The sequence below is a fragment of the Bradyrhizobium sp. USDA 4506 genome, assembly GCF_054058795.1.
The window spans coordinates 288,358-346,028 of the sequence record NZ_JBSSBM010000002.1 but is presented as its reverse complement, the minus strand read 5'-3'; the positions used below and the strand labels follow the sequence as shown (position 1 = coordinate 346,028).

43 protein-coding genes, 7 pseudogenes and 1 riboswitch (2 of these 51 only partly in view) are annotated in these 57,671 nt (G+C 58.7%); of the genes and pseudogenes, 28 read left to right on the top strand and 22 right to left on the bottom strand.

Annotation, left to right across the window (positions count from 1 at the left end; translation table 11 throughout):
* The 6 genes from ACVIHF_RS04055 to ACVIHF_RS04030 all read left to right on the top strand — a co-directional run.
* On the top strand, positions 1 to 1,223 hold the 3' portion of the coding sequence (locus ACVIHF_RS04055; protein WP_456791715.1) for an FAD-dependent oxidoreductase. The gene continues 292 nt to the left of window position 1, outside the view; 1,223 of the gene's 1,515 nt are visible here — the last part of the coding sequence; its start codon lies off the left edge, out of view; it ends in the stop codon at positions 1,221 to 1,223.
* 21 nt (positions 1,224 to 1,244) lie between these two features.
* Complete coding sequence (locus ACVIHF_RS04050) at positions 1,245 to 2,555, top strand: aminotransferase class III-fold pyridoxal phosphate-dependent enzyme (protein WP_456791714.1); 1,311 nt, start codon at positions 1,245 to 1,247, stop codon at positions 2,553 to 2,555.
* A gap of 29 nt (positions 2,556 to 2,584) precedes the next feature.
* Entirely contained in the window at positions 2,585 to 3,523 is a 939-nt protein-coding gene (locus tag ACVIHF_RS04045) for a sulfotransferase family protein (protein ID WP_456791713.1), read from the top strand.
* The gene (locus ACVIHF_RS04040; protein ID WP_456791712.1) at positions 3,520 to 4,767 is read left to right on the top strand and encodes an MFS transporter; all 1,248 of its coding nucleotides are present in this window, start codon (positions 3,520 to 3,522) and stop codon (positions 4,765 to 4,767) included. Before ACVIHF_RS04045 ends, ACVIHF_RS04040 begins: the two co-directional genes overlap by 4 nt.
* A 17-nt stretch (positions 4,768 to 4,784) precedes the next feature.
* Positions 4,785 to 6,146, top strand: coding sequence for a condensation domain-containing protein (locus ACVIHF_RS04035; RefSeq protein WP_310883051.1), 1,362 nt, complete (start codon positions 4,785 to 4,787; stop codon positions 6,144 to 6,146).
* 721 nt (positions 6,147 to 6,867) lie between these two features.
* The gene (locus ACVIHF_RS04030; RefSeq protein WP_456791711.1) at positions 6,868 to 7,134 is read left to right on the top strand and encodes a hypothetical protein; all 267 of its coding nucleotides are present in this window, start codon (positions 6,868 to 6,870) and stop codon (positions 7,132 to 7,134) included.
* A gap of 21 nt (positions 7,135 to 7,155) precedes the next feature.
* Here ACVIHF_RS04030 and ACVIHF_RS04025 read toward each other — a convergent pair whose 3' ends face one another.
* Positions 7,156 to 7,803, bottom strand: coding sequence for an FkbM family methyltransferase (locus ACVIHF_RS04025; protein ID WP_456794068.1), 648 nt, complete (start codon positions 7,801 to 7,803; stop codon positions 7,156 to 7,158).
* Positions 7,804 to 8,787: 984 nt separating this feature from the next.
* Here ACVIHF_RS04025 and groES point away from each other — a divergent pair.
* Both groES and groL read left to right on the top strand, forming a co-directional pair.
* Entirely contained in the window at positions 8,788 to 9,102 is a 315-nt protein-coding gene (groES, locus tag ACVIHF_RS04020; RefSeq protein ID WP_016845959.1) for a co-chaperone GroES, read from the top strand.
* Between the two features lie 83 nt (positions 9,103 to 9,185).
* The gene (gene groL / locus ACVIHF_RS04015; RefSeq protein WP_456791710.1) at positions 9,186 to 10,826 is read left to right on the top strand and encodes a chaperonin GroEL; all 1,641 of its coding nucleotides are present in this window, start codon (positions 9,186 to 9,188) and stop codon (positions 10,824 to 10,826) included.
* 577 nt (positions 10,827 to 11,403) lie between these two features.
* Here groL and ACVIHF_RS04010 read toward each other — a convergent pair.
* The 3 genes and pseudogenes from ACVIHF_RS04010 to ACVIHF_RS04000 all read right to left on the bottom strand — a co-directional run bounded on the left by ACVIHF_RS04010 (position 11,404) and on the right by ACVIHF_RS04000 (position 12,220).
* Positions 11,404 to 11,616, bottom strand: a complete 213-nt coding sequence (locus tag ACVIHF_RS04010; RefSeq protein ID WP_456781527.1) for a hypothetical protein — start codon at positions 11,614 to 11,616, stop codon at positions 11,404 to 11,406.
* Positions 11,617 to 11,875: 259 nt separating this feature from the next.
* Positions 11,876 to 12,040 (bottom strand): annotated as a pseudogene (locus tag ACVIHF_RS04005) (ribonucleotide-diphosphate reductase subunit beta); the annotation flags it as partial.
* 36 nt (positions 12,041 to 12,076) lie between these two features.
* Entirely contained in the window at positions 12,077 to 12,220 is a 144-nt protein-coding gene (locus tag ACVIHF_RS04000; RefSeq protein WP_456781528.1) for a hypothetical protein, read from the bottom strand.
* Between the two features lie 128 nt (positions 12,221 to 12,348).
* Here ACVIHF_RS04000 and ACVIHF_RS03995 point away from each other — a divergent pair.
* The 3 genes and pseudogenes from ACVIHF_RS03995 to ACVIHF_RS03985 form a co-directional block, all read left to right on the top strand.
* A pseudogene (locus ACVIHF_RS03995) lies at positions 12,349 to 13,039 on the top strand (isocitrate lyase/phosphoenolpyruvate mutase family protein); the annotation flags it as partial.
* 33 nt (positions 13,040 to 13,072) lie between these two features.
* Positions 13,073 to 13,297, top strand: a riboswitch (cobalamin riboswitch).
* A 104-nt stretch (positions 13,298 to 13,401) separates the two neighbouring features.
* Positions 13,402 to 15,732 carry a 5-methyltetrahydropteroyltriglutamate--homocysteine S-methyltransferase gene (gene metE, locus ACVIHF_RS03990; protein WP_456791709.1) on the top strand — a complete coding sequence of 777 codons (2,331 nt, stop codon included), beginning with the start codon at positions 13,402 to 13,404 and terminating at the stop codon, positions 15,730 to 15,732.
* Between the two features lie 46 nt (positions 15,733 to 15,778).
* Positions 15,779 to 15,982, top strand: coding sequence for a hypothetical protein (locus tag ACVIHF_RS03985; RefSeq protein WP_310883057.1), 204 nt, complete (start codon positions 15,779 to 15,781; stop codon positions 15,980 to 15,982).
* A 214-nt stretch (positions 15,983 to 16,196) separates the two neighbouring features.
* On the opposite strand, the gene ACVIHF_RS03980 is transcribed toward ACVIHF_RS03985, so the two are convergent.
* Genes ACVIHF_RS03980 through ACVIHF_RS03950 form a run of 7 tightly spaced genes read right to left on the bottom strand, consistent with a single transcriptional unit; the run spans position 16,197 to position 23,775 of the window.
* Positions 16,197 to 16,907 (bottom strand): hypothetical protein, encoded by a 711-nt coding sequence (locus ACVIHF_RS03980; RefSeq protein ID WP_456791708.1) that lies wholly within the window; start codon positions 16,905 to 16,907, stop codon positions 16,197 to 16,199.
* A gap of 20 nt (positions 16,908 to 16,927) precedes the next feature.
* Positions 16,928 to 18,076, bottom strand: coding sequence for an alanine racemase (alr, locus tag ACVIHF_RS03975; RefSeq protein ID WP_310885103.1), 1,149 nt, complete (start codon positions 18,074 to 18,076; stop codon positions 16,928 to 16,930).
* Positions 18,077 to 18,105: 29 nt separating this feature from the next.
* Entirely contained in the window at positions 18,106 to 19,176 is a 1,071-nt protein-coding gene (locus ACVIHF_RS03970; protein WP_456791707.1) for an NAD(P)/FAD-dependent oxidoreductase, read from the bottom strand.
* Positions 19,173 to 19,514: a cupin domain-containing protein gene (locus tag ACVIHF_RS03965; RefSeq protein ID WP_310885105.1), complete on the bottom strand. Its 342-nt coding sequence runs from the start codon at positions 19,512 to 19,514 to the stop codon at positions 19,173 to 19,175. Before ACVIHF_RS03965 ends, ACVIHF_RS03970 begins: the two co-directional genes overlap by 4 nt.
* A gap of 56 nt (positions 19,515 to 19,570) precedes the next feature.
* The gene (locus tag ACVIHF_RS03960) at positions 19,571 to 20,881 is read right to left on the bottom strand and encodes a lysine N(6)-hydroxylase/L-ornithine N(5)-oxygenase family protein (protein ID WP_310885106.1); all 1,311 of its coding nucleotides are present in this window, start codon (positions 20,879 to 20,881) and stop codon (positions 19,571 to 19,573) included.
* Positions 20,882 to 20,899: 18 nt separating this feature from the next.
* Positions 20,900 to 22,117 (bottom strand): MFS transporter, encoded by a 1,218-nt coding sequence (locus ACVIHF_RS03955; RefSeq protein WP_456791706.1) that lies wholly within the window; start codon positions 22,115 to 22,117, stop codon positions 20,900 to 20,902.
* Entirely contained in the window at positions 22,114 to 23,775 is a 1,662-nt protein-coding gene (locus ACVIHF_RS03950) for a class I tRNA ligase family protein (protein WP_456791705.1), read from the bottom strand. The genes ACVIHF_RS03955 and ACVIHF_RS03950 overlap by 4 nt, the downstream gene beginning before the upstream one ends.
* A 664-nt stretch (positions 23,776 to 24,439) precedes the next feature.
* Between ACVIHF_RS03950 and ACVIHF_RS03945 the strand changes: the two are divergent.
* Positions 24,440 to 24,728, top strand: a pseudogene (locus ACVIHF_RS03945) (IS66 family transposase); the annotation flags it as partial.
* Positions 24,729 to 24,767: 39 nt separating this feature from the next.
* Here ACVIHF_RS03945 and ACVIHF_RS03940 read toward each other — a convergent pair.
* The 8 genes and pseudogenes from ACVIHF_RS03940 to ACVIHF_RS03905 all read right to left on the bottom strand — a co-directional run bounded on the left by ACVIHF_RS03940 (position 24,768) and on the right by ACVIHF_RS03905 (position 33,700).
* Complete coding sequence (locus ACVIHF_RS03940) at positions 24,768 to 25,370, bottom strand: plasmid pRiA4b ORF-3 family protein (RefSeq protein ID WP_456791704.1); 603 nt, start codon at positions 25,368 to 25,370, stop codon at positions 24,768 to 24,770.
* Positions 25,367 to 26,981 (bottom strand): annotated as a pseudogene (gene tnpC, locus ACVIHF_RS03935) (IS66 family transposase). Before tnpC ends, ACVIHF_RS03940 begins: the two are co-directional and overlap by 4 nt.
* A gap of 48 nt (positions 26,982 to 27,029) precedes the next feature.
* A pseudogene (gene tnpB / locus ACVIHF_RS03930) lies at positions 27,030 to 27,381 on the bottom strand (IS66 family insertion sequence element accessory protein TnpB).
* A 2,225-nt stretch (positions 27,382 to 29,606) separates the two neighbouring features.
* Positions 29,607 to 30,011, bottom strand: coding sequence for a YopT-type cysteine protease domain-containing protein (locus ACVIHF_RS03925; RefSeq protein WP_456791703.1), 405 nt, complete (start codon positions 30,009 to 30,011; stop codon positions 29,607 to 29,609).
* Positions 30,012 to 30,106: 95 nt separating this feature from the next.
* A pseudogene (locus ACVIHF_RS03920) lies at positions 30,107 to 30,295 on the bottom strand (YopT-type cysteine protease domain-containing protein); the annotation flags it as partial.
* Positions 30,296 to 30,960: 665 nt separating this feature from the next.
* Positions 30,961 to 31,284, bottom strand: a complete 324-nt coding sequence (locus tag ACVIHF_RS03915; protein WP_456794067.1) for a DUF7694 domain-containing protein — start codon at positions 31,282 to 31,284, stop codon at positions 30,961 to 30,963.
* A gap of 77 nt (positions 31,285 to 31,361) precedes the next feature.
* Positions 31,362 to 31,826: a hypothetical protein gene (locus ACVIHF_RS03910; protein ID WP_456791702.1), complete on the bottom strand. Its 465-nt coding sequence runs from the start codon at positions 31,824 to 31,826 to the stop codon at positions 31,362 to 31,364.
* Between the two features lie 1,655 nt (positions 31,827 to 33,481).
* Positions 33,482 to 33,700, bottom strand: coding sequence for a hypothetical protein (locus ACVIHF_RS03905; protein WP_050384080.1), 219 nt, complete (start codon positions 33,698 to 33,700; stop codon positions 33,482 to 33,484).
* Positions 33,701 to 34,094: 394 nt separating this feature from the next.
* On the opposite strand from ACVIHF_RS03905, the gene ACVIHF_RS03900 reads away from it, so the two are divergent.
* The 11 genes from ACVIHF_RS03900 (at position 34,095) to ACVIHF_RS03850 (ending at position 48,358) form a co-directional block, all read left to right on the top strand.
* The gene (locus ACVIHF_RS03900; protein WP_310885111.1) at positions 34,095 to 34,394 is read left to right on the top strand and encodes a hypothetical protein; all 300 of its coding nucleotides are present in this window, start codon (positions 34,095 to 34,097) and stop codon (positions 34,392 to 34,394) included.
* Between the two features lie 162 nt (positions 34,395 to 34,556).
* Positions 34,557 to 36,026: an acetyl-CoA carboxylase biotin carboxylase subunit gene (locus ACVIHF_RS03895; RefSeq protein ID WP_456791701.1), complete on the top strand. Its 1,470-nt coding sequence runs from the start codon at positions 34,557 to 34,559 to the stop codon at positions 36,024 to 36,026.
* A 1-nt stretch (position 36,027) separates the two neighbouring features.
* Positions 36,028 to 36,531, top strand: a complete 504-nt coding sequence (locus tag ACVIHF_RS03890) for an acetyl-CoA carboxylase biotin carboxyl carrier protein subunit (protein ID WP_456791700.1) — start codon at positions 36,028 to 36,030, stop codon at positions 36,529 to 36,531.
* Position 36,532: 1 nt separating this feature from the next.
* Positions 36,533 to 38,140 carry an acyl-CoA carboxylase subunit beta gene (locus tag ACVIHF_RS03885; protein WP_456791699.1) on the top strand — a complete coding sequence of 536 codons (1,608 nt, stop codon included), beginning with the start codon at positions 36,533 to 36,535 and terminating at the stop codon, positions 38,138 to 38,140.
* Positions 38,141 to 38,454: 314 nt separating this feature from the next.
* Positions 38,455 to 39,537, top strand: a complete 1,083-nt coding sequence (locus ACVIHF_RS03880) for an IS630 family transposase (protein WP_253604297.1) — start codon at positions 38,455 to 38,457, stop codon at positions 39,535 to 39,537.
* A 465-nt stretch (positions 39,538 to 40,002) separates the two neighbouring features.
* Entirely contained in the window at positions 40,003 to 41,010 is a 1,008-nt protein-coding gene (trpD, locus tag ACVIHF_RS03875; RefSeq protein ID WP_456791698.1) for an anthranilate phosphoribosyltransferase, read from the top strand.
* Between the two features lie 245 nt (positions 41,011 to 41,255).
* Complete coding sequence (locus tag ACVIHF_RS03870; RefSeq protein ID WP_080667282.1) at positions 41,256 to 41,438, top strand: hypothetical protein; 183 nt, start codon at positions 41,256 to 41,258, stop codon at positions 41,436 to 41,438.
* Between the two features lie 263 nt (positions 41,439 to 41,701).
* A complete protein-coding gene (locus ACVIHF_RS03865) occupies positions 41,702 to 42,226 on the top strand; it encodes a flavin reductase family protein (protein WP_456791697.1) in 525 nt (174 codons plus the stop codon).
* Positions 42,227 to 42,856: 630 nt separating this feature from the next.
* Positions 42,857 to 43,981 (top strand): M20 family metallopeptidase, encoded by a 1,125-nt coding sequence (locus tag ACVIHF_RS03860; RefSeq protein WP_456791696.1) that lies wholly within the window; start codon positions 42,857 to 42,859, stop codon positions 43,979 to 43,981.
* 1,352 nt (positions 43,982 to 45,333) lie between these two features.
* The gene (locus ACVIHF_RS03855) at positions 45,334 to 46,869 is read left to right on the top strand and encodes a class I adenylate-forming enzyme family protein (RefSeq protein ID WP_456791695.1); all 1,536 of its coding nucleotides are present in this window, start codon (positions 45,334 to 45,336) and stop codon (positions 46,867 to 46,869) included.
* 205 nt (positions 46,870 to 47,074) lie between these two features.
* Positions 47,075 to 48,358, top strand: coding sequence for a preATP grasp domain-containing protein (locus ACVIHF_RS03850; RefSeq protein ID WP_456791694.1), 1,284 nt, complete (start codon positions 47,075 to 47,077; stop codon positions 48,356 to 48,358).
* Positions 48,359 to 48,576: 218 nt separating this feature from the next.
* Here the strand turns inward: ACVIHF_RS03850 and ACVIHF_RS03845 are convergent, their stop codons facing one another.
* Together ACVIHF_RS03845 and ACVIHF_RS03840 are read right to left on the bottom strand one after the other, a co-directional pair.
* Positions 48,577 to 49,254, bottom strand: coding sequence for a 2OG-Fe(II) oxygenase (locus tag ACVIHF_RS03845; RefSeq protein ID WP_456791693.1), 678 nt, complete (start codon positions 49,252 to 49,254; stop codon positions 48,577 to 48,579).
* A 23-nt stretch (positions 49,255 to 49,277) separates the two neighbouring features.
* On the bottom strand, positions 49,278 to 50,405 hold the full coding sequence (locus tag ACVIHF_RS03840) for a GFA family protein (protein WP_456791692.1): 1,128 nt from the start codon (positions 50,403 to 50,405) through the stop codon (positions 49,278 to 49,280).
* Positions 50,406 to 51,495: 1,090 nt separating this feature from the next.
* Between ACVIHF_RS03840 and tcuC the strand changes: the two are divergent.
* The 4 genes and pseudogenes from tcuC (at position 51,496) to ACVIHF_RS03820 (ending at position 55,124) form a co-directional block, all read left to right on the top strand.
* Positions 51,496 to 52,835, top strand: a pseudogene (gene tcuC, locus ACVIHF_RS03835) (tricarballylate/proton symporter TcuC).
* A gap of 65 nt (positions 52,836 to 52,900) precedes the next feature.
* Positions 52,901 to 53,992 (top strand): IS5 family transposase, encoded by a 1,092-nt coding sequence (locus ACVIHF_RS03830; RefSeq protein WP_456791691.1) that lies wholly within the window; start codon positions 52,901 to 52,903, stop codon positions 53,990 to 53,992.
* Complete coding sequence (locus ACVIHF_RS03825; protein WP_456791690.1) at positions 53,992 to 54,336, top strand: hypothetical protein; 345 nt, start codon at positions 53,992 to 53,994, stop codon at positions 54,334 to 54,336. The genes ACVIHF_RS03830 and ACVIHF_RS03825 overlap by 1 nt, the downstream gene beginning before the upstream one ends.
* 596 nt (positions 54,337 to 54,932) lie before the next feature.
* Entirely contained in the window at positions 54,933 to 55,124 is a 192-nt protein-coding gene (locus tag ACVIHF_RS03820) for a hypothetical protein (RefSeq protein ID WP_456791689.1), read from the top strand.
* 355 nt (positions 55,125 to 55,479) lie between these two features.
* On the opposite strand, the gene ACVIHF_RS03815 is transcribed toward ACVIHF_RS03820, so the two are convergent.
* Positions 55,480 to 55,758, bottom strand: coding sequence for a hypothetical protein (locus ACVIHF_RS03815; RefSeq protein ID WP_456791688.1), 279 nt, complete (start codon positions 55,756 to 55,758; stop codon positions 55,480 to 55,482).
* A 771-nt stretch (positions 55,759 to 56,529) separates the two neighbouring features.
* Here ACVIHF_RS03815 and ACVIHF_RS03810 point away from each other — a divergent pair.
* Positions 56,530 to 57,671, top strand: partial view of a DUF3422 family protein gene (locus ACVIHF_RS03810; RefSeq protein WP_310880967.1) — the 5' portion only. It continues 175 nt past the right edge of the window; 1,142 of the gene's 1,317 nt are visible here — the first part of the coding sequence; the start codon lies at positions 56,530 to 56,532; the stop codon falls past the right edge of the window.

The window sequence follows — 57,671 nt, the reverse complement described above, 5'->3', positions numbered from 1 at the left end:
CACGAGCGCATGTGGCCGGGGACGCGCTCGACCCGAGCTGGCCGATCGACTACACCGAACTACGCCCATTCTATGAAGAGTTGGAACGGCGCGTGGGAGTGGCCCGCCTGGCCGGAGCGGACCCGATCGAGCCGCCGAGCGATCCTCCCGTTCTGCCACCGCACCAGTACAGCGTGCAGGGCCAGTTGATTGCCGATGCCGGGGCACGCCTGGGCCGGCTGCCGTTCCCCACTCCATTGGCAATCAACTCGGTCCCATATCGCGGCCGGCCAGCCTGTCGCTGCGAGGGACCATGCAACGAACATCTGTGCCCGAGCGGCGCGAGGGCCGACGCACGCTCGCCGTTCACGGGTATCGCCCTGCCCCCGGACGCGCTGACGATTGCACCCGGCAGCAAGGCTGTCCGCATCGATCTCGGCAGCGTCAGTCGAGCCGACTCGGTGGAATGGGTGGACACTCTCAACCGACAACGCGCTCGGGTCCGCGCCCGCTGCGTGGTACTCGCGGGCAACGCAGTGCAGTCTGCCGCCCTGCTCCTACGGTCGGCGCAGCCGGCGGCGCCCAACGGCATCGGCAACGCATCTGGCATAGTCGGCAGTGGCATCTCGTTTAAGATCAGCGGCTACGTGTCCGGTAGGACCACAATAAATCCGCCGATCGCGTCCCAGCCCGGCCGCCCCTTCTCCACTGTCGCGGTGTCCGATCACTACCTGGACGACGAGGCGCCTTCGGGGCTCGGCGGAATGATCTACGAAGCAAGTCCGCCTGAACGCACGGATTCCGACGGAGGGATAAGGCTACGGCTGCATTTTTTGGCGGCCGATCAGCCCATGCGCAACAATACGGTCCGGCTGGCCACCAGCCGGGACGGGCTGGGTTTGCCCAAGATCATTCTCGATTACCGGACCCATCCCCTCGACAAGCGCCGACTAGGCTACTTGTCCCGGCATGCGTCGAACTTGCTGGCCGAGGCTGGGGTAAAACAAGTCGATTACCAAGATTCCAACTATCAGTTCGGCAGCGGCCACCTGCATGGCGGCTGTCGGGCGGGACTCGATCCGACACAATCGGTGGTCGACCGCTGGGGCCGCGTGCATGACATCGACAATCTCTATGTCGCGGATGGCGGCTTCTTCCCCTATGCCGGAGGCGTCAACCCGACCTTCACCATTCAGGCGAACGCACTGCGGATCGCTCGAAGAATAGTCACGCAGCTGACGTAACGAGCGCAACGGAGACGGGTTTTGTCGATTAGCACGCCTGCTGCCGCCGTGACCGCGACCGACGGGCATGGATCGGCACTGCGACGCGCCCTGCGCGTCACCGCCTCGCAGAAGTGGGATCTCAACAGGCGTTTTCCGGTCGTGATGACGCGCGCGTCAGGCGCGCATGCATGGGACAGCAATGGAAAGCAATACGTCGATTTCACTTCCTGTAGTGGTGCCGCGCCGCTCGGAGCCGGATACGAGCCGGTCGTCGCGCACGCAGCCACCGAGATGCGCCGTACCGGCGGCATATTGCCCGGACCGCTGTCCGTGCAGCGGGTCGAACTGGCCGAACGGTTGGCGGAGATCTTTCCCGTCGCGGAGCGCTCGATGTTCTTCCGCACCGGGTCGTGTGCAACCACCGCCGCCGTCCGCCTTGCCCGCGCATTCACAGGGCTGAACCACGTGCTTACCAGCGGATATCATGGCTGGCACGATTGGCAGTTGCAGGACAGACCGGAGATGGGGCTACCCAATCGGGACCGGGACAGCGTGGATTTCCGCTACAACCTGGACTTGCTCGACGAACTGGCAAGTGTCCAGCGTGTCGCCGCGGTGATCATCACCCCCGAGGTCAACTTCTTCCCGCCCGAATACCATCAGGAACTACAGAGGTTGGTGCATCGGCACGGCGCCTTGCTCATCCTTGACGAGGTGATGACCGGATTCCGCTACGGCATTGGCGGCTACCACATGGCGGTCGGCCTCACGCCCGATTTGATCACGCTAAGCAAGGGACTGGCCAATGGAATGGCTCTGTCCGCTGTCGCGGGTCGCGCGGACGTGCTCGCGGCCGCCGAGAAGACATACATGGGCAACACCTACCAGCGAGAGGTTACGCCGTTCGCGGCCGCACTTAGCACCCTGCGCGCGCTGCGCGACGGGACCTTGCTGGCTCGGATGCGCGAGGTCGGCGTGCAACTGATCAACGGGCTCAACGAGGTCTTCGCCAGACAGCAGGTCGCGGCATGGGCGTTCGCCTGGCCGACTATGTTCGATGTCGTATTTGCCAACGCCGAACTTGGCCACGCCTTCTTCCAGGAGATGTGGGCGCGGGGTTTTCTCATGCAGTATGGCGGCCGCTTCATGCCATCGGCGGCGGTATCCGACGCCGATGTGCAGGCGGCCATCGAAGCTGCTGGAGAGGCCCTGCCGGCGGCGCTGTCCCGCATGGAGAGCACCGGTGGCGACCCGGATCCAGTCGCAGCCGCTGTACGGTTCGCCAGGGATCATTTCGTGGCCACTCCGGGGGCCGTTCGGCGCTGGTTCACCGCACCCGTCTGCGGATGAGCGCGCGTTTTCCAACAGAGAACACGGCCATGCCGCTGCCTACATTTTCCACGTCTCCGGTGCTGCTCGGCGGCGAGAACCGCTCGGGCACCACATTGCTAAGCATCGTGCTGGATTCGCATCTGGATCTGGTAGCCGGGCCAGAGATCGACTTCCTCGAACCGCCCGATCTCGGTCCGCACATCCTGCGCGCGATCGACCTGCTGGCGGCCGGCGATTCCCGGGTCGCGGGCATGACCAAAACCACGGTCGATCCGTTCTGGTATGACGGGGCGCATTTTGTGGTCCAGTGCCGCCGGTTCGGCCTCGACTTCGATGATATACGTGGGTTGGTCAGCAAGGTGATGGTCGAGATGGGCGAGGACATTGTTTCGTTCGCCGCCCGATGCCGCCTTATCAACGAGATCGGCGAGTTGCGCCGAGCACGTAGCGGGGCCCAGCGCTGGGGCTTGAAACTGCAGCGCAAGATCACCCGGACCGACGACTTCGCCCGGCTGTGGCCGCGCGCACATTTCGTGCATATCGTGCGGGACGGCCGCGACGTTGCGGCCTCCCATTTGAAAACCGTTCCTGATTGGGGGTACCGAACTGTTGCCGACGTCGCGCGCGGTTGGCTTGAAGTGGTATCTCGGCCGCATCGAATCGCGCCGCCTGGCCGTTATCTCGAGGTGCGTTACGAGGATCTTGTAAGCAGTCCCCGTCCCACTCTGGCCCGAATCCTGGATCACCTCGGCTTGCCTTGGGACGAGGCCGTGCTGCGTCACGCCGAATACGAGCACGTATTGTTCGAACAACCGCACGGCCATCCGGCGGCCGAGGCTGCGGGAAAGCCGCTGCACCGAGGCAGCATCGGTCGATACGTCCGAGATCTGACGCGAGCCGAGATCGAGGAGTTCGAGCAGATCGCCGAAAGTGAGCTGAGCCGACTGGGGTATCTGTCGGTTCCCAGCCTGCCTGGCGACGCGTGAGCCGCCCGCGCTGTTCCGCCACGCCTGGCGGACTGCCGCGAAGCTATCTTGCGCTTCTCGTCGGCCAGACCATTTCGCTGCTGGGCTCCAATGTAACCTTGCTAGCGCTGCCGCTCACCGCAATCACGTTGCTGGATGCGGGTCCAGCGCAAACGGGGCTGCTGCTGGCCTGCGGTCGGGCGCCGTACCTGGTGGTCAGTCTGTTCGCCGGGGTCATCGTGGACCGCCTCCCGCATCGACGGATCCTTTTGACCGCCAATCTGGTGATGGCGGCAACGCTGGCCACAATTCCCTTGTCCGCCAGCCTGGGACACCTTGGACTGGTTCAGTTGTACACGACAAGCATGCTGGTTGGGGTCGCCGCAGTGATCGCTGACGTGGCTTATCTGGCGTGCATACCCACCGTCCTAGACCGATCACAGCTGGTTCGGGCGCAGAGTTCATTGGAGCTCAGCCAAGCGGGCGCGATGGCGGTAGGTCCGTTCCTAGCCGGTTGGCTCATCAACGAATTCTCAGCCCCGACCGCAATACTGGCGGATTCGGTTTCGTTTCTGCTCGCCGCCGCGTTGCTGTCTCTGGTGCCCATGCGTAACGCTGGGTGCTCAGGGGCCGAGTCGAGCGCGGTGCTCGGCCAAGTGGCCGAGGGGCTGGCGAGCGTGTTCGGCAATCCGATTCTGAGGGCAGTCACGTTGGCCAGCGGCACATTCATCTTTTGGCACAACGCGTATTCTGCGGCGTTTCTGCTGCATCTGACCAAGGATCTTGGATTTGAGAGCCGGGTCGTCGGCATGGTGCTCGGCATCGGCGCGCTTGGCGGTGTGGTCGGCGCGGCTAGTTCACCGCGGGCGGGTCGGGCAATCGGCCTCGGCCCAACTTTAATGATCGGTTTGGCGGTGAGCGCCGGCGGAATGAGCTTGACGGCCCTGCTCACCCAACCCTGGTGGGCCGCAGTGGCATGCGTGACGCTCTCCCAGTTCATGCTGTGGATCGGCCAAGGGATCTACAACGTGCAGCAGGTTCCGATTCGATATGCGTTGGTCCCGCAGCACTTACAAGGCCGCGTCAATGCGAGCATCCGCAGCGTGGTGTGGGGACTGGCCTCATTGGGTGCGCTGGTCGGCGGCGCGGCCGCTGCTGCAACGAGCCTGCGTACCACGTTGCTCGCGAGCAGCGTGCTTGGCACGGCCTCGATAGTGTGGATTTGGCGGTCGCCGCTGCGCCAGGCGCGCAGCTTGCGTCTGTGACCGCGACGGACCCGCTCATGGACATCAAAGAATTTGTCGATCTTGATCGGCGGCCGGGCCGGCTCATGGTGTGGCGAGTCAACGTCCCCGATCCCATCAACTGGCGGGCTGACCCGCGCCGCCCGTCCTACGTTCAAGAGGAACATCTTCGCTCTGCAGACGATGGACGACGGGGCTGGCTCGGCGCCGCATTCGAGTTGCCAGGCGAGTTCAACGCCGCTGCGCTGACCAAAGCGATCCTCGGCTGGGTCGACCGGCACGAGGTATTACGCAGCCGCTTGGCCAAGGATGGATCGGCAATTCATCGCGCCACGATTGATCCAGGCGCGGTAGCGCTTGAGAAAACCGTGGCAGGTGACTGCACCGATGGCGGCGAAATTGCTCAGCTCCTGGAAACGCTGTTTGACGTGGAGACCAACCCGCTGCGATGGCCGGCGTATGTCTTCGTGACGATCAGCCGGCCGACATCCACGAGCCTCCTGCTCGCCTCCGACCACTCTGTCAGCGATGCCTACTCGATGGCCCTTGTACCATATGAGATCCGCGAGCTGTACACAGCCGCAATCCATCGAGTGGAACCCCAACTGGCAGCGGTGCACAGCTATCTGGATCACGCCGAGGCCGAACGAGAGCGACTGACCGACCTGACCGATGACCATCCCGCTATCGGCCACTGGCGCGAGCTGATCGCGGCGAACGGCGGTCAATTGCCGGACTTTCCGCTACCGTTCGATGCGCCGAAAGGATCCTTGCAGCGCAGCGGACAAATGTGGCTGCTCGATGCGGCTGGGGCATCCCAATTCGATCACGGCTGCAGGTCCCAGGGCGGAAACGCGGTGACGGGAATTTTCGCCTGTCTGGCGCTCGCAGGAAAGAAACTGGCGAACCAACGACAATTCCACGCCGTTGCGCCCTTTCACACCAGGTACGATCTGCGATCGATGCGTTCGGTTGGCTGGTATGTCGGGATGAGTCCGGTGAGCTTCCGGGTCGCCGATACGTTGCCGGAAATTCTGCACGCCGCCCGGCTCGAACTCAAACGCGCCAAGAAAACAGCTCAAGTGCCCTTTTCAAAGGCCATGGAGCTGCTCGGCACCACATTGCGCGACCGCTTCATGGTATCCTATATGGACAATCGGACGGCGCCCGGGTCGGACTGCTGGCCCGACTGGCGGACGAGATTTCTGATTAGCCGTAGCTCCGATGCTAGCGAGACATACCTATGGGTCAGTCGCTGGCAGGACGGAATTTGTGTGAACTTCCGCCACCCTGGTACAGCTACCGCGCGAAGCGCGATGGACGATTATCTTGCTGAAGTCGTCGCCCAGGCCCATCTGATCAGCGGCGCTCATTCACTGCCGCGGCTCTCAATTGACTGACAAGGGTGGTCGAGAGTTAGCTTTAGCGTTTTTGACCAAGAACGCTCGCCGATCAACCGTGCTTTGAGTGATCAGAAGCGAGCCACACTCTAGGAAACCCGATCGAACCGGATATGCCGAGAGCGCCACCCTGCGGGGAGGCATGCCATTATCCGCTCCATCTTTTGGTTCGAGCAGCTTTCTCGCGGGTGGCAAGCCGGCACAATTCTAGTTCGGGACAGTAACAGAAAGTGCCTACCAGCATGTCGAGTTTACAACAACTCAAAACATTACGATCAACTGCGAGCTAGCATTCGCATCGAACTAGCGATGGCACAGTCGTTGCAGGTCTTCGTTCAATGGTTAGATTTTGCCTCCGCACGGCAGGCCGAATGATTCTTCGGGATCATGAACTGATGCAGCTATATTCGCACGTGATGGCGCTGAGGCTCATCGACGATGCTTTGTACCAGCGACGTATCGGAGAATACAAAGGTGCAGCCGATAAGGGACGCCGAAGCCAGCTATGCCCCGCCTCACTGGCGATTGACTTGGGCTGAACACGAATGCTTCAGCATGCTTTCTCATCGACACAACAACAGCGACGCGAAGCGCGTAATCGAAGTGGCACATCTTAAGGATCTACGAGAACTGATGCAGCTGCTTTGGCATTTGTTCGAAGCAGTGGACCGGCTTCCCAGAGGGCCAGAACATACAGCAGCAGTTCAGACGATTAAACGCTTTGAGCGGCGGCTATCAGGGCTGGTTCAGGCATCTGAGAAAGCTCGAACTGCCGGCCTCGGAGTCGTTGGCCGTGCCAGCTCGCCGAGTAAATGATTGTCAGACAATCGCAAAAATTATCGAGGGATTCTACGTATGTGTACCAGCTAAGGCCCGCATGGCGATTGGAGACGTGAAAGGACGCCTGTCCGGACTGCTGTATCCGTTCGCCGGGCGATCGGCCGTCACGCTGCAGGAAACCCCGGGCAAGTCTTCCATGGGTGAATGAGGGCCGGGTATGTTGGATGCGCTAGAAGCGCGTATTCCTGAGCAATACATCACCTTCCACTGCGCGGGGATAATGGGCCGCCACTTCGAATGACGGCAATAGATCAAGAATGGCTTGCAGCGACAGTTGTCCTTCGTATAGTTCCCTGTCGCTATATTCCGTGTAGACGAAGCGCGTGTTACTCAAGGTCTGCATGCCGCCCGCGATGACGTCGGCCTCCGCGCCTTGGACATCCATCCAGATGAAATCGATCGTATTCAGCTTGGCGTCACTGCACCAATCGTCCAGCCGTCGGGTTTCAACCGAGAATGGCCGATCGAACCGAACCCAATCATACTCGGTAAGATGGTTTTTCGGCCGGCGTATCGAACCGGAGAGGTCCCACTCTTTTGCATCTCCATCTGCATTGCTTGGATGGAAGTCGATCACCCCGTTTCGATCGCTGATCGCGATTTCAAGCAGCTTCACCTTATCGACAGATGAGCCCAACTTTTTCTTGAAGCGCGCGATCGCCCGGGGGTCCGGCTCGAAGCAGTAAAGCTGAGCTTGTGGGCACAGGTTAAGAAAATGTTGCGTATCGGTTCCGTCATTGCAGCCGATATCCAAGATGACCGGATTCGGCTTCTGAAGAAGCGAGATGATGTTCTGATGTACTTCTACAGACGACACGGGTTGTTTTTCCATTGGCGCGGAGATCGGTTGAATTCGTCCTCAAATCCGCAATCACACGCCAGACGCTTCGGCACAACGTATATCAACGTATATAATCCATATGCGGTCCAGTCCCGATTGATCTATCAGCGCTATAGGAATGACGTCGACAGCAAACGAGCCCGCGGCAAATACGAGCTGCAGCGGTTGCCTACCACATCAGGTCTGTCGCGGGAGCGGTCTCAAAAGGCAACTCTTTTGCAAAGCGGAACACGTACGGGGAAAGCGGATGGTGAAGCTAAATCGTTGCTTCCGATGCATTGTTTGCGCGGTCGATAAAGGGTGGGCTGGCTCGGATGCCCCGGTCCACTGCTCACGCTGGAGGAATCTCGAGCCTCTCCAGCGCAATTAACCACACAGTCCCGGATAGCGAAACACCTCAGTGCGGCTATCGATGGTGCTCAGTTGGGGCCAAGTAGCACTTCAGCTATAGATGGGCCATCTCGTTAGTGAGTGAATTTTGAGAGCTGTTGCCAGATTGGCGGTGACATTCAGGCGGGCCTAAGGATAACGATCCTGATTAGGCCTTCTCTTTTGGCGGGGGCTTTATAATTGCTCCCTCAGCCAAATTTGTACGAGCGGCTTTGGTCGCAGCGGCGACAACGAAGCACCGTGAGGAAGCTGCAGACGAAGAGACCGTCGGCACTCGGTTGCCATCCCATCCGTAGGTCTCCCTCTGTTCCTGTGATCCGCCTTTTAGCCAATGCGCGTGACGGTAAACTCGGATGTTCTGACAAGACGAAATGTCAGGTTCGCAACAGCTTGGCGAGCTGTGTACATGATGGCGTTTGCTTCCGGACGAACGCGCGCGCAGGCCAAGCGCCGGATTCAGCAAAACTACAGGCGCGGATCGCTCCACTTATCTTTGGCCTGGCTCTTGCAATAATGGGGCTGTTCACAATGTGCCCATCGTCAACTCGTTCAAATGCTCAGGAGGCCTGCATGAATTTCCGTCCGCTTCACGACCGCGTCGTGGTCAAGCGCATCGACGCTGAAGAGAAGACAGCTGGCGGCATCATCATTCCCGATACAGCCAAGGAAAAGCCCTCGCAGGGCGAAGTCGTCGCGGTTGGCCCAGGGGGCCGTGACGAGACCGGCAAGCTGATTCCGATCGACGTCGAGGTCGGCGATCGCGTGCTGTTCGGCAAGTGGTCGGGCACCGAGGTCAAGGTCGATGGTCAGGAGCTGTTGATCATGAAGGAGAGCGACATCATGGGCGTTCTCACCGATGTGTTTTCCAAGAAGAAAGCCGCCTAGTCCAGGGCTCCCACCACTCGCCCCTGACGAGCGCCTTGCCGGGCGCGCCGAAGGATGAGGAACTAAACTGAGGAAATTCGATTATGTCAGCCAAGGAAGTCAAGTTCGGCGTAGAAGCGCGAGACCGCATGTTGCGCGGTGTCGATATCCTCGCCAATGCCGTGCAGGTCACCCTCGGTCCGAAGGGCCGCAATGTCGTGCTCGAGAAGTCGTTCGGCGCTCCCCGCATCACCAAGGACGGCGTCGCCGTCGCCAAGGAGGTGGAGCTCGAGGAGAAGTTCGAGAACATGGGCGCCCAGATGGTGCGTGAGGTCGCTGCCAAGGCGGCGGACGCCGCCGGCGACGGCACCACTACCGCGACCGTGCTTGCGGCTGCCATCGTGCGCGAAGGCGCCAAGTCGGTCGCCGCCGGCATGAACCCGATGGATCTGAAGCGCGGTATCGACCTCGCAGTCGAAGCCGTCGTTGCCGACCTCCAGAAGAACTCGAAGAAGGTCACCTCGAACGAGGAGATCGCCCAGGTCGGTACCATTTCGGCCAACGGCGATGCCGAAATCGGCAAGTTCCTCGCCGACGCCATGAAGAAGGTCGGCAATGAGGGCGTGATCACGGTCGAGGAAGCCAAGTCGCTCGAGACCGAACTCGACGTCGTCGAGGGCATGCAGTTCGACCGCGGCTACATCTCGCCCTACTTCGTCACCAACGCCGACAAGATGCGCGTTGAGATGGACGACGCCTACATCCTCATCAACGAGAAGAAGCTCTCCTCGCTGAACGAGCTGCTGCCGCTGCTGGAGGCCGTGGTGCAGACCGGCAAGCCGCTGGTGATCGTCGCCGAGGACGTCGAAGGCGAAGCCCTCGCCACCCTCGTCGTCAACCGCCTGCGTGGCGGCCTGAAGGTCGCGGCCGTCAAGGCTCCGGGCTTCGGCGATCGCCGCAAGGCCATGCTGCAGGACATCGCGATCCTGACCGGCGGCCAGGCCATCTCGGAAGACCTCGGCATCAAGCTCGAGAACGTCACGCTGCAGATGCTCGGTCGCGCCAAGAAGGTGATGATCGACAAGGAGAACACCACGATCGTCAACGGCGCCGGCAAGAAGGCCGACATCGACGCCCGCGTTGCCCAGATCAAGGCGCAGATCGAGGAGACCACCTCGGACTACGACCGTGAGAAGCTGCAGGAGCGTCTCGCCAAGCTCGCAGGCGGCGTCGCGGTGATCCGCGTCGGCGGCGCGACCGAGGTCGAGGTGAAGGAGCGCAAGGATCGCGTTGATGACGCGATGCATGCGACCCGCGCGGCTGTCGAGGAAGGCATTCTCCCGGGTGGCGGCGTCGCCCTCCTCCGTGCCTCCGAGCAGCTCAAGGTCCTGCGCACCAAGAACGACGACCAGAAGACCGGCGTCGAGATCGTGCGCAAGGCGCTGTCCTGGCCAGCTCGGCAGATCGCGATCAACGCCGGTGAAGATGGCTCGGTCGTGGTCGGTAAGGTCCTAGAAAAGGATCAGTACCCTTACGGCTTCGACGCGCAGACTGGCGAGTACAGCAACCTTGTCTCCAAGGGGATCATCGACCCGACCAAGGTCGTGCGCATCGCTGTCCAGAACGCCGCCTCAGTTGCCGCGCTGCTGATCACGACGGAAGCGATGGTTGCCGAGCTGCCGAAAAAGATCGCGCCCGGTCCCGCAATGCCTCCGGGCGGCGGCATGGGCGGCATGGACTTCTGATCCAGCCTCTCAAAGGATCGACAGGCAGAACCCTGGCAGCAATGCCAGGGTTTTCGACTGAGCCGCCCAGCTTGCTCACGGTTCCCTTTTTGAGAAACCGAGCTGGATCTTGGCCTAACCATCGCTCCGGACGAACACGCTATTCATCGCATCGCTTTGTTTTGCGAGCGGAACGAAGCCAACTAGCCCGCAAAGCCTCTCGTTGATCGGCGCCGTAGAGCCGTAGGGCAGGTGCGATCGCTAACGTTTTGGACCGCAGATGACTTGATGAAATCGGATCCGATTTGCAGAATTACTTCGGCTGGATTTTGACGCGGCTGCTGGACCCCGACTCCACACCCGCTGTTCCTAAACTGGTACCCGTCGCGACGTGGTTTCAGACACGGACATACCGTGTGGACCACTGAGGCGCAGAAACCGCTCGGATTAAAGTCACGTCCCGCGTGTGGCAGGCAATCGCTTGCCATGCCGCCCGCTCTGAAGGAGATTCGGAGCCCTCGGTGCGTCAATCGGTCCGGAAATGAAACGCCGCGAATTTACGACCGTTTGCAATTTGCCATCACTCGTTGTTTGTAGATCAAGCCTGCTTTTCAGCAAAGGTTTTCATCGAGCGACTTAGCGGCAGCTTTCGCCGATGGTAGCCATAGACCCGGACATCTTCGCGGATTTGCTCGCTTACCGAGCGTACGATACGTTTCTTCCGCCAGTTCCTATTGAGATCGATCGGAATGGAATTGCCGCGAGGAACGACGAGAAGGTCGTTCCGTTCGTTCAGGTAGACATCGTACATGGAAGTCCTCGCTCCGTGTGAACATAGGCCGAAGCTCAGACCCTTTGGTGACTTCGACGACACAGTCTCAAGAAAGCCGCACAGGGCGCTTTGTCCTCCGAAGGTAAAGGTCACACGTTCGAATCGTATCGGGTGCGCCAGTTCCCACTTATCTTCATAGTGATGCGCGGGTCCGAAACTATAATCCCGCCCCGCCCGTTTGAGCGCGTAAGCGCGATTTCAACTAGAAAAGGCACTGGTCGTCATCGTGACCCGATGCTCAATCCCAGCTGAGCGCGCCACCGTTCTGGTATTCGATGTCGCCGGTCTCGAAGGAGTTCTTCTCCTTCTTCAGATCCATCGCCTCCGACATCCACGGTAACGCGTTCTCAACGTCGGCGAAGACAGGCGCGAGCCCGATCTGGGCATAGCGGCGATTAGAGACTATCACCTCGTCCCACAGCCCTCTCGCCTTCAGGTCTCACCCAAGGAACTCGTTCACGACCGTGAAATCGCCGGACATCGCGGTGAGAAGCTCATCCTGTAACCACTGCAGCTTGTGGTCGACGATACCGCACACCCGCAAAATGGCGCTCTCGGCTGCGCCCGGACATTCGATCGTCACGCCATTGCCCCTCTGATTTACACGGCATCGGAATTGACGACGAAACATTCGATTTAATGAGCCGAAGCGCTTGAAGCGCTTTCTGACCGCTGACGGAGGTCAGTGTCTCCGTGGGATGGAAGGAAACGCAGATCGTCCGTGCCGCAGGACCTGCCGCTGCTCGTCGATGCCTACACCGGCTACGGTGAGGCGGCGCTGAATGTGATGCGCGCCACCCGCGTCTTTGAGGATGCCGGTGCCGGCGCGCTTCATCTGGAAGACCAGATCCTGCCCAAGAAATGCGGCCATCTGAACGACAAGAAGTCGCCGATGCGCATGACATGGCGGCCAAGGTCGCGCCGGCATCAAAAGCGCGTCGCGATCTCATGGTCATCGCCAGGACCGACGCCGCCGCCAGCGAGGGCCTCGCTGGCGCCGTAGCCCGGGCAAAAGCCCTATAGGGAGGCCGGGGCCGATGCGATCTTTCCGGAGGCACTCAACACGGCCGAGATGTTCCGTGCTTTTGCGGCGCGCATGCCCGGCGCGCCGCTTCTCGCGAACATGACGGAGTTTGGAAAGACCCCATTCTTCACCGCCGCCGAGTTCGAGGCGATAGGATATGCCATGGTGATCTGGCCTGTGTCCTCATTGCGAGTGGCGAACAAGGCGCAGGCAGAATTGTATGCTGCAATTTTACGTGATGGTGGCACGCCCAAGATCGTAGAGCGGATGCAGACGCGCGCGGAACTCTATGCGGCAATTGGATTACACGACTATGAAGCTCTCGATTCTTCGATCGTTCAAACAATCGTTCCGTCCGGCATGCCGCAACGCAAGTGATCGACGATAGGTTGACGAGAGCCCGCCGTTGCAGATAATCGGAGACGTCGAGGTTCTCCGGGTCCCGCTTGATCCGGAGCTAAGAGGGAAGCCGGTGCGTTTTCCATCCGTTCAGGATTGAGGCAATGCCGGCGCTGCCCCCGCAACTGTAAGCGGTGAGCCCGCGTCCATCAGTGTCACTGAAGCGAAAGCTTCGGGAAGGCCGGATGCAGGCGACGACCCGCGAGCCAGGAGACCTGCCCCGACAACATAATCGTCCACGGGCGGGGTGTCCCGGTGGTACGCCAAGCAGCTGCCGCATCCGCGGCTGCCCTGCCAGCGTCCGCCATGGCCTTTTGCCCCCACCACCTGGGGTTAAAGCTATGACTTCTCTTTCAGTTCCAGTTGCAACACTCGGCACGCCCCGCATCGGGCCGCGCCGCGAACTCAAACTCGCGCTCGAAGGCTTCTGGGCCGGCAAGATCAGCGAGCAGCAACTTCTCGAAGCTGCAGCCGGGCTCCGTGTCGCCAACTGGGCACGCCAGAAATCACTCGGCGCGACCATTATACCGTCGAACGATTTTTCGCTTTACGACCACGTGCTCGACACCAGCGTGATGGTCGGTGCCATCCCCGAGGCCTATGGCTGGAAGGGCGGAGCAGTCTCGCTCAAGACCTATTTCGCGATGGCGCGTGGTTCGCAAGGCGACGCGCACGACGCGAGCTGCAGTCACGCCCACCATGGCCATGGCGCGACAGCGCAGGAAATGACCAAGTGGTTCGACACCAATTACCACTACATGGTCCCGGAATTTCACAAGAGACAGACATTCAAGCTCTCGTCCCGCAAGGTGATCGAAGAGTATGACGAGGCGAAAGCGCTCGGATATCAGACCCGTCCGGTGCTCGTCGGCCCTGTCACCCTCCTGAAGCTCGGCAAGAGCCATGATGCCTCGGTCGATCCGGTCTCGCTGCTCGACGGCCTGCTGCCGGTCTATGTCGAGGTTCTCCAGGAGCTCGCCAGGCGCGGCGCAGAATGGGTCCAGATCGACGAACCCTGCCTCGTGCTCGATCTCAACGAGACCGACGGGAATGCGCTCCAGCGCGCCTATGCGCGTTTCGCCAAAGACGTACCGGGCATCAAGATCATGCTCGCCACTTACTTCGGTGCGATCGGCGACACTATCGCGACCGCGTTGGCCCTGCCGGTGGCAGGTCTGCACGTCGACTTGATCCGCGCACCGCAGCAACTGAGCCAGATCGAATCCGGTGCCCGCCAGGATCTCGTGATTTCGCTCGGCGTCATTGACGGCCGCAACGTCTGGCGCTCCAATTTGTCGGCGCTGGTCGAGCGCTACAAGCCGGTCATCGCCAAGCTCGGCGCTAACCGCGTCCAGATCGCTCCGTCCTGCTCGCTACTGCACACGCCGATCGACTTAGAGCTTGAGACCGGTCTCGACCCGGATGTGAAGAGCTGGCTTGCCTTCTCCGTGCAGAAGATCGCCGAACTCTCTTCGCTGGCGAAGGCACTGGCCGGCGACGCCAGCGTCGCGGACGCCCTAGCCGCCTCGGACAAGGCCGCCAAGGCACGCCAGACCTCGCCCAAGATCCACGACGCGGCCGTTGCCAAGGGGATGGCGGCGATCGACGACGCGATGCGCCGTCGCACCAGCGCCTTTGCCAGCCGCGCCGAAGTCCAGCGCAAACGCTTTGCCCTGCCTGCCTTCCCAACGACGACTATCGGCTCGTTCCCGCAAACCGCCGACGTCCGCAATGCTCGCGCGGCCCACGCCAAGGGCACACTGACCAACGCCCAATACGAGCAGTTCCTCAAGGAGGAGACTGCCCGCACCGTACGTTGGCAGGAGGAGATCGGGCTCGACGTGCTGGTTCATGGCGAGTTCGAGCGCAACGACATGGTGCAGTATTTCGGCGAACAGCTCTCCGGCTTCGTCTTCACCCAGTATGGCTGGGTGCAGTCCTACGGCTCGCGCTATGTTCGTCCGCCGATCCTGTTCGGTGACGTCTCCCGGCCGAAACCGATGACGGTCGAGTGGTGGCGTTACTCGCAATCGCTGACCAAGAAGCCGATGAAGGCGATGCTCACCGGACCGGTGACGATCCTGAACTGGTCGTTCGTTCGCGACGACCTGCCGCGCAGCGAAGCCTGCCGCCAGATCGCACTCGCGATCCGCGACGAGGTTACCGACCTCGAAAAGGCCGGAGCGACCATGATCCAGATCGATGAAGCCGCCTTGCGCGAAGGCCTGCCGCTGCGTCATTCCGAGTGGAAGACCTATCTCGAATGGGCCGTGGAAAGCTTCCGCATCTGCTCGACGGGCGTTGCCGATGCCACGCAGATCCACACCCACATGTGCTACTCGGAGTTCAACGCCATCATCGACGCGATTGCGGCGATGGACGCCGACGTCATCTCGATCGAGACGTCGCGGTCCAAGATGGAACTGCTCGATGCGTTCACCAGCTTCAAATATCCTAACGATATCGGTCCTGGAGTCTACGACATCCACTCTCCACGCGTCCCCGAAACCACCGAGATGAGGGACCTCATCACGCTGGCCCGAAAACGTTTGTCGGACTCGCAGCTCTGGATCAATCCCGATTGCGGCCTGAAGACACGCAGATGGGAAGAAGTGCGTCCCGCGCTCGTCAACATGGTCGCTGCCGCACGCGAGTTGCGCAAGGCGTTATAGGCGCGGAAACGCGGATCGCCGACGCCCGCCCAACCGGAGAATGCCGATGCGCTTCTGGATCAGATGTACCCGCTTCGACAGCGGCAAGCCGTATTATGTCAACTTCTCGCTGGTGGGCGGGATGTGGCGGGACGGCGACAAGACGATCCTGGAGTTCGTCGGCAGCGGCGCTCAGACGATCGAGGTCCGAGAGACTCCAGAGGACATTCTCGCTATCCATCTCGGAACATCGGGGGTGTCAGCCTCGTGAAGTCAGTAACCGACCCGGCCGGACGCAAGTCCGATACCCGCCGTTTTGCGGAAAGTCGCCTCACACCTGGATCACTTGTATCCCTTGGCGTTGTCGCATGAGGTGAAGCGATGGCGGTGGCCTTCCCTGCTGCTTGCTTTCTAGTGATCCGGCTGGCGTCGAGGATCTAACATCTGTTTCCGGGGCACGGTTGGCATTATGCTGACCACTCATTTCAGGATTTTCTTTTTTTGAAATGGAGGAGGTTACAGACATCATAGTATTCTTTGTCATTCAAGCGGAAGCCATACGCCGATATGCAGTTCACCAAAAAGACCGGATCGAAAGCGAACGCCTGGAAACCGTTGGAGCACTCTAATCGAACATAGTCATCCGTGCGCACCACCCCCTGAACGGTAATGCCACAAAGATCATAATATTCGTGGCGAGCCAGCGTTGCCGTCTCGCTCGTCGAAAAGAGCGACAAAGCTAGATCAAAGGGCGCTTTACAGACCAGCGTCAGAAATTCCATTGGCGCATCCATCGTACCAAGGAAATTGAACGGCAGTATGCAAAGCACTTTCTCATCATACCGGCGCATGATTTCATCGATCAGTCGCGTTCTTTTGAAGAATTTTCCGGCCTCGCAGCGCATAACCGCCGCTCTCCTACTCTTTAACCGGCGCACACGAGGTGGGTTTATTTCGATGCCAAGATAATCATTGTCATCGTCCTTGATGCCAATAAGACGGTAGCCACTACAACCTACTTCTATGATCAACTCGTATCGGGTCGTACCTAGGAGATCGAGGTAGAATAGTCTCTCACGGTGATGGAATTGACGTACCTCTGCGGTGAAGCAGCTCGGACGCATGAGACGCACGCCTTCATCGCCTAGATAGATCGCTCGATTGACTTGCTGGGATCGGAGCGTGGAGGAGTTCATCGGCGCCTCATAGTATCTCGTTAGGAAGAGACGTAAAGCCTGCGGCATCGCTGTCCGATCCCTGTGGTCAATTCGTCGCTCAGCATTTTCGCGGCTGATGCCAGATCCCCCACGGTTTGCTCGGGGCAGATGAGGTCCACCACGGTACCGGGCAGAGTCCAACTCTCGGGCAGATTAGTTACGTCAATGGTAATAAGATCCATCGAAACGAAGCCAACGATAGGCGCACGACTACCACATATGAAGACATGACCTCGATTGCCCAGAGTACGCGGAAATCCATCTGCATAACCAATAGCGGCCGTCGCAACCCGCATCCGCTTCTTGACTGTGTATGACCTGAGGTATCCGATGGCTTCCCCATGCTCGAGTTTGCGGCATTGAATGATTTGCGTTCGCAAACGGACGACTTGTGCTGGCTTGAAATCGGGATCATCGGCCGTTGAGAAGCCGAAGATCCCCCCACCCGATCTTATGAGGTCAAAATGAAATTCACATCCGGCAAATAGTCCCGCCGAATTCGATAGAGAAAGACTCGCATTCGGGAACAAATGGGACAGTCTGCGGAACCGATTTAGTTGTTGCAGAGAGATCTCGTTTCGCCACTCCGCACAGGCGAGCTGACTCATGAACAACACTACAGGCAATTCCGATAGCCCGCCTTTATTCTCGGCGATTGTGTGCAACTCATCAATGGGAAATCCCAACCGAGACAGGCCTGTGTCGACATGAATCCCTGCCGGCAGCGCGCGATTCCGAAGTCGGCAATGCCGAAGCCAAGCCTCCAATTGTTCCCTGCTATTGAGGATTGGCAACAAATTGTGCTGCTCGGCCGCCAGCTCCGTGCCTGGCATAGCGCCGTGTAGCATATAGATCTTTGCCGATGATGGCAGAACATCGCGCAGGGCAATACCTTCCGCCACATCGGTGACGAAAAAATGCGCGCAGCCGAGGTAAGCTAGGAAGGGCGCTACACGTGCCGCGCCAAGGCCGTAGGCATCAGCCTTGACAACGGCGCCGCACGCGCTGTGAGGCGCAAGCGCCTGGCACTTCCGATAGTTGGCTTCAATGGCGCTGAGATCAACAATCATGGTCGATCTCGACGTCTCGCAACCGACGTCAGCAAGCTTATGATAGGGATTTGCTTCGATACCGATCGTATCCGGCATATGTCTTCTTATCAGGGCCCGCCGAAGACCTATCGATGGTGAGAATACAGGGATCTTATTGCCTCTTCCGCGCACGCAGGCCCAAAGCGAAACCCGTTACCTGCACCGCCACCAATGACATACAGACCGGCGACGTCTTGAGCTGGACGAGAGAATGGGACACCATCATCAGAATAGCAGTCGCAAAACACACGCGCTGACGCCACCGCGGGTATCTCCGGCGAAAACCATTTTGCCAGGATCGCGGTGGCGCGCGCGAGATCATCCGAATTGACATTCAGCCGGCTGGTGTCAGGCCTCACATTCCACTCTTGCGAGGTGAAACTGAACAACCAATATCCCTCCTCGATCATGGGAACGAGGAACGCGTAATCGTCGAACAAGCCGATCATTGGACAGTTCGCGGTGGGGCGCGCCGCCAAGTGAAGCGCGACGACCTTTTTAACTCGCAATCGCGGCTCCGCCGCGAGATGCGCGCGCAACGGTGACTCTGGCAGCCATGGACCGATTGCCAGAACGACCCGTCTTGCCGAGAGTTCGCCATCAACAGAGGTCTGAAGAAGTATATGGCTTGGTCCCTGCCGTATCCGTTCAATGGATGTACCCTCGCATATCGCAATCCCGACAGCCTTGAGCCTTTGGGCCAGATCCTGAACGATGGAATCGACTGGACAGTAAGACCCCCGATCCAGCGCCACGGCCATATCGGCGGGAATCGACAATTGCGGCAGCGAGGAAAGCCTCTCCGTGAGCGCGAAAGAAGCTGATGGGGTGGTTCCGACCACACAGCTCGTTCGCGAGAGTTCTTCTGGATTACGCGTCAACCAAAACACATCGCAGTTTCGACCTTTGGGCCATTGGCCATGGGGATAGATATCTCGCCAAATCTTCGAACCAGCGTTGACGAGGCTTCTTTCCTCTTCATTACGACCGATGTTGATCTGGATTCCGGGGGCAAACCCACTGGCACCCGCCCCAACGGTCTCCCGATCGAAAATGACGATTCGTTCACCGGGACTATTGTTCGCTGCAATGACGGCGGCACTCAGGCCCATGACGCCGGCGCCAATGACCGCTAGGTCATAAATGTTGTCGGTCATCGGTCTCGTCCCCAGGCGATAGACAAAGCGCTCAGAACTTCGCTGCCGCGATTTTCCAAATGATGGGTGCGATCTGGCTGCAGAAACACGAGATCGCCCGCCTTGATAGCCAACTCTCCATCGTCAGTTATCACCCGACCGTGGCCGCTCGTGATGCGCCATATTTCGCAGGACGGATGGGAATGAGGCGTCGACACTGCGAACGGATCCAGTCGGAATTCAATGAGTTCGACGGGACAAGCGGTCTCGGAATCAGCGTTTTGTTCGACCTGCTGCAAGACTACGCCAGGGCTATAGACCGTCATGTCGCCTAGGGCCATCAACTGTGCATTCTTCATGGTATACTCCGAATGACTATCGGGTGGCCGTGGCATGCGGCAGACTGGTTCGCCGATCAGCAGGATCCCTCGAAACCAACGCTATTCCACTTGATGACGCCTGTTGCAGGCCCGCAATCGTAGGCTAAGCGGCCGAGGATCGAATTGAGGATCAGCGAAGCGCGCCAAGGAACCAGGCTCAGATTTGTGTCAGCGATGCCATGTTGAAAGCGTGCGCCATTCTGGACGTACAAACGACACTTTGCGGGACCGTCAAAACGAGCCGAGAAGTCCTTGTCGACCACGATCTCTTGAGAGCCCTCCGGGGCATTCAAGACCGCGAGCCGGTCTGCGATCGGCGCCAGAAACGAAGGGATTTCGGTGCGGTAGCCTGTGGCCAAGACGGCAATGTCTGCGACATGTTGCGAACAAGTGCCTGTCTTCCGCTGACGCAGGTCCAAGCGAACGGGAGATACGCCGCGCAAGTCTTCAGCCGTGGTGTCCACGCGTATTTCTACGTGCGCCGGATAGGCCCGTCTATGAACCTCGCGATCGTACAACGCGTTGTAGATAGCGCGCAGCGTCGAGCCGTTGACGCCATCGCTGGCCAACGATTGTCGCTCAAGGATTTGCTTCCGGGCCGCTTCACTCTGGTCAAAGAACCAATAACCATGTTGCGGAAAGAACCATTCGTTGACGAAAGGACTGTCCTCAAGCGCGAATATGTTTGCGCGGCGCGTCACCCAGGTCAGGGCTCCCAACGGACCGCATGCACCGCTGAGAAGATGAAGAAATATTTCAGCCCCGCTTTGGCCGCCACCTACGATCACGACACGCTTGCCTGAAAGCTCGCGTCGCCGCACGAGAAGGGAGCTCCCGTGAAATACCTCGTTTGGCGGCGCATTCCTGCCCCACTCAGGGAGAGACGGTACCCTTCCCACGCCAAGCACAATCGTACCGGTTTGATGATTGCCGCAACTCGTTATGATACTAAAGGACTCGCCGCGCAGTTCTACCGCAGTCACGTGTTCGCCGAATTGAATGTTTGCCAGCTTCGCTGCTGCCCAGCGCAAATAGTCTTCAAATTCACTACGGCTAACAGACGCCAGTCCCCGCACGATAGCTTGATAAAGGCGCTTTTTATCATGCAAGTAGGCGAGGAAACTGTACGCGCTCGTCGGATCCGCCGGTGTAACCAAGTCCTTCATCGGGCTGGTTTGCATGACGGCACCTGCCAAAAGCAGGCCGGGATGCCACTTCACCTCTTCTGAGCTTTCGAGGATGCTCAACGAAATGTCCGGAATCGGAGCGGCGAGCGCTGCCAAACTCAGATTAGCCGGTCCTGCACCGATCGCGATTACGTTACAACCGTCGCTGTGCTTCAGCATCCCACGATCCCTTGGCAGTCAACGATCTCGGCTGGCCGAGAACACTTGAGTTGCAAGTAGAATTGCATTAGCGACGATAAGCACCATCATGCTTATCAGCAGATGATCGAAGCTTCCGGCCTTCACGATCTGCCCAGCGATGTATGGAAATCCAAATAGGCCTATGAAATAGGAGAGTGTGAAGACTTGAGAAGCAATGGCCAACGATGTCCCATCCATGCCTGCGATATCAACGACCATACTGTTTAATGTCGAATAGCTAAGACCATATCCCAGCGCGAACATCGTTGTTCCGATGATGTAGATTGCCGTACTACTTACGTTCATAAAAAGCATGGACAGCCCCGCGATAGTGCACACGATAAGAAACGCGGCCAGGCGTTCAAGCCGAAACTTTCCAATTATCGGCGCAACTGCAAATCGCAACAAGACGGCTGTCAGAGTGAAGACTATAAAGAACGTATCGGGAGATTGCGCTCGCGTGATCGCGTAAAGCGTTTGGAATGTGGAAAGACCTGCAAAAACGCAAGCCCCGACGCCGATCATGATGATCGGATAGCGCGTATTCGATTTAAAGGTTCCTAGCACGCCTTCGAGGGTGAGTCGTACGGTCGGCATTTCGATCTGTGGAGCTTGCGCTAGTGCTCGACCGGCGAACTCCAAAAGCATCGCACCAACGAGACACGCAGCCGCAAAAAGCGCGTAAACTGCAATGTAGGATCCAGCAATTTCCGCAATGGCGCGTGCTAGGGGGACAGTAAGCCCGATGCCCAGCATTTGAGATCCGGAAAGTAAGGTAAGATATTTGATACGGGCCTCAGCCCGCACGTGACACAAGACTTGAAGCGGCGCCAGGATGTAGAAGGCTGACCATCCAATGCCGAGAAAAAGCCCACCGATGTAAGGGAAGAGCGTCAAAGTCGATGCTGATGCGAAGCATGTCATCGCTATCGCCATCATCCCCGCGGCGAGAGTGATGGTTCGCATCACGCCCAGTAAATCCGCGATGCGACCAGCAACAAGCGAACACAGTATTGTCGTGATCGTACCGGTCGAGATAACGGCTCCGGCGGTCGTGGCGCTTTGTTGTATGGACTGCAGAGCGTCCACGAGAAAGAAGCTCGAGCCATAGGATGCGGCCAAGCTGACACTACCAAGCATGAAAGGGATGGAGACGTCTAACGGCACTGCACTGGGCAGCTTCTCGGCAGGAACGACGTTCGCGGCGGGTGTCATGCTGCAATCTTTCCCGGAAGGCATCGCTCAATGTCACCAACCGACAACCTGCGCCCATCGATCTTCGGTGCCGCTCCACTTCGTTGGGATGAAGGCGTCGAAGCGCGTGCGGCAACGGGATGCCCGCTGTGACCGAGCCAGTGCCATAGGGCTCCTGTTATCTTGGGCATCAGCGGCCAAGCCAATATGCTGAACCCCATAAGCCAAGTGTAAGCGGCCTGATGGTCCGGCGTGCCATCAAGATGATCAACCCACTCGATAAGCGGCCGCGACGCTTGCGATACCCGCAGATAGTCAAGCGAAAGCGCGGCGCACTGTTTTTCGTAGAGGTGATCCAACGTAACCATCATCGCACCATCCACCTGACATCCAGCGAGGGCCGATGTCGCGTTTATGGACTCCGTGCAGCGGTCGATGGCCGCAGACATTTTGTCGAGAATTGCGTTGTAACGATCGACCAATTGCTCTGACACCAAATCGGTTTCGGCTTCTTCCGGGCAGATTTCCGACAGGTACACTCTAAGGACGTCGACGGATATATTTGGAATTCGAGCGATTTCACCTGCCCAGATCACGTGACCGCGACTGGTAGAGAACTTCGAACCGTTCAGCCGAAGGAAGTGATTAAAGAATATTCGATCAAACGGGCGGAACGAGTTCTGGCCCAATGCGCATCCAGTAACTCCGACAAGCATCGGAATTGTGTTATCGAGACCAGTAGCGCCAATAAGGAACGCATCGGACTCGCGCGCAAACGGATTGGGCTTGCCGGTGCCCTCCGTGTCCTTATGCCCACAATAGAGAGAATGAGCGTAGAGCAACGAGGAGTAGCTAAATAATATCTGCTGGCTGTTGAAATGCCATGAGTTCCAAGCCAACCCGTGCAGTCCCGGTACGGTCAACCGCATTTGCTGTCCTTTGCGTGCGACGTACCGTTTCCCTATCTCGAGAAAGCTGAATTCGACGGCGATGTCGTCCCACGCCCGTAAAAGTCGGTCCTTTCCCGAAATTGAAAGGAAGGCGGAAATGTTTTCGGACCATTCGACAATCCGGCCGCGCCTGGATACCGTATTCAGCGCTTCCTCGGGCTCGAAATGATGTCCGCACTGTTCGCAGAAGAAGCTGCCCGCAGATGCCAGGCAAACCGGACAGGTTGCACCAAGCCAGCCTCCAATGCAGAAACGCTCTTCCCGTGGCGTGGCGGCAGAACCCGCGTCGTCCACTGGTAAGCGCGCTGCGGAGAAATGTAGCGAGCCCGCCGCAGATAAGGCGCCCATGAGCGCGTTACCGACATTCGAAAAGCGCTGCAGATTCCTGCCGTACGCCGGATCATCGAAATGATCGAAAACGATACCTAACGAGGCGAGATCCTCAACGATTCTGATGTGGAAGCCATGTGCCAGGTCGGACGGGTCAATGTTCTCAATAGCAGCTCGGACCAGGACGTGATTCTCGAAACCGTCGGTCGTCAGCCCAGAACGGACATGATGCCCTGCCCTCTTCAGGTGCTTCTGCACAACGTCCATTCTGAGATATGGCCCAGCGGCATGCCCCAAATGTGCTCTGCCATTGGCTGTCAAGTTGACAGGAGATATATACACATTAGCGGGATGCGTATTCGCTAAATTTATCCGTGAGATCGTTGGACTTCTTTTCATAGCTGCACAATGACTTCTATGGGGGCATATCTGGAAACATTCAATCAGGTGGCCAAGCATCGCACCCAGAAACACGAAGGCGTACGCGACTTACGGGTATGGATGCAGTCCGGCTGCGTATTTCGAACTGGGCTCCATACGCCAGACGTGCAACATTCTGTTTGAGATTTAGAGCAGACGACGCTGTTTCGCTGGATACTCGATGTATCGTTCTACCTCTGCTTGCTACATAGATAATCTCCCCGCCTCTCACGATGCCAACCTGCTGACGCCGCAACCGAAGCAAACGGCACGCCAACTGAAATCGCTGTTTATGTGCTTTGTCAGAGCCTGCGTGTCGTCACCTTTCCGACATTGGTCGCGAATCTCACAAGCGGCCCAGTAACAGCGGATGAGAGTGGTCCGTAGAGGGACGAAGTTTCCTTTTGCGCGACACCGTTAGCCTAACTGCCGCCAGCTGGCTGCAGTCGACTGGTGATGCCGACGACTTTGGGGCGTCGACCAGTCCGGCCATGGGTTGTTTCCGCAGACCCACGCGTCATGACGATGGCGATTTCTGGAACGCGATCCACGTCCTCGCCGTCCGTCCGAGCTAAGCCGCTGATAGTGGATCACCGATCCCATCGCTTGAGGAGTTCGGGGTCTTTCTTATGCATCCTGCGTCTCACTTGATCGGCGCGGCGAGCATCCCGCGCGGCATCTTCAGAACTTCGCCGGCATCCTGCAGGCCGATGCCCATAACGGGTTCAACGCTCTCTTCGATTTCGGACGCAAGGCGTTGCCAGCCACGCCCGCCTTCTGCTGGGCAAATGGCCGGAGGGCGTTCTTCGAACTGGCCGACATCGCCCCAGAACGCTCGCCGGCGAAGATCGGCGACGGCGACCTCGTCCGTTGCGCTGGAAGCGGTTCGTCGGATTGACCAATTGTTTGAGATCGAGCGCGATATCTATGGTAAACGTAGCTCTGTGGCCCTTTTGATTGGCGCTTGACGTCTATTTTGATCGCAGCTTGTGTCGGCGTGGCTTCCACTTTTCGGACAATGCGTTGACGGCGGCCTCTAGCGCCTTCCGATCGACGACGTTGGGATCGAACTGCGGGGGACCCCAGAGGCGCATATTCTCATGCTCTGGATGGGTAGGGTCGCCGATGGCATCGAGGTAGTCGGCATATCCGTGCGCACCTCCAACATCATCCGGAGGACAACGACCGGCGGCCTCGAGCAAGAATGGAAGACCATCCGTCGACGTGTTGTCGAACCATTTTTCGAGCTTGATCACATGGTCCCAGCTGTCGCCGAAGTCATAGAGATAATGGATCGTCTTGGCGCCGGTCTTGCGGACGATATCGCAGAGCCGCGCCTTGCGGGCATCGATGGGCTGGGGGCCAAAATCACCATCGGGATCAGGGATGCCCCAATGTCCTTCGCCAGCGAGGAACTCGAAGAGATGGCTATCCGTCCAGCCAAATGCCGCCTGAAGCGTCAGGTGCAGCCGATCAAGGCGCAGGGTGACGGGGACGACAAGGCGACGCATCACCTCTGGTTTCACGTCCTTGAGGGTCACCTTGATCCGGACCGCGGTCGTGTTCAGGCTCATGCTGCCAGCCTCGGATCGTGCGCGTGCATCGTGTAGGTCGACGACCAGGGAAGCAGTTCGTCCAGTCGCGCCGCAGGCCAGCCATTGACCAGCTTTGCGAGGACGTCGGAGAGCCAGTGCTCGGCGCTAACGCTATTGAGCTTACAGGTCTCGATTAACGAAGCTAGTACTGCCCAACTCTCGGCGCCCTCTTCGCAACTGGCAAAAAGGGAGTTCTTGGCATTGAGCTTGATCGGCCGCATCGCGCGCTCGACGGCATTGGTGTCCATCTCGATGCGCCCGTCATCAAGGTAGAGCGTCAAGCCGTTCCAATGACGCAGCGCATAGCCTTCGCGGTGTCGCTCGTCTGCGCAAGGTGATCAAGCTTTGCCTCAAACCACTGCTTCAAGACTGTAGCCAGAGGTCGGGCATGCGCTTGTCGGCCCGCGCGGCGCTCGGCATCAGATCGGCCGCGGAGGGCTTTCTCGACCGCGTAGAGCTGGGCGATGCGCTTGAGGGCATCGCTGGCAACCGGAGCCGGCGCCGGCGAGGCCTCGCGCTCGATCTTCACAAACTGGCGTCGTAGATGCGACCAGCAGAAGGCGAGCGTGCCGGACAGAGCGTCCGCACGCGTCGTTCTGGTCATGGTGTTGTAGGCCTTATAGCCGTCGCAATGGATGATGCCGCGATAGCCTTCGAGCAATCTCAAGCGATGAACGGCGCCGCGGCCCGGTGCATAAGCATAGACCACCCCAGGTGGGTCAGGTCCGGCCCAGGGCCGGTCATCGCGCGCCCAGAAGTAGCCGGTCTTGGTCCTGCCACGCCCCGGATCCAACACCGGCGCCGGGGTCTCATCGACACAAAGCTTCACGGAGGCGAGCAAAACCTCGCGCAGACGGTGCCATAAGGGCTTCAGCTCCTGGGCTATAGCGCGACAATCAGGATGAGAGCGCGAGTCTCACCCTGATCGCCGCCGCGCACTGGGCAGCATAGCCGACCCAGAAGGCGAGCGTGGAACGGTCGAGCGCTATTCGGTGCGTCGCCAGCATCTGCGCCTGGCGGTAAAGCGGCAAATGCCAATGATACTTGGCGTCGATCACACGCGCGACCAGTCGCTCGGTGGGCAATCCTCCCCTGATCAATCGCTCGGGAGCGGCGAGCTGGAGGACGACGCCGTGACAGGCGTGGCAGGACAGTTTGGGTCGGCGGGTGACGATGACGCGATACTGCGCGGGTACGACGTCCAGCCTCTGGCGCTCATCGTGACCGATCTCAAAAAGGACGCCTGCGCAGCACGGGCAGCAAGTTGCAGCGGGCATCAGGGTTTCGACGACGCATGGCAAATGCTCCGGCAACTGACCACGGTTGGCTCTGCGCTTAGCAGTTCTCTTCTTGCATGTTTTGGGACTGGCGCGATCTTTGACTGCTTCGAGAGCCGCGACGGCCGCGTCGATATCCTCCAGAAGAGGCTGGACCTGATCAACGTCAAGCTTTTCCGAGGATCGACCGATCCTGCGCATCTTTTGCAAGCTTGAGCAACCGCTCGAGCCTGGCACAGCGACCGAGCAGAGCCGCGGCAAAGACACGCAACTCGGCTGGATCGCTCGGCAGCCCATCAGGCAAATCACTCATTGGCCCGAGTCTGCCATGCTTCGCACTCCGATGCGAAACTTTATGTCCTTACGCAAGCGCTTTCGGCTGCGGGATTCGAGGCGCATGCATGCGTGTCCAATCCATGCCGGTCAGAAGCGCCGACAGCTCCGCGGCATTCATCCGCATCACGCCGTCAATAACGGGCGGCCACTTGAAGGCACGGCCCTCAAGCCGCTTCCAATACAGCACAAGGCCACTGCCATCCCACGCGACGATCTTCAGCCGATCGGCGCGCTTCGCACGGAACACTACCGCCACGCCCTTCATCGGATCGTAGCCCAGCGCCTTCGCCAAAGAGCGCCAGGCCATCCGCGCCCTTCCGAAAGTCTACAGGTCGGGTCGCGACGTAAATCATGAGGCCAGCGGGAACCGTCAGCATGAACGTGTCCCTAACGTGTCCGTCGGAGCGCCGTGAACACATCACTCAGCACGGCGAGACCAGGCGTCCCGCGCACCTCCACCCGTGCACCCAGGAACTCAACCGTAACAGTGGCTGCTTCCGGCGATCCGGAGGACTCCGCAGCCGCCGGTAGCGACGCTTCCGACACCAAAGGCACGAATGATACTGTGTCGGCCGAAGCCGGCAGCACCAATTGACCTAAACGCTCTTGGCGCCGCCAGTCATGCACCTACTGCGGCCGGCAGCCATGGCGGCATGCGATATCTGTTACAACCGCGCCTGGCTCGAGGCTTTCCGCGACAATCGTGCCTTCAAATCATCCGGCAAGTGCTTTCGACCAACGCCGGCATACACTTCGATACGCGGCGACAACGGTCGTCTTATGTCGTCCGAATGGTCGTCCATTGTGAGCACCCTTGCCGAAGATGGCTCTTCTAACGGTGCTCTCAGGACCGCGCACAAACAAGGGCCGCGGCGCTACGCTAACAATCTATGGGCTGAGCGCTGAGGAGCGGCTGCAGATCCGCCGAGAGAAAAGCGCGCCGCTGCTAACCGACCTTGAGGTGCTTGACTCCGGGCGGAAGCTGCCGGGCTCTCGCGTTCGTCCAACGTGATTAGGCCGATCAATTATCTGCTCAACCGAAAGGGAAAGCAGATACCGGCCGGATTTGGACTTATGTTCGCGACGATCGGCCATTCGGGGGAGCGAAATCCACCGGCGGCGCTGCTCTACGACAGCGAGGCGAGAGGGCGCCGCAACCAGGCGCGGGTCTGACAGGCTCTCCAAAACAATCCGCGCCTTCCTCAGACCGTCGCAAGCGTCCGTCCTCGGAGGCTTATTCCTCGCCGAGGCTTCGGCTACAGCGACGACAGCCGCGATCCGCCAGGGGCCGATGCTGCGCCCCCTCTGGCGGCGCGGACAGTCCATTGTGAGCTCTGAACTGTCGACATGGTTCGAACCGAATGGCCGCAAAACTCTAGCAAGCCCAGCTCCGCTGGTTCAACAATTGCCCAGAGTCTCTCACCCAGCCCGCCTAAGCCTAACGAAGCCTCCGTCCATTAACTCGGCATTGTAAGCCCGACCATTGAGCGCAAAGGTCGTTGGGTTGCTCGGGGTAGGCATGAAACCCGTTTCCCGCAACTTCTCGATCAGGGCTAGGGGCGCCCACTGCTCCGGAAGCGGGAAACCCCGGCGCCGGGTCTCCAAGATAGATGCTCCGAAGTCTGGCAGCCCTGCCGGCCCGGCTCCAACATTTTGGTCTTCCGGAGGGTTATGGATGAGACGTACTCCGTTAGACGGGTCCAACGCGGCCGTGTAGCGGTGCCCTTGGATCTCATAGGTCATGGTCGGCTGGTCGGCGTCAGGCAGGAGACCCAAGTGGCTCAGTCTCTCGACCATTCGGTCCGGGGCTGATTGGGAGCCGTGGGGAAACTTCTCGGGAACGGCGAATGAGACGTCATATGCCGTCTCCTCAGGCGCGGCGGACGACGATGGTCCGGGTTCATTGATGATCCGACTAAATAGATCGTGATCCTCGTGTGTCCAGGTGTACGCCCCTGGAGACCCCGGGGATCCGCCGCCGTCGATCGGGTTAAAATCCATGCAGCTCTCCTTCTATGTTGAGAACATATCTCTTGCCGTTCCGCGCGGTCCGTAATGCTACCAGTTCAGTCATAGGCGGCATCACTATCGAGAGACGTGGGTCTTATGCTAAGAGACCCAGCTTTCGAGAAGCTGACGAGAATCGGCAAGACAAGCGCACCTGCATGCCGCCATCGTGAGTCACGGGAAAGGTGATGTCGCGGATGCAGGCTCTGGTGGGGTCGTGCTGTTCAGGCAAGGTACGTCCGACGAAGACTCTGAGCAGCTTTGATTCAATTGCTTTTCATTCTGAGCCGATCAGGCGAGCTTGAAACAGATCGATTTTCCCCTCGATCGTGCATTCGCCGTCTGACGAGGTGGGGTGGGGATCTGACGTTCAGTCAGTCCGTTGGGACCGGGCTAATCAACTCGAGCCGTCGCTTCATACTTCGCGACACGGTTCTGGCGAATGGATTCTGCTGAATGTTTCGCGGCCAGCCCTTTCGGCCGCCTCTGCAGGTCGCGTGTCCTTGCTCCTGGCCGGATTTAGCCGTTTTGGGAAGCCTGTTGCCGGTCGACTGCGGAGCGCTAAACTGAGTGAAAGACGAAGCTCTGAAACGACTCAGGCCATCCTTTGTGTGACGATCGTTGATATATCGAGTCCATTCAGATTTCTGTAACGGTCAGCGAGGCCTTTGAACAACTCACTCATCTGATCTGGCCGAACAGTAAACCCGCCATAGTTGGGATCAAAGAGGGTGGTCATTCGGTTCGATGTCGACGTTGCGATTGTGTGCGCGCCATCTGTGGCGAAACGCAGGCCGAACAAATAGATCGATGGGTCGGCGATGACTTCGTTCACTATCTGGGCAACGCGCGAAGATGAGCCAAACCTATATCGCGTCTGCTCGTCTGATGGGTCCAAGCCTGCTTCGCGCAGCATTGCGCTTCTTGCCTGAAGATTGTGAGAACCTCCCCTATTATTTTGCAACCGAGTCTTGAGATCTTCATAGCGCTGCTGCCGCACTGCCGCTGAGGCGTGGTTTTCAGCGCCCGGGACCAGCGCGCTCTCATTCGGGATGAGGGGCTGCTTTGGAGGCTGAGGAGCCACTCCGCTGCCAGACCGACGCAGATCCCGTTGACATTGGCCCCAGGTAATTCAGCAGTCCTGTATTGGAACAGTGGACGGACCGGTCTCTCCGGAGAGGATGGATTTGGGCTGGAAGACAGAGAGGATGTGCTGGGGTCTGAGGAGACTGAACCATAAACGTTTGCGTCTGAGGTATGTGGTTTGCTGCAGCAGAGCCCCATTTGGTCGGACCACTCCCCGGATGGCGATCTCTGCCGTTGGGTGAGATCCGTAAGCGCTTGCGCAAAGCTCTCACTATCCATCGACGGATTCGGTTCGTCAGCCTGATCAGGGCGCGTGGATTGGCCAGCAATCCGATTATACATGATTGTTCGCCTGTCTTAGCGCACGTTTCCCCAAGGCGAGTACGGGCTTTTCATGCCCCGCGCGCGAACGATATTGCAGCAAGCTGACGACGAGCTGACGAGCAGAAAGAACCCGGAAACGCTATCGCACCGAGGGCTATTTGTGAGTCTAGCTTTGTTTGCTTAGCCGGCTCCGTTCGGCGATGGCCGAGGAGCTTGCGGCTCTGGTTGAAGTTGCCGCCTTCCAGGAGATGCTGCTCGCGCCCCACGTTCAGCGCGGCTTCCACGAGCACCGGTTCGGACGCCGCGAGAAACGATCCAATCCTATCGTTCTGTCCACGACGGACCCGGCCGCCGGTGCATATGGGACATCTCGTGCCGGCTGAGTGCACAGTCTCCTGCCCGACAGCAGAAACCCCGCACCTTGCAACTGGCAGAAAAGCCGGACATGTGCGCCGGTCGCACAGCCTTCCGGCGGCGCAGGACCGACGTTTCTGCCCGGGCCCAGCGCACCTCTTCCATGTAGAATTGTTGACCCAACGTCATGCTGTCGCGCTCATCCGTGCAAATAACATTGCCGCTTCGGATGGTCCTAGCCCAACGACGCCTACAAAGCTTGGCGGCGGCATTGGGATGTCCCGATGAGTAGGCTTCCACAGGTGCAGGCAATATCGGCTGTTATTCACATATTGCGAATGTGGCGGATGCAGTTGCATCACGCATTCCTCCTCGTCCCAGAACAGGTCTTTTACGAAGCACATCTCTTCCCAGTTTGGACAACGCCGCGGCGTCGAGACAGCGACATGCTCCCAGCTAGGACGGACTAATCCACTGATCTTGAGCTCACACCCGCAAGGCCCCTGCACAAGAAACAGGCCGCAAGGGCCTGATCCGGGTACACTGGCGAACTGGCCGTATTTTACCCGGCCAGTCTCAAGCCTTTCTATAATCTGCGCTCGCACGTCCCCTCCTTTGCCTCGCGGATCGCTTTGAAGTCGACATAGACGACGTTGTCTGGCAACTCATTAACCCGCGCCGCCTCGGCCCTCAACGCAGCGTTCCAAAACCGCTCTTCAGCGAACCATCTGCTGAGAAAGCCGCAGATGTCCATCATCACTTGCTCTCCTATTATTGGTTTTCGGCCGCTCACATCGTGTTTTGAGAACGGGACGAACGCCCTCACGGCTTCCGATTGCCTGAATGCGAGCCGTGCAAGACCTGCTCGATGCGAATCACCCAGTTCCACACTCATGGTGACCTGACGGGCAAGATCCGTGGACGACTCCGTCGCAAGGTCGAGCCTCGCACGGGCCCTCTTGCTCATCGATGCCGGCAGGCCTGACCTCACATCGCCGAACAGAAACGCCTTCAGGCAGATGAGCCCTTGAGCCTCAGCACCTCCAAACAAGTATTGATTGCCCTGCCCGTTGAGATCATCTGGCGATGTGCTTGAACATATGAAATGGGCCGATCATGTCCCATCAACGCATCGCCGATAGATCGATCGTCATCCCGGCCGCTCCATTTGATCGCATGTGGTACTTGCTTATGGATTCCATTGTGGCTCGCAAACCACGCGCGCCGCCGCCACTGTGATTCGAGGGCGACGGCGCCTCGGTCCGTGCTGCCATCTGGTACTCGATAGGTCGCAGCGCTCGCTTCTCGTGGTCTGAAACAGTGCCAATGCGTCATCTATGTGACCGTGGTCGCGCTGTACGAGCGCAAACCAGCTCGCATCAGAGCTGCAGACGGCTGGGCCGAACATGTCCTTGAGTGAGCTGCTAACAACCTAGCCCTCGTCCCGCGATCTCAGCGGCTCTTCGTAAGCTAGCGGTCAGGGAAGGAGACTAGCCTGATTCACTTCCTCAGACTCAACTGCGATCAACGCGGATCTTTCGGAGCGTCACCGCAATGCAGCACCTAACGTATTGTCGCCGCCGTATGGCGCTGGCGAAGCATTTGCCCTTTATCTGCAGGCGTTCGCCTTCAGACATCGGTGTCGCGAATTCGACTACGGGCAGCAAGTTCACGACACTGGACCCGACGGACACCATTTTTTCTTCTGTCAAAGCGGCACCTGCACTTCTCCGCTCGTGGCATGCTGATTGCTCGGTGAAGAAACACGAAGTCGACAGGACGCGCCATATCCGGGCATCAATTCAAAACGGGCCATTTGATTGGTCCAGAGCGGTGCAGTGCTAAACAGGTGCGCAAGTCTCAAGGTGTTCCGCCTGAGCGACAATGCGAACGAAATCACCTAGCTGGATACCTGCCGCGCAGCGAACAGAATTCTGATACCCGAGCCTTGAAAGAAGACCGCGAAACTCATGAGTGATCCGAAGCGTGCAAACACGAGCCTATTTCCGTGGGCCAGCGCGTCATGGGATGAATGATGCACTGGCGCACACCAAAGCACCCCATGATCAAACATTACGGCACTGACTGCGGACCTTGGCAGCCGCACAGGAAATGGAACCTGTGGCCACTGGTCGGGCTGCTCCTAAATGCACTGCTCTGGGCCGGTATGTGCTGGATTGTCACAGCCCTCCTATGAGGAATCGACTCGCCCCACTGGCAATGTCACGACAAATGGTTCGGTACAGCCTCTCGTAGGCCACAGCTTCCGATCCAACCGTGCGGAGGACGGAACATGCGCACCGCACACTAACGAAATAGAGACAAGAGGACGGCATTTCGTCTCTGCAAACTGATATGCCCGCAAGCATACCGGCTAACATTGGCTATTACCCGCGACCAGATGCGCAACAAAATCCGGAGACGTGCTTTGCGAGACACGCGCGAGAACGGCTAAAGGGATCGGTCGCCGGCCGCGCCAGTGTCGCGATCACATTGAGACAGGAGCGCGTTCGCATATCAGCATATTGCACGCGGCCACGCCGCCCCTCTCCCCCGAGATCCGACGCCCCGCCATACGGCTCGGCACGCCCCGCGTGCAGACCTGCCACTACTTGGCCGCGCCAAGACGCTGAGTGATATTTGCCCCGCCAATAAAATTGCGAGCCGATGTACCCGCGGGGCGTTCTGCCGAAACGGAGCGAACCGTTAGAACTCACAATCGGACAACGTATCGTCCTCGTTTCTGCGCGCCTGCCAGTCTTGAGCATGCCGAGCCAGCTTGTCGTATTCCATGGCAATCTTAAGAAGCCTATCTCTGGATTTGCCGTAAGCGAGCGCTTCCGCCTTCTTTCGCGTTGCTTCCGCACGGCCTCGCCAGTGATCGGTCTCGTAGAGTTTACTTTTCGGATTCATGGCAACGAGCATGCAATTTTCAGATCAACGAATTACGACAAGCCGCTAAGTACAATTACGTAACAGCAACGCTTATCTCGTTGATTCCGCTGCCGCGCGGCCATACACAGCCGGCGTACAGCAATCAATGTGTCCCCCTCCTTCCGAAGCGCCCTCGCGCAGGCATCCGTGTAAGACGGAATATGCACATTCCACACATCAGACGATCGGATCCGCGAAGGGACTTGAATCACACGCTGCGTCAGATTGTACGATCCTAGACAAGTGGGGAACACCTTCGACAATCTAGACGCTTCCTGACAGATAACGAGAACTGCGCACCCGGCCTTGCTTCCCGGTTGACACGTCAACTTGCGTTTGGCGCAGGGAACAACAACCGCTGCCCACCAGCTTGAAAGGATATATCATGACTCAAAACCAACGAATCCGTTTGGCTTCGCGCGCCAACGCCAGTCACAGCGCGATCGCGCTTGCGATCGCATTGACAGCAGTAATCCCCGAGCAGGTGAATGCGCGCGACCAAGCGCCGACCGCAGAGGAGAAAGAGGCTTGTATGGAGGACGTGTTCCGCCTTTGCAGCAGCCACATACCAGATCGTGTCGCCATCACGTCTTGTCTCAGATCCAAGCAAGCGAGTCTCAGCCAGCAGTGTCGCTACGTGATCTCCGCTCGAGATACTGGCAAGAAAAACGGCGACCCAAAGTGAAGGACCGCCGATCATGCCGGTGCCGATCAACTCACGCTCAGAACTGGACCCAGCCTGACCTTCCACCAGGACAACTGATCAAGCGCTGGCCATCGAGAGTGGCACCAATCGCGTCACAACTGACAGAGGCTCTGGCCACAGCTGGCTTGTCCGGATAGGCGAATGCACACACTACCCTTCGATACAGTTCTGATCGCCAATAGGGGCGAGATAGCTGCGCGAATCATCAGAACCTTGCGGAACCTTGGACTTCGTTCTGCAATTGCCTACCACGAGGTTGACGCCCTGACCCCCGCCGTCTCCATGGCCGACCTGGCGATTCCGATCAACGGCCGCACGCCGGTCGCGAGCTACCTGGACTTCGCACAGATCATCGCTGCCGCTCGCAAGGCGAGTGCCGGCGCGCTGCATCCGGGTTATGGATTGCTTTCCGAGAATGCGGAGTTCGCCAGGGCTGTGATCAAGGCCGGCATTACCTTCATCGGGCCTGCTCCGGAAGCCATCGAACTCATGGGGGACAAGATCCGGGCCCGCAATTTCGTTCAACGGAACGGCTTTCCAGTCGTTCCGTGCGCCATCGAAGAAGATGAACCGACGACGTTCGTTTCCAGAGCGCAAGCGGTTGGATTTCCTCTGCTCGTGAAGCCATCAGCGGGCGGTGGCGGCAAGGGCATGCGGATTGTTCGCGACCTCAGTGCATTGGAAGCAGCCATTGAGCAGGCGCGCAGTGAAGCGCGTCGCTACTTTGGAGATGGCCGACTTTATGTCGAACGATATCTCGAAATCCCACGGCACATCGAAGTGCAGGTGCTGGGTGACGCCTTCGGTAACCTGGTCCATCTCTTCGAGCGCGAGTGTTCGGTGCAGCGGCGCTTCCAGAAGATCATCGAGGAGACGCCCTCGCCCGCGCTATCGCCAGAATTGCGGAAGCGGATTTGCGAGGCCGCGGTTGGCATCGCCCGTGCAGCGCAATATCAGAATGTTGGAACGGTTGAGTTCATTCTCAGCGAAGGCGCGTTCTACTTTCTCGAAATGAATACTCGTCTTCAAGTCGAGCATCCAGTGACCGAGATGATCACCGGCGTCGATCTGATCGCCGAACAGGTTTATGCCGCAGCGGGCCGCGCACTTTCACTTTCGCAATCCGATATTGTTTCGAATGGGCACGCAATCGAGCTCAGGCTGTACGCAGAGGCTCCCGAACGCGGATACGTCCCAACCACTGGCAAAGTACTTCTTCTCGAATTTCCGGATGGCGTAAGGATCGACAGCGGTATTATGCAAGGTCAGCACATCACGCCGGCATTCGATCCGATGCTCGCGAAGATCATCGTGCATGCGCCGAGCCGCATAGAAGCTGCTCTGAAAGCTCATCGCGCCGTCCGAGAGCTTGTTCTACTTGGGTGCGAGACCAACGCTAGCTTGCTCGCCCGAATCCTGGCGGACGAGACATTTCTCGGCGGTCAATTCCATACTGGATACCTTGAAGAAAATCCGCATCTCGCAGCGGACATTTTTGCCACCGGATTGTGTGCGTTCCTGGCATCCGCCGCTCTCCTGACGAGACCGGTGCGTGCTTCCGCTGACGCCGTGCCCGAGCTTCACGCAGCACTCGGCAGCTGGAGGAATTGACGTGTATCACTCATTCGAGCTCGACCGCGTAGACCATAGGCTATGGCTTTCAACCGGCCAGCAGGGCTACCGGCTCCATTTGCGAGACCAAGTGATTGCTCCGGTCGCCTTCACTCATCACAGTGAGAGTAGCGGCATCCTGACCATTGCGGGTGAGAGTGAACCGGTCAGATTCGCCATCGAGGGCGACCTGATTCACCTACATATACGCGGCAGAACCCGCGTTTTGCGCTACAACGACCCGTTGCGAACGCTCGCTCCCGCGAATGACGAAGTACGTCCTCTAACCGCCCGGGCGCCGATGCCTGGCGTCGTTGTTGCGATCACCGTTTCGCCTGGTCAATCAGTCTCGGCGGGAATGGCGCTGATGATGATTGAGAGCATGAAGCTGGAGACGATCATACGCTCACCACGGGACGGCATCGTCGACCGGATTCACGTCGAGCAAGGCGAGAGCTTCGAGCATGATGCTGTGCTGGTCACGCTCTCCAAGGAAGGGCGCTGAAATGCAGCGGATCGATTCGGTAGCGGACGTGAACTCGCAAGCGTTTCGCCGCAATGATCTCCACAACAGGCAATTAGCGGCCGAATTGAAGGAACGGCAACGCGCTGCCCGCTTCGACCGGCCCGAACGGGACTTCGAGCGACTGCGTCGACAAAACAAACTGTTTGTTCGCGAGCGACTCGCGGCCTTGCTCGATCCGGAAACTCCGTTCCTGGAGCTTTCCACGCTGGCCGCAAACAAGGCATATGATGGCGAGGTGCCCAGCGCCGCGCAGGTTGTCGGCATCGGCATTGTGGCGGGTCGGGAGGTGATCGTTCATGCCGACGATGCCAGCGTGAAAAGCGGTGCATGGTATCCGCTCTCGGTCAAGAAGATTGTGCGGGCTTTAGACATCGCCATCGAAAACCGTCTACCGGTGGTTCATCTGTGCGACTGCGCCGGCGGATTCCTGCCTTTGCAGGCAGAATTCTTTGCGGATCGCTACCATGCCGGTCGAATACTCCGGAATCAATCCATTCTCTCGAAAATGGGAGTGCCGCAGGTCGCCATTGTCATGGGGCACTGCACTGCGGCAGGGGCCTACGTCCCCGCGCTTAGTGAATACAACATTATGGTCGAAGGTACGGGAGCGATTTTTCTCGGCGGCCCCCCGGTCGTAAAGGCTGCCACCGGGGAACAAGTGTCCGCCGAAGACCTTGGCGGCGCCCTCATGCATACCAACGTGTCGGGTACCAGTGATTACGTCGCAAGCTCCGAGATGCATGCAATTGCGATTGCACGCGACATCGTCGCTCGCCTCCACCAACCGGCGAAGACCTGTATCGATCGAGAGGCTCCTGAGCCGCCCGCTTACAGTGCTTCCGAGCTTTACGGTATCATTCCAACGGACACGCGAGCGCAGTTCGACATGCGGGAAATCATCGCCCGTTTGGTCGATGGGAGCCGCTTCCATGAGTACCAGCCCCGCTATGGGACATCACTCGTGTGTGGCTTTGCGCGGCTTCATGGATATCAAGTCGGGATCCTTGCCAATAATGGCGTGCTGTTCGGCGATAGTTCGCTGAAGGGCGCTCATTTCATCCAATTATGCGACAAGAATCGGACGCCCCTGCTCTTCCTGCAGAACGTCACGGGCTTCATGGTTGGCCGCGAGTATGAGCGACGTGGGATCACCAAGGACGGCGCTAAGCTGATCATGGCTGTTTCCGGAGCGTCCGTGCCGAAGTTTACGATTGTTTGTAATAGTTCGCACGGCGCGGGAACTTACGCTATGTCGGGACGTGCGTTTGATCCTCGATTTGTGTTCAGCTGGCCTAATTCCCAGATATCTGCGATGGGTGCCGAGCAAGCCGCGGGCGTGCTCACCCACGTCAAGGCGCGACAGCTGGCTCGCGCGGGCGGCCGCCTCTCCGAACAACAACTGGCAGCCATTCGAGAGCCAATTCTTGAAGAATATCACGAGCGATCGAGCGCCTATTATGCGACCTCCGAACTCTGGGACGACGGCATCCTTGATCCTGCCGACACCAGAACCGCTCTCGCGATTGCATTGAGCGCTTCGCTCAATACGCCGATCGACGCGCCGCAGTACGGGGTATTCCGGCTGTAAAGCAGGACCGAACACGAGTTGCGGATTGAGACAAGCCACCTTCGGCAATCTGGCGGTGCCGAGATCGACGTGTGCTCCATCGGTATCTCAAATTGGAGCGCCGTTTTTCCTTCATTGGCTTGAACTAGCGCGGCTTCCAGCGGATCCACAAAGCTTTCAAGCACTCTATGAAGGCAGGAGAGCGTACCGTTCGTTACGTGCCGTGCATCTTCATCTGCAATGCGCGTTACTCTCTAGTGTCCTGAATCAAAAGTTCGGCGGACTCCAAATCGACTCGATGATAGCGGACTCTCCTGATTTGGGGAGGATTGGCGATGGGTCGGCGCTTTGCTCCGCTGGAGCTTGATGAGGTGGAACGTGCTGAGTTGACATCGTTGGCGTCGCGTCGAAGCACTGCTCAGGCGTTGGCGCTGCGGGCTCGGATCGTCCTGGCCTGTGCTGAGGGCGAGCAGAGCAAGGTCGTGGCGGCCCGTTTGGCTGTCGATCCCGACACGGTCGGCAAATGGCGGCGGCGGTTCTCCGAGCATCGGCTTGAAGGTCTTTGGGACGAGCCGCGATCGGGGACGCCACGCACGATTGAGGATGCCCGGATCGAGGCGGTGATCGTTCGCACCCTTGAGACCCAGCCTCCCGGGGCCACCCACTGGAGTTCGCGCAGCATGGCGCGGGCCAGCGGGCTGTCAGTCTCAACAGTACAGCGTATATGGCGCGCTTTCGGCTTGCAGCCGCATCGGTTGGAGACCTTCAAGCTCTCAACCGACCCCGACTTCGTCGCCAAGGTTCGCGACATCGTCGGCCTTTACGTAGCTCCGCCCGAGCGCGCCATCGTACTGTGTGTCGATGAGAAGTCGCAAATCCAGGCGCTGGATCGCAGCCAGCCCATGCTGCCCATGCGACCTGGCCAGCCGGCGCGCCGTAGTCACGACTACAAACGCCATGGCGTCACCTCGCTGTTTGCCGCCCTCGACGTCGCAACCGGCCGGGTCATTGGCAAATGCTATGGACGCCATCGTGCCAAAGAGTTCCGCAAGTTTCTCGATGAGATCGAAGCTGCGGTTCCAGACGATCTGGACGTCCACCTCGTCATGGACAATTACGCAACCCACAAGACGCCGTTGATCCGCAACTGGCTGGCAAAGAGGCCGCGCTGGCACGTCCACCTGACGCCAACCAGTTCATCCTGGCTCAATCAGGTCGAACGCTTCTTTGCACTCATCACCGAGCGTAAGATTAGGCGCGGCATCTATCGCAGTGTGGCGGCGCTACGGGCCGAGATTGCCTCCTTCATCGACCATCACAACGCTGACCCAATGCCGTTCCGATGGACCAAATCAGCTGACGACATTCTCGGCTCAATCGAACGCTTCTGCGCTTACAATCTGCCCGCCAAGGCATAAAATGCCATGAACTTTTGGTTCAGGACACTAGTAGCCAAGAGGTTTGGCTTCGATCGACCCGAAGCAGATAATAGAAGCCCGCTTCAACGCTCCGTGAAGCAGCGCCCCAGGCCAAAAGGCTTGGAAGAATGCCGTGCACCGGGTCGAAACACCGCGATCAAGAGGCAGCCGCGGCAAGCGCCGGCGTGATACAATTATGTTGGCGCTGGCGTCCATGCGCCAGCACTGCTGTTATCAGTCCGGACCGCACCATGAAATGGAGAGCTTGACCCTCACGTAGCGTCAGGTTGTAGCCTCACTTCGGGCCCCGCGCTCAACCAACTGATACGCAAGGGTCAATGAAGTATCAGCCGCCCGGGGACAGGGCAGCCGGCTGTTTCGATGCACCAATGCCATGTCTCTTCAACGAAAAGCCCCCGTTGAATGGACAAGCCTAAGCTTTGGACAGGGAACGTGTAAAGTTCAATGGAAGCGCTCAAATCGATCATTGGCAAAGTTGCCAACGGCGCCACTCTGACGCGTGAGGAAACCGCGTTAGCCTTCGACAGCGTGATGTCGGGTCACGCGACCCCCTCGCAGATCGGCGGCTTGTTGATGGGAATGCGGGTCCGCGGCGAAACGGTCGAAGAAGTCACGGGTGCAGCCTCCGCGATTCGGAATAGAATGCCGCGGGTCGAGGCGGCATGCGATCCCATCGATATCGCTGGCATGAGCGACGGTCCTTTGTGTTCGGTCAACGTGTCGACGTGCGCCTCCTTTATCGTCGCCGGGACCGGCGTTCCTGTTGCCAAGCATGCCAACCGCGCTGCGTCCTCAGGTTCGGGCGCCGCAGACGTGTTGGCGCGCCTCGGCGTGAAGATCGATCTTGAGCCTGAGGCAGTTGCGCGTTGCGTGCACCAAGCCGGCATCGGCTTCATGTTTGCGGCGGTCCATTATCCGGCGATGCAGCGCGTTGGCCAGATTCGGACCGCACTTGGGACCCGCACAATTTTCAACCTAATCGGACCACTGGCCAATCCGGCCAGGGTCAAGCGACAGATCGTCGGGGTATCCTCTCGCGAATGGGTCCAGCCTCTGGCGTACGTGTTGAAGAACCTTGGTGCGGAATCGGTATGGGTGGTTCATGGCTCGGACGGGCTCGACGAACTAACCCTTACCGGCCAGACCTTTGTTGCAGCGCTTGAGGCGGGTACAGTCCGTACGTTCGAGGTGACGCCGGAAGAAGCCGGGCTCCCCCGCTGCCGCAAGGATGAGCTGGAAGGCGGCGATGCCGACGCCGCCGCGCTGCAAAGCATGCTCGATGGTGCACCAAGTCGATTTCGCGACGCCGCGCTTTTGAATGCGGCGGCGGCTTTGATTGTAGCCGGCCGAGCTTCGACGCTACAGGAAGGCGTTGCACTTGGCAAAGATTCGCTTGATCGTGGCGCCGCGGCCGCTCGACTGAAGCGCCTGATCAAGGTTTCTAATGCGTGACAGCCGAGTTGGTCGATATTCCAACGTTCTGACAAGCGCGAAGGGAGTGCAGCCAGGAATGTGCGCTGCTTCTGCGAGCTTTCGAAGACGGTGTGCGCCAGTCCGCGCCCTGATTAAACAATTAGCCTTAAGCACGTCGCGCGAGAACCACCCCTCTTCATCGGCAAGAGCCCGTTGCGGCACACCGTCGAAGTCGGGATCCGCGACGGAGTGGGCGCGCTGCGCTCCAAAGGAGATAAGCGGGAATGTCCTCACAGGATATGGAAACACTCGGATCTATTGCCACGATAGAACACATCATTCGAAAGTTTCGGGAATTGATCGACACGGACGGCTCGATCCCGCCGGAGCTGCGAGGTGCGCTGCACGCGACGCTCGATGAGCATCTTCTCGATGCGAAAAAGCGTGTTCTTTTGAGAGTACATTAACGTGCCGATGCTGCTAAATGCGGAGAACATCCGGCCGACTACTCATGGATTCCTCGCCGCGATCGACGTCCGAGAACAATTGCGAGCCGCCGCCATGCCCATCAATAGGGCGCTCGCAAGCAGGAAATCTCCTCCCGCTGAGCTACCCTGCGAAATGGAGCAGCCATTTGATTACAGCGCGCCCAATAGCAAATGCAAATGGATCAACCTCATCTGCTCGTAACAGAAGCACCAGAATTGGAGTACAACTCCAGAGGCAGGTCATGAGCCACCAGTCCGCTCCTGGGATTCGGGATATTCCATCAGTCCAAGCGACAGAGTTCCGTCAGGCAATGCGAAATCTGGCAGGTGGTGTCGCCATCGTGGCGACAGGAACGGCCGCCGAACGACGGGGGCTGACGGTTAGTTCTGTGACCTCCATTTGCATGGAGCCGCCGTGTCTGCTCGTTGGCATAAATGCCGGCTCCGAGACGCACGACGGGATACTCGCCAGTCGCAGCTTTGGCGTCAGTCTTCTCAGCACTGACCAGGAGGACCTTGCGCTACGTTTTGGCGGTCAGGGAGGAGCGAAAGGTATTCACCGCTTTGATACCGCGCCCTGGAAACAGGGCGCTCTCGATGTACCGCTATTGCGGAACGCATTTTGTGCGCTCGAATGCGTCTTGTACGACCACAAGGTAATTGGGACACATAGCATCTTTATCGGCCGAGTTATCGCGACCCATGTAGGTCACGGCAATCCATTGATCAATTTCAGGGGCGCGCTTCGAACCTTGTTGCTTGATTGAGTGCGACTTCCCAGCCCTGTTCGGGTAAGCGCGGCACTCACGCGAGCCTGCGAGAGTTGAGGGAGAGATGATCTGCATTTTCATGATCTGTGTCGTTACATGCGTTGCAGGAATTGCTTGCGAATCGCGACTAGCCCTACAAGCGCGACCATAGACAACGAAGAACTCCGCACGCACCCCTTCGGGCTGATCGACGGCTTGCGCGACCGCCGCGGTTAGCCCATCCAGCACGCACCTACACAAGGGGGGTGCTGGTCCTTGCGTGGCCGAACTTGCGCACATTCTTGCCTGCCGGTCCCCCCCAAAGATCGCAGAAACGTGAAATGACAGGAAGATGACAGCTAGCACCCACGAGGCGGCTGGATTGATGCCAGGGAATGTAATTTGCGCAGTTATCGAAGGAACTTCCTGATTGAAACGGCTGCAGCTCGCGAGAACAGCCAAACCGGTACGGAATCTTGAGCTTTCATAATCGCGTCCTACCAAGCTTGGTAGGTCCGTTATTGCAACCGGCGCGGCATTATTGCCTGCGGCAAGACCAGACTTCAGAGGTCCACCTGACGCATTGTGATCCAGCGCGAAGGCCTTCTTTTGCGACCGATGAAGTCGAATTCAAAGGTTCAGACAACTATGTCCAGCAACCCGTTCGAAACCGCGGTCATTCTCGATGGCATCCGCCGTTGGGTCGAAATCGAGTCTCCGACCGAGCGGCCGGATCAGGTCAACAAACTGGCTGATCTCGTCGCGTCGGGCTATCGTGACTTGTCGGCGACCGTCGAGCGCGTTGCGGGGCGTGACGGCCGCGGCGATCATTTGGTCACGCGCTCGTCCTGGGGGCAGGGCGTACCGGGCATTCTCGTGCTGAGCCATCTCGACACAGTTCATCCGATGGGGTTCATCGAGCGGTTGCCGTTCAAGGTCGAGGGCAACAGGGCGTTCGGCCCTGGCATCTACGACATGAAGGGCGGCGCCTACCTCGCCTATCACGCGTTCCGGCAGGCTTGCGCCGATGATGTCCGCCCTCCGCTCGGCATCACCCAGCTTTACGTATCGGACGAAGAGACCGGTAGCCCGACGTCGCGGGCGCTAATCGAGGCCGAGGGTCGCAAGGCCAAGTACGTGCTGGTGACCGAGCCCGCGCGCGACGGCGGCAAGATCGTCACCGGACGCAAAGGCGTTGCGCGCTTCGACGTCTTCGTCAAGGGCACGCCGGCCCACGCCGGCGCGCGCCCCGAAGACGGCTGCAGCGCGATCCGGGAACTCGGCAATGTGATCCAGACACTGGAGGCGATGAACGATCTCAAGCGCCGTGTCACCGTCAATGTTGGTGTCGTCCGCGGCGGCACCAAGCCCAACGTGGTTGCCGAAGACGCCTATGCGGAAGTCGACATGCGGGTGCCGACCATGGCTGACGCCGACGAGCTGGTGCCGAAGATCCTCGGCATCACCTCGCGCACCAAGGGCGTCAGCGTGAAGGTCGTCGGCGAATTGAACCGTCCACCGTATGAGAAGAGCAACGCCGGGGCCGCACTTTACGAACACGCCAAGGGCCTTGCCGCCGAGCTCGGCTTCAAGCTGCTCGACGTCTTCAGCGGCGGCGGCTCGGACGGCAATTTCACCGCGCCGCACACCGCGACCCTCGACGGTCTCGGCGTTGACGGCAAGGGAGCCCATACGCATTACGAGCAACTCTACATTTCATCGATTGAGCCGCGCGCCCGGCTCCTCTATCGCCTCTATCAGACGCTGCAATGATCTTCGCACTTGAGGAGCCCGCGATCGCGACGTGCACCGGATGAAGATACGCTTGCACATTGGCGCGGCCGGTTCGAACGGCGCAACGTGATAAGTTGCCATGAGGCCGACTTGTCGAACATGATCGTCCGATCTCGCCCTGTGCATCCGACAGACGCGGACTGAAGGATTCAATGACGGCGCAGCGGACGTTACATCCGCTATCGGTTGCGAAGACGACGGATGCCCGATCGCATAAGCGTGGGCGTTTCGATCACGGCCTCATCGCCCGCGAACCTAGTCTCAAGCGACATTCTGACGCACACCGTGGCGCAGAATTGCTGTCGATACCACGCCTCTCGGCAGCGCTTTCCCGACAAACCTGAGAGCTTTGCCGAAAGGGCTTGAATCGGACGTAACGTTAAGTTGTACGATCCGAAGAACGACGCGAGCCTTCGTCTGCCGTCGGAATCGTGAAGGATTGCGAATGTCTCACCTCATCAGAACATACGCTGGGTGTTGGTCATGATCCTCATCCCCAACAGCGAGTTGGTCGAGATGCCCATGCAGCCAGTCTTGATCGCAGCGCCACGGCTCGAAGGTAGATGTGAACGGCCCCAGATTCCGGAACCGATGTTATGGGGCTATCCCAAAGTGAGGCGCCGGCGAGACGGTGATGCCGGAAGAGATCGGCGTAGATCCCGAGCCCTTGCAGGGCGCCGCCGCGTCCCGAATTTGAAACCGAACGGCGAGACCACCGTACCGAACTCAATTCGGAGAACCGGTGGTTCGCTCGGTTCACACCACCTTCCCGTCACTGGCGGGGCCCTCCCCTCGCGCAAGCGTGTGACAACCGAGGCTTTCAAGAGACTTGAGCTGCACGTGGCGCTCGGCGTGACCGGCGTGACGTCGGAAGAGATGGCGCGGTATTTTGGAGCAGCAAGTTGAAAGCGCCGGACGGCGTCAAGAAGGTCCTGCTGATCGACCACATTGAAGGCCAATGCCGGGCCATTGTCGGCTTCAAAGATGGCGATCCAAGATCAGCATATATGTGCGGCGAACCTGTATGTCAAAGACCAGGCAAGAAACAGTCGTCATGGTGTACCTATCACTACGGACAGATGCACGCCACTTCTGCCGAGCACAGCAGAGCAAGTGGATCAAGTGCCTGAGACACTTCGAAAAGTGTCGATCGTTCGCAATCCACGACAATCCTCAAGAACCGCTTCGTCATGCTAAAGGTCACGTGATCATAGCCTTTGCGAAGGGTAGCCGAAGCACTCAATCGAGGTCTGCCGAAGTAATTCCGGACTCGCGACTGAACTACATCGGAACTAACGTCTCTTGCGAAGCGCAATCACACGGAGAATGAGTTGGATCTCTGCACATTGATCGAGCGCAACGCTGCGTATGCTCCCGACAAAGCCGCGATCCGTTTCGAGGGACAGACCCTGAGCTACGTCGGCTTCTATCGACGGATTGAGCGGGTCTCTCGCGGCCTCAAGAGCCAACTCGGCGTCGAGAGAGGTGACCGGATCGCGATCCTCAGCCTCAACCGGCCTGACTATCTGACCTTGCTCTATGCCTGCGCGCGGCTCGGCGCAATTCTCGTCCCATTGAATTGGCGCCTTGCGGCCGCCGAGCGGCTTTTCATTCTATCCGACTCCGGGGCAAAAGTGCTCATGCTTGAGCAGTCCTTTAACGCAGTCTTGCCGGATCTGACGCGGCAACTTCCTGATATCTGCCTCGTCGGGCTGGACTTTGAGCCGCCGGGCGGAAGCAAGTTGGACGACCTTATGGACGGAGACTGTGGTGGCGAACGCAATCCACGTGCGGACCTGTCTTGCCCGCTTCTGATCGTCTATACGTCGGGCACCACAGGGCGACCTAAAGGCGCTGTGCTGCGTCAGGAAGCATTGCTGTGGAACGGGGTCATGAGTCAGCATATGCATGACCTAACCTCGACCGATCACGCCCTGACTGTTTTGCCGCTCTTCCACGTCGGCGGCCTGAACATCCAGACGACCCCAGGCTTGCATCACGGCGCGACGATAACTATCCAAAGCCGCTTTACGCCAGAGGCAACGTTTGATGCATTCGAACTGGACCAGCCCACGGTAGCAGCCTTAGTGCCGGCCATGATGCAAGCGCTAACCGACCATCCGCGGTGGGTAAGCACGGACCTATCCGCGCTCAAAGCAATCTGTACCGGATCGACGATGGTGCCTCAGCGCCTTGTCGAGCGCTTTGTCAGGCGCGGAGTGCCAGTCTTACAGGTTTATGGTTCCACGGAGACCTCTCCCATCGCTGTGTATACCAAGCTCGGCGCAGATCCCGTACCTGACGGCGCAAGCGGCCTGCCTGGTCTTTACTGCGAAGCAGCCATCATCGATGATGTCGGCACCAAGTTGCCGCCAGGGACCCCAGGCGAGATCGCCGTACGCGGGCCCAACGTCTTCTGCGGATATTGGGGCGATCAACAGGCGACGCGTGAGGCCTTTAGTGAAGGTTGGTATCGCACTGGTGACATCGGCCGCTGCGACGCCGATGGATATTTTTGGATCCGTGACCGCAAGAAGAATCTGATCATCTCCGGCGGAGAGAATATCTATCCGGCGGAAGTGGAACGTGTGCTCATGGACCATCCCGATGTCGCCGAATGCGCCGTCGTCGGTCGACCGGACCCGCGCTGGGAGGAAGTACCGATAGCCTATGTGATCAGGCGACCGAGGACCCGGATCGGAGCCGACGCGCTGTTGGCGCATGTCCAATCGCAGCTTGCCCGTTTTAAGGTACCGCGCGAAATCATTTTCACGCAACAGCTGCCGAAAACGGCGTTGGGCAAGGTCCAGCACTTCATGCTGAAGATGCTCGACACGCAGTCAAGCCCGCAAGGAGACAACGATTGAGATCGACGGATTGGCTGGGCGTAGTTCCCAATTGCACCAAAAGAGATATCGAGACGGCGCAATACCGCCTTTCGGTCACTACCTGCATACGATGCGCCGCTGCGAGTTCATCGTTGCTGGCATGGCGGTCTGTGTTTGATCACGCCAAGTGCCTGGGGGACCGTCGTTGCCTCGGGTCCTAATCATGAATGCCGGGACGGCTCAAATGTCGGGCGGCGATCTGACAGCAACTCAACTGTCCCTTTCCGCCAACTCCGCATGCCGCTCTGCCTGGTTTGCACAGGAGGGTGACCTAATAGTCTCTCCGACAGCAATCCCGACAGACTTGCTATTCTTTATTGGCGCGACGCTCAATTTCGATGCCTCGAGTCTCTCTACGCTTGTGCCTGAAGGCAGCGGCGGATCACCGATCCTTAATGATTGCACCCTGCTGTCCAATACGCTCGTCGAGCGACTCAACGGCCATATTCGCCGGAATTTCTCATCTTGGAAAATCCATTCCTGCTACTTTAGTGAAGGCGTAGCGCGCTTGGCGGCGCTGCTGGGCATCCCGCAGAGCGGGGACGACTTCGCTTTGCAGCGAGGGCCGGATCTCCTGAACCGCAAGAGCCACTTCCGTCAGTTGGCGACAAGTGTCGCGCTCCCGCTGCCCAGTGGATGCGCGACCACGAATCCAGACGAACTATTCAGAGCGGTGACCTCCTTGAGGTCAGAGAGCGGCAGCGTGATCGTCAAGTTGGACAATGGAGCGGGCGGAGTCGGCAATGTCATCCTGACCGGCAATGAAAGCAGTCCACTCCCTGGGGCAAGAGATACCCGAGCGGTTGCTTGGCCATCGTTTGATCCTGAAGCACTTTGGTCCGAGCTGACAACAGCATCCTGCAAGACGTTGGTCGTTGAATCGTACCACTTGGCTCGCGCTCTTTTCTATCTCGAGTATGAGATAGAGGAGGATGGTTCCATCGTTTTCATCAACAGCGGCAACATACGGCTACGTCGCAGCAAAGATCGATCCGAGCGGGCACTCATCTGGACAGGACTTGAGCTTCCCAGCGACCTGACGAATGAGCAATGGCTGGCCGCCCAGGCGCATGCCTACCGATTTGTGGAGCTCGCGCGAACGTTGGGATACCGCGGAATGATCAACATTGACGGCATTTTCGCGAGCGACGGCCGGCTTTTCTTTAACGAAGCGAACGGCCGATGGGGCGGAGGTTCGGTGTTACACAGCATTGCCGTCCGGCTGCTCGGCATCGACTACCCCGGTCGCCACGTCATTTCATCCGTGCGAAACGTCCCATCATGTTCTCTCCAAGCTGCGCTTGATCGTTTCGTCAGGCATGGATTTCTATTCGATGGCACACGGAAGGAAGGCGTGATTCCGCTTGCCGTCGATCAAGATGCAGGCACGGTGGAGTGCCTGGTGATCGCGCGCGATAGGCCCACTGCCCGCGCTCTGCAGCACTCGTTATTGGCAATGGTCAATTGAAATCACTGTTTCAAACTCTTCCGTTCATTCGAACCCCTGCCTGTGCCCGCACGCCGGCGGTTGGGAACGTCAGGTGAGTATCTGCTTCGTCTCGCTCGAAGTAGATCCCACCGCGAACTTAGGATGCGGCGCGAAGTCCGCTCTTCGAAGCGCACGGCGTCTGTCACAGGTTGGCTCTCCATATTCAACCCGTCCGAAGGCCATTCCAGCAAAGGCTCCTATAAGTCATCAGCAGAGCTTTCGATGTTCCGGCGATTCGCGCCGCTGCGTTTTGAACAGAAATACACCAGCGATCGGCGCTCGCCAGCGTGCACGGGCCTCACCTCATGCCGAAGCTTGCATGTGGTGACAAGCACGGCCCCGAACGGCGGACGAAATACCTGCTGTTCGTACGCGCTCGGATAGACCACAAACTCACCCCCCTCAAAGTCCCTCGCGAGCTGAACGATCACGGAGTAGTCGAAGTCGGGGTCGCTCTCAGCATCCAAATGGATGCCAACAAACGAACCGGGAGGCAGTCGATGCATTTGGCATCGGCGAATCACGTAATCTGACGATGCTCCCAAGATCTTTTTCAGCGCAAAGCTGCGGTCTTTCCTCTCGAGCAGTTCGATGATCTGTCCTGTAGCTCTTCCATGCGCATTGCTAGGAGGGCGGCCGGGCGGATCCACCCTCACCCGCTTTACAAAGACATTGTGCGAATCGCCAGCATCGCCCAACCGCACCTCCTCTTCGGGAATTTCCATCTGGAGCTGATCGATCCTCGCCAAGTCATCTTGGGTGAACAACGTCTGGGGAGCGATCACGACCGTACCCTTCACCAACAGCTCTATACGATATTTGGTGAGAGCTTCCTCTGAAAGCAGACGAGATCTATCATTCATTGCGCGGGCCATACGGCTTCACTCCAAGGTTTGATCTAACGATTGGCTTCCCAATCCTCGTGCGTCGAGCGGAACGCTTCCTCCCAATGCTCACCGTCGAAATCTTCTATTCTTATGTTTTCGATCGTTCTCTTATCCAAACATCGAATGTTCACGCTGAAGCCGAAGGGATTCGATCGCGGCCTATAAAATGGCTTTACGCCGCAGATCCGGCAAAACGTGTGACGAGCGATATTCTTGTTGAATTGATACGTGGTGAGAAATTCTTCGCCGCACTCAATCGTGAGCTTATTGCCGGGCACGAGCAGGTGCAGTACCCCGGACATTTGGCAGATCGAGCAGTTACATCGAACCGCAGATAGCTCTCGCGGCGCTCGGACGTAGAACTTGACGGAACCACAATGACAACGGCCATGGTGTTCGATCTCCGCAAGGCCGTCTCCCTCACCTGAGACAATTCGCAGCAGATCGCGGCACCACTGTAAGCTGAGCCGATAGGCGCGATCGAATTCATCCAAAAAACGACTATTACCGTCAGCAGGCACAAGTTCGCGAATGAGCCGGGTCGTCATTTCTCCGTGATACTTCTCGGCAGGATCGTCGCCGCCGACGTGACTGCGGAAGTACTCAAGATCGTCAGACCGTACATCAAAGATTTTGACCAGAGTGGTCCACAGCGACTGGATCATTTCCGCAGCATGCAGCTCAAAAGCCACCATGTAGGCGCAGCGCACTAACGGGTCTTTAGATGACAATCCGGTGTAGATGGAATGCAGGTATCGCTTCGTTGTAGTGCTGTAGCTGGGCTGTATTGGTCTGCCGAGTAGTCGCGATGCGTCCTTTCTAAGCAGATTTGAGTGGAAGTTTTCAGTGACCAGGATATCGGGCAGCGCAGCCTTGCCGCCACGGAGAACTCGGCCATAACCACCCATCTCATCCCAACAGATGAAATTTGCGACCACGCTGGTTAATTCAATATCCCTCGGAAGGTCTCGATTGCGACGCATCGCATCAAGTATGAGATCCTTTTGCGAACCTGCCTGCAGGTAAGGGAACGCCTGTGACATCGCCAAATATTCAGGCAGCATGCCCGCAACCTGGCCCTCAGACATCTCCGCAGCGAACGGATGCGGGCCAAACAGAGTTCGCGCTTGCTCAGTCAAGTACTCGCAGAATATCTGCGAAGGCTGATCCAGTTGAACTTGAGACGCTTGAGAAGACCTCATTTGAACCCTAGCCGTGAGGAGAGAACGATTCTTGACGAGCAACTCCGTGTAAGGGCCAACTATTGGCAGTAGCGAGATCGGAGAGTTCGTCGGTTCGACGAGTTTTTGGTCGCGTCGCAGGCGACCTTTCCCTTGACCATCTTCGCAGCAACAGAGAGGGGCATCATGGGCTCAGTCCCTGTTCATGAGTCGTGGATAGGAAACTGGGCATTGATTGAAGCCAGGACCATCCCGTATTCGGATCCCGATCCACGAGCGATCCGATGCCAGAGCCGGGGCGGCCACTCGCGCTTGCAGAAGCGGTAAGGGATCGCGCAGCCCTGGGGCGGCTCACGTCACATGCGGGAGTGACATATCTGGTCGCCCCGACATTTCGAGCTTGCGCGACGTGTCCTGGATTGGCCACGCTCTCGTGGTTCGCCTCGCTGACAGTTCAACGAACTCGCTGCGGGCCTAGTACCGCACTGCTGGTGTGAACCGCATCCGGCTGGCCAGCGCGAGTGTCTCAATGCAAAGAGTCCTCTACTGGTTTTTGTGCGTCCTACGTGCACTCGTCCACCATCCTGTGTTCCTGCGCGCTTAGCAGCAATCTGCATGCCAAGCCTGCCGCCAATCCATAAAGTTCTGAATGCGCTGAAAAAACACGCTCGTGACCGGCTCATCATTGCAGGTGTTTTGAACCTGACAGGATTTGCGCGGCGGTCAAAAACCGGACAACGCCGGCGAGTCCGCGGCGCCGCAGGGCCTCATAGATGGCCAACGAGTGGCGGAGAACGAACCCCATCGGCCAAATTTCATCTCAGGAGCGGGCTTGCGGCGATTGACGTAGAGGAGCGCTCTTGGTTGTCAAACAAATCCCCAGATTCTGTGCACCCAATGGCGCTGTCGCCGAAAATAAGCCGAAAAGATGAGGCGCCTTCCGTTTGTGGGCAATGTCTGTCTCTAAGAGAAAGTCACGGCCTGATTGCCTTGGGCTGGCGCGAGGTTTTTCCGCAACCGGCCATTTCAGACGGGAAGGAAACTCGCGGTGTCACAAACGTTCATTCAGCACGCGACGGTCAAATCGCGCATCAACGCGATCCTGCGTGCGACCAGCGGGAATTTCCTTGAGCAGTTCGACTTTTTCCTATTTGGCTTTTACGCCAGCGCGATTGGGAACGCCTTCTTCCCGTCAGAGAACGAAACCGCCTCATTGCTCAACACTTTTGGCGTGTTCTGGCTGGGCGCCTTAATGCGTCCGGTGGGCGCAATCGTGCTGGGCGCCTATATCGACAAGATCGGCCGTCGCCAAGGCCTGATCATCACGCTATCGATCATGGCGATTGGCACCGTGATTATCGCCTTCTGTCCCGATTATGCGACAATCGGTATTGCCGCCCCGATCATCGTTCTAGCCGGACGGTTGTTGCAGGGTTTTTCCGCCGGTGTCGAGGTCGGCGGCGTTTCGGTCTATCTGGCGGAGATCGCAACCCCAGGCAATCGTGGTTTCTATACCTCGTTTCAGTCGTCCAGCCAGCAGGTCGCTATCTTTGTCGCGGCAATCGTGGGTTACCTCCTGAACGCATCGATGCCAGTCGAAACCGTCGCCTCCTGGGGTTGGCGCATTCCTTTCTTTCTCGGCTGCCTTATCATCCCGTTAATATTCTTCCTTCGTCGAACGCTCGAGGAAACCCCCGAATTTCTGGCGATGAAGAAGCATCCTACGGCCCGCGAAATCTTTCCTCGGCGCTAATCAACTGGCGCACCATCGTTCTCGGGATGATGATGGCGATCCTGACCACAACGACCTTCTATTTCGTTACGGTCTACACGCCCACGTTTGGCAAGACCGTCTTGAAGCTGTCCACCCAGGACGCGCTCTTGGTGACACTCTTGGTCGCCGCGACCAACTTCATCTGGAATCCAATTGGCGGCGCCGTTTCCGACCGTATCGGCCGCAAGCCGGTTCTGCTCGGCATTGCTAGCCTAGCGTTGATGACCGCCTATCCGGCTTTAAGTTGGCTGGTGAGCGCACCCACTTTCGGTAAGATGCTGGCCGTGGCGATGATGTTCTCGTTCTATTTCGGCATCTATAGCGGAACTATGCTCGGGGCTCTCGTCGAGATCGTGCCTGCATATGTGCGCACAACATGCTTCTCCCTGGCCTTTGCGCTCGCGGCAGCTCTATTTGGCACCTTTACGCCACTCGCTTCGACTTGGCTCATTGAACGGACTAATGACAAGGCTTCACCCGGGTTTTGGCTGATGATTGCAGCCGCGCTCGGCATCATAGCGGCGCTCACCATCTATCGGGGGACCGCCAAGCCATCGAGGGTCGAGAAGCCTTCGCGCTCTGAGCCGTCCGACACCGCCCTAGCAGGCTGTTGAAAAAGGCGCTCGCCGGCGAGCGACGACCATGATTCATTGGCTCCGACGAGATTCGGAGACGGTGCGTGCGCGGCGACGACAATCGAACGGGCGAGCTGTTCAGCTACGTCGATCTGGAAGCACGGGTGCGGCGTGATCATCCGCTGCGAGCGATCCGGACGATCGTGAACGAGGCGCTGGCGGCGCTGGAGCACGAGTTCGCCGCCCTTTATTCGCCGATTGGACGGCCGTCGATCCCGCCGGAGAAGCTGCTGCGGGCGATGCTGTTGCAGGCGTTTTATTCGATCCGCTCGGAGCGACTTCTGATGGAGCGGTTGGAATATGATTTGCTGTTCCGCTGGTTCGTCGGAATCGGCGTCGACGATGCAGCCTGGGACCATTCGGTATTCTCGAAGAACCGCGACCGGCTTCTGGAAGGCGACATCGCGGCCAAGTTCCTTGCGGCGGTGCTGGCGCAGCCCAGGGTGAAGAAGCTTCTGTCGAGCGATCACTTCTCGGTCGACGGCACGCTGATCGAGGCCTGGGCCTCGATGAAGAGCGTCAAACCGAAGGATAGCTCCGGCGAGCCGCCGGCCCAAGGCGGCGGGCGCAATGCTGAAGCGAACTTCCATGGCCAGAAGCGCTCCAACGACACCCATGCTTCGACCACCGATCCGGAGGCCAGGCTCTACCGCAAGGGGAAAGGCAAGGAGACGAAGCTGTGCTTCATCGGGCACGGGCTGATGGAGAACCGCCACGGCTTGCTGGTCGACGCCTGCCTGACGCAGGCCGGTGGGCATGCCGAACGGGTGGCCGCGCTGCACATGATCGAGCCTCGTGCCGATCGACCGACAGCGATCACGCTTGGTGCCGACAAAGCCTACGATGCAGAAGACTTCGTCAACGAGCTGCGCTCGATGAACGTGACGCCGCATGTTGCGCAGAATACCGGCGGCCGTAGCTCTGCGATCGACGGGCGTACGACCCGGCACGGCGGTTATGCTGTCAGCCAGCGCATCCGCAAGCGGATTGAGGAGGCATTCGGCTGGATCAAGACGGTCGCCGGGCAAGAGAAGACCAGATTCCGTGGCCGTGATCGGGTCGGATGGGCCTTTACCTTCGCTGCGGCCGCCTACAATCTGGTGCGGCTGCCCAAGTTGATCGCGGAGACCGGTTGATGGCCAAGGTGCCCGGCTTTGCCAAGGCCTTTGCCGGCCGCTGGCGCATCGTCGAAATAGACAACTGGGACAGCGACTTCCTCGATCTTGTCGGAGAGGCGCATCTCACCTTCCGTGGCAAGTCCGATGGCGAAATAGCGTTTGGGGCTCTCAAGGGCTTCCTGGATGCTCGCTACGGCACCCGCGACGGATCGGCCTGCGCCGAGTTCTCATGGGAGGGGCACGACGAGAATGATCCGTCCTGTGGTCGCGGATGGGCCATGATCGGCACCGCGGGCAGGCTCGTTGGCCACTTCTACATCCACAATGGCGACGACTCAGCCTTCGTTTGCGAACGCGGCTGAGTTCTTCAACAGCCTGCTAGGCGCGCAAGCTGCATCGCGCTAGGATACTGACCGTAACCCTTAAGTGTTCCATCTCGTTCATTACAACTACCCGTAGCGCTCTGGCCTCGGCGGCTTGCGAACGACGAGCATACGCCTGCGAAGTATCGCGAGCTGGACACGGATACGCGGCCTCTTGTCGACGCGCTTGGTGGGCTCGGCCGGTTCCATGCGTCGATCGAGGCCGTAACACAGTCTGCGGAACGAGATGATTGGCGGGCAAATGAAGAAGGTCCCCGACAGAATGCGCAGATCGCGGGCCCGGGTTACATGTTGCGCACGCACTTGACCGACGCTCTCGAAGGCCTCGAGACACTCCGCGACCACAATGTCAAGGTCAACGCCCTATCAAAACAGAGATCGAGAAGCCAAATGGCACGATCGCGGCGCGTGCAAGTTTCAAGATGTGGAAGCCTCGGCATCCCAGAGAGCCAACGTCAATTAGGCCTATGCGGCGTGCTTTGTTCGACATTGTCGGAAACCAGACACGTGATGCGATTGCACGTCTGAAGACTTACGAATAAGCAGTATGAATTACCACGTCAGCGATGATCAGCGTGCGCAGCCGATCGGCATTGAATATCGACGTCAGGCCTCGACGGCCGCTCGGTCCCGCGACCGCCCTGCGGCGCTCCGGACAGCTCTATGTCGCAGCTATGGAGCAGCATGGGCAGCAGCAGGCCCTGATTGGCGTTGCCAGCGTCCAGCTCCGCGCCCACACCGACAGCTTGACCTGCGTCGCGGCATAGAACCTCTGGCACCAGGTGCTCGGATCGAAATCACCATCAACTGCTCGCCTCTGCATCGGCCTGAACCGATCGAGCGCAGTCGAGTGGGCGTTGCTGATATCATTGCGGCGCAGCGGCACGGCCGATATCGCGGCGAACTGCGGGGTGCTGCCATTGTTGAAAGCTTCGGCATCGATCGCGCGTAGCGGCAAATCTAGTCGATCGACGCCGATCCGGGTACGACCACAGCGGCACAGCCGTCGAGCATGGGAATGCTCATGGCGGCAGATGTCGATTGTCGTGAGCCTGGCGCCATCGCTTGAGGGCCGCAAGCAGCATCGCCGCTGACGAGATGCTGCCTTATGATGACGCGCGCTCACGAGACAACCTGGTGCGATGGTACGCCATTCTGCTCGGACTCGATGCGCTCGTTCAGTACATTGGTCAGATAGACCTGCCGGTCAAATTCATGAAGTTTTGCCGTGAGCAAAGCCTGGACCGCGAGCTCTCGGCCGCCTTGGCCATCCCCGAACAATGCAATGCATTTTCCCATGCTAATCGAGCGCATGGAATGCTCGACGTTCATCGTCGGCAAGGTTGCTACTTGACCGGGCTGCAGGGCGGCCTTGTGTCGGATCCAGATCGGCTCCGCCACAGGCGATAACTGATATCACAGGGGATTTCCAAGCGCTGAAGGCGGATGCGCAGCGGTCGATGGCGCCGCAGGATCAAGCACGACAGTCCTGTCAGCGTTCCGCGATCACCGAGGCCATTTGACGAAGAGAGCTAGTCTCGGCCGTCACAGAGGCCAAGCCCAAAGAAGCGCGAGCTGGCCGGTTTGCAATGAGAATCGGATTCCAGCCGTTGGGGCTTCAGTTCCAAGAACCCCAGACGTGCGGGTGGCACGAATGTAACCGCGTTCCTTCAGAAATCCCCGCTGGCAGTTTCAACGGTCACATCACGCAAGAACTCGACCCTTCCGCTGCTTCCGTGCTGGCCCAGATCCTGCATCGCGTCCAAATGCGAGAAGATGAGCGGCAAGACGAGAGCCTCGTTTACGCTTTTGATCCATCAATCGACGATGCAGCTACCGGTGCAGAGCCGGCGACGGCGATTAGCAACTTCACGGAGACGAAAGAGTAGAAATCGTAGGTGCCTCGGTCACGCCGCTCGAGAGTCGTTCTGGGAGGCGGCTCTGCGCATCACGGCTAATGTGCGCCAACACATCGATGCCGAGTGATGTTCGTGCGGACCCGGGGGCAGCCAGTCACGTTCGGCACTGCTTTCGCGCATTGAGAGCGGCTCGGGTCGCTTTTCGCCACGACACCATTGGAGGCCTGCGCGAACAGATCCTTACAGTCAACACCATCGCCGCTCGCGGCGACGCAGACAATTGCGTGCCAATTCTGAGACGAGGTGCTTACACGTGCTCGATAAGCTGGACCTTCGAAGTTTCAAACTACATCCGCAGCGGGATGCTGTGCTCAATGAAGTACACGCGCGCCCCTTTATGCAGCTTGTTCCGCCATTTAAGGTGGTCCACTTCGCATTTCTTGCGAAGGGCGATGCGGCCACAAGCGTTCGCCGCGGCTTCGTCGCATTTTGTCGAGAGCGCGACCTTCCACCTCCGCAGCTCTCGGCGAAACATCACCAAATCGACATCGGGCCCGTTGTGCTTCGCTGGGAGCAGCATGCCGAATTCGCAACCTTCACCTGGATAGCACAGAGTCCGTTCGCTCGTCAGACGGAGGACGCCCAAGGCGCCGTTCACTCCTTGATGAGCGCCTTGCGACAGGAAGGACAATTACTGGTCGCAATCAAGTTGGATGTAGAGCAGAACGCCTCCCCATTGAAACGCGCCGAACAACTTTTCGACAAGAGCAGCCTCGCCATGGTCCGCATAAAAGGCGGAACAAGTGTCATGGCCTCTGATTTTCGCGTCGACGAAGACGGTTTCACCAAAATTCTTGTCTGCGACCTCGGGTTGACGCCCCATAATCTCGGAGCACTGGTGCAACGGCTCCTTGAAGTCGAGACCTATCGTCCGTTGGCGCTGCTTGGTCTATCGGTTGCTCTCGAGCTCGGTCCATTCGTCGATCGCATCGATAGACGTCTTGGCGAGGTGCTCGACGAAATGCAAGGCGCGGAGGGATTGAAACTCAACAACCATCTGCTTGCCGAACTGACCGCATTGGCTGCCTCTTTCGAGCGTGGCGCGACCGGAAGCCTGTTTCGCTTCGATGCCAGCAGAGCTTATTACGAGTTGGTCCAATCCCGACTGTCCATCATCGAGGGCAGTGAGATCGCGGATTATCCGACCTGGTCGTTGTTCCTGGCGCGCCGGATGGCGCCGGCGATGCGGACTTGCGAGACGACCAAGGATCGTGAAGTAACCCTGTCGGTTAAGCTGGCGCGTGCCGCGGATCTTTTGCGAACCCGTGTCGACGTTGAAATCGAACGGCAGAATCGTGACCTATTGCACGCGATCAATGAACGGACTGGACAGCAGCTTCGGCTGCAGTGCACGGTAGAGGGATTGTCGGTCGCGGCGATAGGATATTATGTGGT

Bases quoted from the DNA above. Each gene is read 5' to 3' on its own strand.
- ACVIHF_RS04045 (WP_456791713.1), top strand. From the start codon at position 2,585: ATGCCGCTGCCTACATTTTCCACGTCTCCGGTGCTGCTCGGCGGCGAG.
- ACVIHF_RS04035 (WP_310883051.1), top strand. From the start codon at position 4,785: ATGGACATCAAAGAATTTGTCGATCTTGATCGGCGGCCGGGCCGGCTC.
- groES (WP_016845959.1), top strand. From the start codon at position 8,788: ATGAATTTCCGTCCGCTTCACGACCGCGTCGTGGTCAAGCGCATCGAC.
- groL (WP_456791710.1), top strand. From the start codon at position 9,186: ATGTCAGCCAAGGAAGTCAAGTTCGGCGTAGAAGCGCGAGACCGCATG.
- ACVIHF_RS04010 (WP_456781527.1), bottom strand. From the start codon at position 11,616: ATGTACGATGTCTACCTGAACGAACGGAACGACCTTCTCGTCGTTCCT.
- metE (WP_456791709.1), top strand. From the start codon at position 13,402: ATGACTTCTCTTTCAGTTCCAGTTGCAACACTCGGCACGCCCCGCATC.
- ACVIHF_RS03985 (WP_310883057.1), top strand. From the start codon at position 15,779: ATGCGCTTCTGGATCAGATGTACCCGCTTCGACAGCGGCAAGCCGTAT.
- ACVIHF_RS03980 (WP_456791708.1), bottom strand. From the start codon at position 16,907: ATGAACTCCTCCACGCTCCGATCCCAGCAAGTCAATCGAGCGATCTAT.
- alr (WP_310885103.1), bottom strand. From the start codon at position 18,076: ATGCCGGATACGATCGGTATCGAAGCAAATCCCTATCATAAGCTTGCT.
- ACVIHF_RS03970 (WP_456791707.1), bottom strand. From the start codon at position 19,176: ATGACCGACAACATTTATGACCTAGCGGTCATTGGCGCCGGCGTCATG.
- ACVIHF_RS03965 (WP_310885105.1), bottom strand. From the start codon at position 19,514: ATGAAGAATGCACAGTTGATGGCCCTAGGCGACATGACGGTCTATAGC.
- ACVIHF_RS03960 (WP_310885106.1), bottom strand. From the start codon at position 20,881: ATGCTGAAGCACAGCGACGGTTGTAACGTAATCGCGATCGGTGCAGGA.
- ACVIHF_RS03955 (WP_456791706.1), bottom strand. From the start codon at position 22,117: ATGACACCCGCCGCGAACGTCGTTCCTGCCGAGAAGCTGCCCAGTGCA.
- ACVIHF_RS03950 (WP_456791705.1), bottom strand. From the start codon at position 23,775: ATGAAAAGAAGTCCAACGATCTCACGGATAAATTTAGCGAATACGCAT.
- ACVIHF_RS03940 (WP_456791704.1), bottom strand. From the start codon at position 25,370: ATGAGCCTGAACACGACCGCGGTCCGGATCAAGGTGACCCTCAAGGAC.
- ACVIHF_RS03905 (WP_050384080.1), bottom strand. From the start codon at position 33,700: ATGCTCGTTGCCATGAATCCGAAAAGTAAACTCTACGAGACCGATCAC.
- ACVIHF_RS03900 (WP_310885111.1), top strand. From the start codon at position 34,095: ATGACTCAAAACCAACGAATCCGTTTGGCTTCGCGCGCCAACGCCAGT.
- ACVIHF_RS03895 (WP_456791701.1), top strand. From the start codon at position 34,557: ATGCACACACTACCCTTCGATACAGTTCTGATCGCCAATAGGGGCGAG.
- ACVIHF_RS03885 (WP_456791699.1), top strand. From the start codon at position 36,533: ATGCAGCGGATCGATTCGGTAGCGGACGTGAACTCGCAAGCGTTTCGC.
- ACVIHF_RS03880 (WP_253604297.1), top strand. From the start codon at position 38,455: ATGGGTCGGCGCTTTGCTCCGCTGGAGCTTGATGAGGTGGAACGTGCT.
- trpD (WP_456791698.1), top strand. From the start codon at position 40,003: ATGGAAGCGCTCAAATCGATCATTGGCAAAGTTGCCAACGGCGCCACT.
- ACVIHF_RS03870 (WP_080667282.1), top strand. From the start codon at position 41,256: ATGTCCTCACAGGATATGGAAACACTCGGATCTATTGCCACGATAGAA.
- ACVIHF_RS03865 (WP_456791697.1), top strand. From the start codon at position 41,702: ATGAGCCACCAGTCCGCTCCTGGGATTCGGGATATTCCATCAGTCCAA.
- ACVIHF_RS03860 (WP_456791696.1), top strand. From the start codon at position 42,857: ATGTCCAGCAACCCGTTCGAAACCGCGGTCATTCTCGATGGCATCCGC.
- ACVIHF_RS03850 (WP_456791694.1), top strand. From the start codon at position 47,075: ATGTCGGGCGGCGATCTGACAGCAACTCAACTGTCCCTTTCCGCCAAC.
- ACVIHF_RS03845 (WP_456791693.1), bottom strand. From the start codon at position 49,254: ATGGCCCGCGCAATGAATGATAGATCTCGTCTGCTTTCAGAGGAAGCT.
- ACVIHF_RS03825 (WP_456791690.1), top strand. From the start codon at position 53,992: ATGGCCAAGGTGCCCGGCTTTGCCAAGGCCTTTGCCGGCCGCTGGCGC.